The sequence below is a fragment of the Pelagimonas varians genome (assembly GCF_003208435.1).
GTDB lineage: Bacteria > Pseudomonadota > Alphaproteobacteria > Rhodobacterales > Rhodobacteraceae > Pelagimonas > Pelagimonas varians.
This window is the reverse complement of record NZ_QKMF01000010.1, coordinates 1-57,395: the sequence shown is the minus strand read 5'-3', so window position 1 is coordinate 57,395 and position 57,395 is coordinate 1. Positions and strand designations below refer to the sequence as shown.

The window sequence follows — 57,395 nt, the reverse complement described above, 5'->3', positions numbered from 1 at the left end:
CGGCGTGCGCACAGTCGTTCGCCGCCCTTTTTGTATCCAGACCAACGGGAGGACCCCCAGATGTCAGAGGCCAATACGCCACAAGCTGGGCAGGCTTTGGTAGATGACGAACGGATCAAGCAGATATCGCCACTGCGCAAGGCGCTTATCCGCCCCGAATTGGGCGGCATGTGTGGCACAGTAATCGTCTTTTTCTTATTCTTCATTTTTGCTGGCGACAGCGGAATGTTTAACGCACAAGGTGTGATGAACTGGTCGACAGTTTCGGCCCAATTCGCCTTGATCGCCGTCGGCGCCTGTCTGCTGATGATTGCCGGTGAATTCGACCTGTCGATCGGATCAATGATCGGCTTTGCGGGGATGATGATCGCCATTTTCGGCGTCACTTTAGGCTGGCCGATGTGGGCTGCGATTTTGGTGACCTTTGTGCTGTGCACCGCAATCGGCGGCATAAGCGGCTACATTGTTGTACGCACCGGATTGCCAAGTTTTATCGTTACGCTTGCCTTTTTGTTTATTTTGCGCGGCTTTACTATCTTCCTGCCGCAGATGCTGGAACGCAAAACCATCATTGGCGGTATTCGTGACGCGGCTGAAGGAGACTGGCTTGCACCTATGTTCGGTGGCAAGATCCTGACCGGACTATTTCAATGGATGGGCGACGCAGGTATCATCGCGACCTTCGAGCGCGGAAACAAAATGGGCCAACCCGTTGTCGAAGGCATCCCGATGCTGATCGTCTGGGCTTTGTTCATGATTTTTCTGGGCCACTTCATTTTGACCCGCACGCAGTTCGGCAACTGGATTTTCGCTGCCGGCGGCGACGCGGAATCCGCACGCAACTCGGGTGTACCGGTTAACAAAGTCAAAATTCTGATGTTCATGTTCACCGCCTTTTCAGCTGCTGTTTTCGCGGCCTGTCAGGTGATGGAGTTTGGATCGGCTGGCGCGGATCGTGGTTTGCTGAAAGAATTCGAAGCCATTATTGCGGTGGTTATTGGCGGCGCATTGCTGACGGGCGGATATGGCTCTGTCATCGGGGCCGCACTGGGTGCACTGATCTTTGGCGTTGTGCAGCAGGGCCTGTTCTTTGCAGGTGTCGAAAGCTCGCTTTTCCGGGTGTTCCTCGGGGTGATCTTGCTCTTTGCCGTGATCTTGAACACCTATATCCGCCGCATCATCACAGGGGAGCGTTGATATGAATCCTGAAAAAGCCCCCATCATCCAAATGCGGAACATCGAGAAGCATTTTGGAAGCGTGATTGCTTTGGCCGGTGTTTCGGTTGATGTTTTCCCGGGCGAATGCCATTGCCTTTTGGGCGACAACGGTGCCGGTAAATCGACCTTCATCAAGACCATGTCCGGGGTGCATAAACCCACCAAGGGCGAGATCATGTTCGAAGGCACTTCGATGCATTTCGCCGACCCGCGTGATGCGATTTCGGCAGGCATTGCAACCGTTCACCAGCATCTTGCCATGATCCCGCTGATGTCCGTCAGCCGGAACTTCTTTATGGGCAACGAGCCGATCAAAAATCTTGGTCCGCTTAAGCTGTTCGACCATGATTACGCCAACCGCGTGACCATGGAAGAGATGAAGAAAATGGGTATTAACCTGCGCGGTCCGGATCAAGCGGTTGGGACATTGTCGGGCGGTGAACGCCAGACAGTTGCGATTGCCCGTGCGGTGCATTTCGGTGCAAAGGTTCTGATTTTGGATGAACCGACCTCTGCGCTGGGTGTGCGTCAAACGGCCAATGTTCTGGCGACGGTTGATAGAGTTCGTAAGCAAGGCATCGCTGTGGTCTTTATCACCCACAACGTGCGTCATGCCATGGCGGTCGGTGATCGCTTTACCGTGCTTAACCGGGGCAAAACCTTGGGAACGGCGCAACGCGGGCAAATCACCCCCGAAGAGCTGCAAGACCTGATGGCCGGTGGCCAAGAACTGGTGGCCCTAGAGGGATCGCTGGGCGGCACGGTTTAAAACTGCAGCCCAAGACATCAAAAACGGCCCTCGCAGTACGGGGGCCGTTTTTCTGTTTGCTGCAAGGCAATCGAGTTCTTGCGAGGTGTTTAGAAATCGACCTCGATGGCGATGCCTTGTTCCACCGCAAGATCGACAACGGCGGCGGCCACCGCCAGATCCTGAAGGCCTACGCCTGTCCCGTCAAACAAGGTGATTTGATCCTCTGACGTGCGGCCCGCGTCTGTGCCGTTAATCACTGCGCCCAGTTGGGCAACATCCGCTTCGGCAATGAGACCCTGGGCCACGGCATGTTGCGCTTCTCCGATAGTAATGGATTGCGCAACCTCATCTGTGAACACTGCAGCTTTGGCCAGCAGCGCGGCTTCGACCTCTTGCTTGCCTTTGGTGTCGGTGCCCATACAGGCGACATGGGTTCCGGGCGCGACATGATCGGCCATCAAAGACGGGGCAAAGGCCGAGGTGATTGAAATAATCACATCTGCTTGGCGCATTCCCTCCAGTTCCACGGCTTCAAAGGGAACGCCGGCCTCGGTTGCAATTTTTTCGATATTGGGCAGCATATCAGGATGATAGTTCCAGCCGATGACCTTTTCGAAATTGCGCTGCTCTAGCGCGGCGCGCAGTTGGAATGTCGCTTGATGCCCTGCGCCGATCATTCCGATTACCTTGGCATCCGGCCGCGCCAGATGTTTGATCGACACGCTTGAAGCCGCCGCTGTGCGCAAGGCCGTAAGCAAGTTGCCACCGATCATTGCTTTGACTTTGCCAGTGTCAGGATCGAACAAAAAGATCGTGGACTGGTGGTTGATGATCCCGCGCTTTTCAAGATTGTTCGGCCAATAGCCCCCCGCCTTCAGGCCCAGCGTCAGGCCAGATTGGTCAAATCCGCCTTTGAAGCCATAAAGCGCCTCTTCGTGGCCGATTGCTTCGCGCACCACAGGGAAATTATAGGCGTCGCCAGCGGCCATCGCAGCAAAAACGCGTTCCACCGCGTCAAAAGCCGCGTCGCGGGTCATCAGGTCCGCGATGTCGCGTTCGGGTACAATCAGCATGTCTTGGCTCCAAGTTAAATTCGTGCGCCCCGTTGCGGCCCGGAAGGCAGCTGTTTGCAAGGAGACGGCTTTCCTGCCCCCTCCCGAGGCAGCCCTTCCGAGGATCGAAACTGGCGGTTTGGGTCAGTAGGCTTTGCCGCGCGCGGACACCGGCCAAAGGGTTTCAACCTTGCCGCCCCGAACACCAACGTACCAATCATGCACATTGCAGGTCGGATCGCAGTGGCCGGGCACAAGTTTCAGCTTGTCGTTGACCTTGAGAACGCCGCCAGCATCCGCAACCACGCCATGTTCATCGGAACACTTGAGGTATTCGACATCGTCGCGGCCAAAAACCGTGGGCAGGCCGGAATCAACCGACTGTGCCTTTAGTCCGGCATCGACAATGGCTTTGTCGGCTTTGGAATGGCTCATGACTGTGGTCAATATGAACAGGGCATTTTGCCATTCGCCCTCGTCAATCCGCTTGCCGTCTTTGTCCAGAATGCGGCCGTAATCTGCGTCCATGAAAGCGTAGGACCCGCACTGCAATTCGTTGTAAACCCCTGAGGTGCTTTCGAAATAATACGAACCAGTGCCGCCACCGCCAACAATATCGCACTCCAGCCCTTCGGCCTTGAGACCGCTGACAGCGTCCGCCACCTGCGCCACGGCAATGTCCAGTTTGGCCTTGCGGTCACCGTAACTGTCCATGTGCTGCATCGCGCCTTGGTAGGCTTGGATGCCCGCGAATTTCAGGCCGTCGGCCGCGTCGATCATCTTGGCGATCTTGACGACATCTTGGGTTGTGGTCACGCCGCAGCGACCCGCGCCGCAGTCGATTTCAACCAGTGCTTCGATTTGGGTGCCATGTTTCACCGCAGCGGCGGACAGGTTGGCGACGTTGTCCGGATCGTCGACACAGCACAAAACCCGCGCGCCCAGTTTTGGCATACGCGCCAGACGGTCGATCTTGACCAAATCGGTGACTTGGTTGGACACCATGACGTCTTTGATCCCGCCGCGGGCAAAAACCTCGGCCTCCGACACTTTTTGGCAGCACACGCCGCAAGCCCCGCCCAAAGTCTCCTGCAATTTGGCGACATCAACGGATTTGTGCATTTTGCCATGCACGCGGTGTCGCATGCCATGCGCAGCGGCGTAATCGCCCATTTTCTTGATGTTGCGTTCCAGCGCATCCAGATCAAGGATCAGGCAGGGGGTTTGAATGTCGGCCTCATCCATTCCGGGCAGGGCAGGGACGTCAAACCCGACTTCGAGGTCGTCAAAATTAACCGGTGCGTTCATTGGGTAGCTCCCTTTTCAAATAGTCCAAGGCAAAGTATCGAGGTTGACATTGCCGCCAGTGATGATGATGCCGACCCGCTTACCCGCGAACCGGTCTTTGTTTTTCAAGATAGTGGCCAGCGGCACGGAGGAACTGGCCTCCATGACAATCCGCAGATGTTTCCACGTCAGTTTCATCGCATCAATGATCTCTTGTTCAGAGGCGGTCAGGATGTCGGTGACGTGGTTGGACACAAAGTGCCACGTCAGGTCTTTGAGCGGCACCAACAGGCCATCGGCGATGGTTTTGGGCGCATCGTCGGCGATGATGTGTCCGGCCTTGAAACTGCGATAAGCGTCATCCGCCTGTTCTGGTTCCGCGGCAATAATCTGTGTTTCAGGGGCCAGATTTGACAAAGTCAGGCAGGTTCCCGAAATCATTCCGCCGCCGCCAATCGGGGCCATCACAATGTCGAGGCCGTCTGTTTGTTCGATAAATTCGCGCGCGCAGGTGCCCTGTCCGGCGATGACACGCGGATCGTTATAGGGATGCACAAAATCACCGCCAGTTTGGGCCTGCACCGTGGCAAAGGCGGTTTCGCGCGATGTTGTTGACGGCTCACATTCGGTGATGTTGCCGCCATAGCGGCGCACCGTGTCCTTTTTGGCCTGAGGGGCCGTTCTTGGCATGACGACGTTGCACGGAATGCCCCGTTTCATCGCCGCATAGCTGAGACAGGACGCATGATTGCCTGACGAATGCGTTGCCACACCTTTGCGGGCTTGTTCTTCGTTCAGGCCGAACACCGCGTTGGAGGCACCGCGGACCTTGAAGGCCCCCGGCACTTGCAGGTTTTCACACTTGAAGAACAGCTGCGCGCCCGTCAATTCGTTCAGATAGGCCGATGTCAAAACCGGTGTCCGCAAGATATGAGGTTTGATCCTCTCGTGCGCCTCCAGCATGTCATTGAGCGTCGGGATATACATTTGGATCCCCTTTCTTATGCGGCGTTTTGCAGGCGAGCTGCCGGATTAAGCCGATAAAATTCCTGCGCTGCGGCAACGCCAGAGCCAAGTTTTATATCAAGCCCCAGATCAACCATACACATTTCGGCGGTGGCAATCCCGCTCAGGGTCATTACGTCCGTCAAGCTGCCCAAATGGCCGATGCGAAACACCTTTCCGGCAACTTCGCCAAGGCCAACGCCAAAGGCAACACCATAGGTTTCGGCGGCATGGGTCACGATATCGGTCGCGTTGAACCCGTCGGGCGTGCAAATCGCGCTGACGGTGTCGGAATACACGTCGGGGCTGGCGGCGCAAAGATTCAGCCCCCAAGCATCAACAGCAGCGCGTACGCCGGTTGCGATGCGTGTGTGACGAGCGAATACGTTCTCAAGGCCTTCGGCCAGCAACATGGTGCAGGCTTCGTTCAGGCCATTCAGCAAACCCACGGCGGGCGTGTAAGGATAGGCGTTGTTGTCATAGCCTTTGGCCATATCATGCACGTCAAAAAAGGTGCGGGGCAGGGCGGCGGTTTTGGTCGCTTCCATCGCCTTGGCGCTAAATCCGACAATCGCCAGACCGGCCGGCAACATAAATCCCTTTTGGGAACCGGCAACGGCAACATCAACACTCCAGTCATCAAAGCGGAAATCCATCGACCCGATAGAAGACACGCCATCCACAAACAACAAAGCCGGATGTCCCGCTGCATCAAGCGCCTTGCGCACAGCGGCGATGTCGGATTTCACACCGGTTGCCGTTTCATTATGCGTGGCCAAAACCACTTTGATCTGGTGGCTGGTGTCGGCTGTCAGGATTTCTTCGTAGCGGTCAGCGGGCAGGCCGTCCCCCCACGGGGTTTCTACAATCTGAACGTCCAACCCGTGCCGCTGGCACATGTCGATCCAGCGATGCGAAAACATGCCATTTCGGGCGGCCAGAACTTTGTCACCTGCAGACAGGCAATTGGTCAGGGCGGTTTCCCAGCCCCCTGTGCCGGTGGACGGAAAGATGAAAACCTTGGCAGTGTCGCTTTTCAGAACCTGACGCACGCCGCGCCGTGCAGGGTGCAGGATCTGGCCAAACAAAGGCGACCGGTGGTCGATTGTGGGCATGTCGCAGGCTTTGCGCAGGGCCTCGGGGATGTTGGTTGGCCCCGGAATGAAAACTGGGTTCTGAAAGCTCATTTTCCGTATCCTTAATTCTGTTACAGGCACCCTATGCGGTGCATCCGTTGGGGTAAATTTTTTTGAAATCATTTTTCAAAACAGAAATGAACGAAAATATTCATTATTGTCAGGAGTTTGAATTTTTCATATTATGAAAATGATTTTCGAAAATATTTGGGGCACCTCATGGATTCGCAAGATAATGCTGCATCACCGGCCAAACGCGCCCGTGGCAGGCCGCGTGACTGGGATGACAAAACCGCCCAGAACACCATCAAATCACTGGATCGCGCGATGGAGGTGTTCGAATACCTGAGCGAGGGTCGGGGCAAGGCTCTGACGGCGATTTCATCTGAAATGGGGCAGTCTCCGGCAACTGTGTACCGGATTTTGGTCACGCTTGAGGGGCGGGGGTTGGTTGAATTCGACAGGTTTGAGCAAGTCTGGAATATTGGCCCACGGGCCTTTGTTATTGGCGCGCGGTTTTTACGGCGCACCAGTCTGGTGGACCGTGCCCGTCCCATCATGCGCAAACTGATGGAGGCGACTGGCGAGACGGCAAACCTTGGTATTGAAAAAGAGGGGGCGGTGCTTTTCCTCAGTCAGGTTGAAACCCATGCCAGCATTCGGGCGTTTTTCCCACCGGGGACGCTGTCACCGATGCATGCCTCCGGTATCGGAAAAGCGCTGCTGGCGCAGATGGATGAGGCGCGGCTGGGCCGGACTTTGGCGGGTCAAACCCTTGATGCCTTTACACCCTATACCATCACGGATCCGGCGGAATTGCGTGTGGGATTAGAGGCGGTGCGGGCGCAGGGATATGCGCTTGATGGTGAGGAAAAGACACTGGGCATGCGCTGTATTGCAGCGCCGGTGTTTGACGTAAACCAAGAGGCTGTGGCCGGTATTTCGGTGTCAGGGCCGATCAGCCGCGTCGGCCCCGAGGACATAGACCGCCTGAGCGCGTTTGTGATCAAAGCGGCTCGGGATTTGTCTTCGGCCATCGGAGGCGAGATGGCGCAGCGTTGAAACTCTGGCCAACCCTAGGATAACGCGCGCAGCGGCATATGGCGGTTCACGTCTTTGTAGAGCAAATACCGAAACTTGCCGGGTCCGCCAGCATAGCAGGCTTGCGGGCAAAAAGCGCGCAGCCACATGTAGTCACCGGCTTCGACTTCGACCCAATCCTTGTTCAGGCGGTAGGCGGCTTTGCCTTCCAGAACATAAAGCCCGTGTTCCATCACATGGGTTTCCAAGAAAGGGATCACTGCGCCGGGTTCAAATGTCACGACGGTGACATGCATATCATGGCGCAGATCGGTTGGGTCGACAAAACGGGTGGTGGCCCATTTGCCGTCCGTGCCGGGCATCACGGTTGGCGCGATGTCTTGTTCGTTAGTGATAATGACCTCAGGGTGCGGCAGGCCGGGGACCGCCTGATAGGCTTTGCGAATCCAGTGGAAACGCAGCATGTCATCGCTTGTGTTGCGCAGGGCCCATTGGACCCCGGGGGGCAGATAGGCATAGCCGCCCGGTTCCAGCACATGGGTTTTGCCGTCTACTGTCAGGCTGGCGCTGCCTTCGACCATGAACAGCACGCCTTGGGCGGCGGCATCCGTTTCAGGGGTGTCTGATCCGCCACCGGGACCGACCTCCATAATGTATTGCGAAAAGGTTTCGGCAAACCCGCTAAGGGGGCGGGACAAAACCCAAAGCCGTGTGTTGTCCCAAAACGGTAAAAAGCTGGTCACGATGTCGCGCATTGTCCCCTTTGGGATCACTGCATATGCGTCCGTAAAGACAGCGCGATCGGTCAAGAGCTGCTCTTGTCCGGGGTGCCCGCCGTGAGGCGCATAATATTTGGCTGACATTCGGTTTTCCAATCGGCTTTGAACGAGATGCTACTATGTGAAGCTGCTGGTTTCAGCACCACCCGTAATTGAGAAACAGCACCTTTCGAATGAATTTGATAATCACGAGCGGTTTTCAGAAAATCACACAGTATTGTTAAACAATCATCCGTCCCGACCGGGTTCGCTTTGATTGCTGGAGAACAGTGCGATCTTGTTTCCTTGCGGGTCGCGAAGGTAGCCGACATAAAAATGAGGTCCATAGGAGTCACGAAAGCCCGGCTGCCCCTCGCTTGAACCGCCTGCGGCCAGCGCCGCGGCGTGAAGGTCTCGAACCTGCTTCTGACTGCATGCCTCGAAGGCGACCATGGATCCGTTCCCAGCCGAGGCCGGACGTCCGTTGAAGGTTGGTTTGACGTAAAAATCTGGAAAAACTGGCGACTGGCCCGGTTTTACAGGCAGCGCATAGCTTAAGCCCTCAGGCCCCTCTTTTAACCCGTACTCAAGGGCTGGCAGGAAAGCAGAGTAAAACTGTTTCGCGCGAGGGATGTCGTCAGCGCCGACGGTGACGTAGGCAATCATGGCTGGGTCCTCTTCGGAGGTTTTTTTTGAGTGCAATGGAATTATGGTAGGCCAACACTCAATTCAGCACAATTGACGGCAGTGGCTTGCACGCCTGTTGCCCTAATTTAGGAAGTTTCGGCCGCGCGTAGCGCTAGGAAGCTGGCCCGATGCCTTTTCATCTGTCTAAAAACTTGGATGGCACAACAATAACATAATCAAGATTATCGGCTGGCATGTCGTGCGCACAGAAATGGGTTGGTTATGCTGTCGCCTGTCATTCTAACTGGAGGGTCTATAGGATTGCCGTCTGCTTTGACGGGGCGTTGAAAATCCACCGCCGGATGACTGACGGCCCATTGACAGATTTGGTCTTGTCTTCGATCCGGCCAACTGCACCGGCGCTGTCCGCGCACAGCGTGGTCCGTTCATCGGTCTGGTTGAGCGGCCTCAAAATGGAACGCTTTTGTTGACGGAAATCGGGCCGCTTTACACCTTTGTGCGGGGGGCGCGGTTCTGGAAATCCATCTGGATCACAAGGACGCGATCAGGCTTTGCATCGCACCTTTGTAGGCGGCGATGATTTCGTCGCGTTTGATGTGGCGGCCAGATTGCACTGCATGGCGGCCCGCTGACCAGACATCCGTCACGACATTGTCCTTGGCTGCAAACACCAACCCATCCAGCAACTGATCCCGGCCCAAAGCACAAAGCGCTGGTGCGTTGCTGTCTATCGCAACGACGTCAGCCAGCTCGCCCACCGCGATTTCACCCGCACCGCGCCCTAAGGCCTGCGCGCCGCCTTTCGCCGCACCGGCATACAGCGTAGCCCCAACGGACCCTTCGCCTGTGACCATAATATTGCGTTCAAGGTCACGCAGGCGTTGGGAATATTCCAACGTGCGCAGCTCTTCTGTCAGCGAGATCAAGACGTTTGAATCCGACCCGACCCCGAAGGCACCATTTGCCTCTAGATAGCTTGGGCCATTGAACGGACCATCGCCCAGATTGGCTTCTGTTATGGGGCAAAGGCCCGCCACCGCGCCGGATTTGGCCATGTTTCTGGTCTCATCAGCCGTCATGTGGGTGGCGTGAATGAGGCACCAATCGGGTGTCACAGCTGCATTGGCCAGCAACCAGTCGACGGGCCGCGCGCCCAGCCACGCTGAAATATCCGCAACTTCTTTGGGTTGTTCAGCGATGTGAATGTGAACAGGTCCCGTGCCGTGTGCCGCGAGGACCATGCCCAGATCATTTGGTGATGTGGCACGCAAGGAATGCGGTGCAATTCCAACACGGCAATCTGGCGGCAACAGCGCGATTGCGCCGCGAACCCGATCTACAAGGGTGTTGTACCTGTCTACCGAATTGCCAAACCGCGCCTGCCCGGCTTCAAGCGGCACTTTTCCGGCACCGCCGTAGGTATAGAGCACCGGAAGATGGGTCAGGCCGATACCTGTTGTGGCCGAAGCGGCCGCAATGCGGCCCGACAATTCGCCAAGGTCGTCATAGGGTGTGCCGTCCGCTTGATGATGCAGATAATGAAATTCGCCGACGCTGGCATATCCGGCTTCTTGCATTTCCATGAAAACGAATGCTGCGATTGCTTCGATGTGGTCGGGCGACAGATTGGCTGTGAACCGGTACATCAAATCGCGCCATGTCCAAAAGCTGTCTTTGCCCGCCTTCCGGTGTTCGGTCATCCCCGCCATTGCCCGCTGAAAGCTATGGCTGTGCAGATTTCCAAGAGCGGGCAGCAGTGTATCGACACGGTAATCCGCTGGTAAAGGGGCCTGATCGACCTCGATAGTCGTGATCCGGCCCTCGGCCTGCGCGAGCCGTACATTGGATGCCCACCCGGTTGAAAGTTTGGCTTGCGTGGCAAAAATCATTTTGCGGTCCTTGTTTTATGTATAGACATAAAGCACACTAGAGCGTACCAGAAAAGTGGAAAATTCGATCAACGGCGGGTGAAAATGACTGAGGAAAGCAAAGTCTTTGTTGATTTGAACGCAGCAACGATGGGCAAATCTGATGCGCCATATGGTCTGATCAAGGATGCGGCGATCGCAGTCGTTGATGGGTGGATTGATTGGGTCGGGCCCGCGGCAGACATGCCCGATAGGTATAAACCCATGCCTCGGACCAGCCTTGGCAACCGCCTCGTGACCCCCGCTTTGATCGATTGCCATACACATATCGTTCACGGCGGCGACCGGGCCGCAGAATTTGAAATGCGCCTGAACGGAGCCAGCTACGAAGAGGTCGCGCGCGCAGGCGGCGGAATCGTGTCCACCGTCAAAGCCACCCGCGCAGCGACAGAGGATGAGCTGCTGTCAGACGCCCTACGCCGCGTCGACCCTTTAATTGCAGAAGGTGTGAGCTGCATTGAAATCAAATCGGGCTACGGCCTCGATCTGGACACCGAACTTCGCATGCTGCGCGTGGCACGCGCGATCATGGCAAACCGCGCGATTGTGGTTAAAACCACCTTCCTTGGCGCGCATGCAACGCCTGCTGAATACACAGGCCGTGACGATGCTTATATTGACGAGGTCTGTATCCCTGCCCTGCGCGCCGCCCACGCCGAAGGGCTGGTCGATGCTGTTGACGGGTTTTGCGAAGGCATCGCCTTTCAGCCTACCCAAATCGCCCGCGTGTTCGATGTGGCGCATGAATTGGGCCTGCCAGTAAAATTGCACGCCGAACAACTGTCCAACCTTGGCGGTGCACAACTCGCGGCCAGCTACGCTGCCCTATCCGCCGATCACATCGAATATCTGGACGAAGCGGGTGTGGTGGCGATGGCCAAGGCGGGCACCGTGGCCGTCATCCTGCCCGGTGCGTTTTATACCCTGCGCGAAACCCAAGCTCCGCCGATTGATTTGCTGCGCAAGCACGGTGTCCCGATGGCGCTGGCAACGGATATCAACCCCGGCTCCTCGCCTCTCAATTCGCTGTTGCTGGCGTTGAACATGGGCTGCACCCTGTTTCGGATGACACCCGAAGAAGCGCTGCGCGGTGCCACCCAAAACGCTGCCCGCGCCCTTGGGCTGACGGACGCGGGAACCATCGCTGCTGGCATGCGGGCCAATATGGCCGTTTGGGACATCAAACACCCCGCTGAACTGGCCTATCGCATCGGTTTTAACCCTCTTCATTGCCGCATTTTCGGAGGCTCCGCGTGAACACACTAACCCTTACCCCCGGCGCAGTGACCTTGGATGACTTGCACAGCATTTTCTGGAACCAAGACGCCGTGCGGCTTGATCCTGCCTGCCATCCCGACATCGAACTTGCCCATGCCCGCATCGCTAAGGCTGTGGCAGGAAGCGATGCGGTTTACGGCGTCAATACCGGGTTTGGCAAATTGGCGTCGGTCAAGATCGCAGCCAAAGACACCGCAACTTTGCAACGCAACCTTATATTGTCTCATTGCTGCGGGGTTGGCCCTGCAATCCCGCGCCGTCACGCGCGGCTTTTGATGGCGCTCAAACTGCTCAGCCTTGGGCGCGGCGCATCTGGCGTGCGGCTCGACGTTGTGACCCTGCTGGAAGGGATGCTTTCCAAGGGCGTGACACCGGTGATCCCCGCCCAAGGGTCCGTTGGCGCATCTGGCGATCTGGCCCCGCTGGCACATATGGCCGCGGCAATGATGGGCCATGGCGAGGCCGAGTTTGACGGCACGGTGATGCCGGGCGCAGACGCGTTAAAGGCTGCGGGCCTTCGGGCGGTAGAGCTTGGGCCCAAAGAAGGTCTGGCCCTGATCAACGGGACACAGTTTTCTACGGCTTTCGCGCTGGCGGGGTTGTTCGGGGCTTGGCGGGCGGCGCATTCGGCGCTTGTCACATCGGCACTGTCGACAGATGCGATCATGGGGTCCACTGCGCCACTGCAGCCGGAAATTCACAGCCTGCGGGGACATCGCGGCCAGATCGAAGCAGGCGAAACCATGCGGTCGCTGCTGGCTGGCTCTGAAATCCGCAGCAGCCATATGGTGGATGATGCGCGGGTCCAAGATCCCTATTGCATTCGCTGCCAGCCGCAGGTGACCGGTGCGGCCATGGATGTGCTGCGCATGGCCGCGCGCACCTTGGAAATCGAAGCAAATGCCGCAACCGATAACCCGCTGGTTCTGATTGACGCTGATGTCATTGTGTCCGGCGGTAACTTTCATGCTGAACCCGTGGGCTTTGCTGCGGATATGATCGCATTGGCCATTGCCGAAATCGGGGCCATCGCGCAACGCCGTGTCGCGCTGATTGTCGATCCTGTTCTCAGCTTTAACCTGCCGCCGTTTCTGACCCCCAATCCGGGTTTGAACAGCGGTTATATGATTGCCGAAGTCACCACCGCCGCACTGATGAGCGAAAACAAACATCTTGCGAACCCCTGCGTGACCGACAGCACTCCGACGTCCGCCAACCAAGAAGACCACGTAAGCATGGCGGCCCATGGCGCACGCCGGTTGGGCGCGATGACCGAAAACCTCAACCGTATTTTGGGTGTTGAATTGCTTTGTGCGGTGCAAGGCGTCGATTTTCGTGCGCCTCTTTCCACCAGCATCGTACTACAAAGGGTGGTGAGCCGGGTGCGCCGGGACGTCGAAACGCTGGGTGAGGATCGCTATCTTGCACCGGATCTTGAACGCGCCGCAGTGATGATCGCATCAGGGGATATCGTGACCGCAGCGGGAATCGCCATGCCGGAGCTTGGCGCATGACACCGGTCGAAATCCAGCAAGGTGACAGCCCGATTGTTCTGGGCTTGCCGCATACAGGGACATTTGTTCCTGACGACATATTTGCCAATCTGAACGCCCGTGGGCGCGGGCTTGATGATACGGATTGGCATATTCACCAGTTGTACGACGGGGTTCTGGGCGGGGCAACAACGGTGCGCGCGACGTTCCACCGCTATGTGATCGATGCCAACCGCGACCCGTCGGGGGTGTCTTTGTACCCCGGCCAAAACACCACAGGGTTGGTGCCGCTGACTGATTTTGACGGGCATGGCATTTGGACGGCGCCGCCGACAAAACCCGAAACAGAGATCCGCCGCAAAACCTTTCATGCGCCCTATCACGCCGCGCTTGAGGCAGAGCTGGCGCGCGTGCGGGGCATCCATGGGATTGCGATCTTATATGACTGCCATTCTATCCGCTCTGGCATTCCGTTTTTGTTCAATGGCACCTTGCCCGATTTTAACATCGGCACCAATCTGGGCACCACCTGTGCCCCCGAAATCGAAGCGGCCACGCAAAGCATCTGTGCGGCGGCAGCGGGCTATACATCCACCACAAACGGGCGGTTCAAAGGCGGTTGGACGACGCGCCACTATGGCCGTCCGTCGCAAGGGATCCATGCCATCCAGATGGAATTGGCCCAAAGCACCTATCTGCAAACCGAAGCCGCGCCTTGGGTCTACGACACCGAAAAATCCGCGCGTCTGCGCCTGCATCTGACCTCCATCCTGACAAAACTGGCCAATCTGGCCCCGACCCTGAAAGGCACATCATGAGCGATCCGCGCAAGAACACCCGTGACGTTTTTCCTGCAACAGGCTCTGAACTGACTGCCAAAAGCTGGCTGACCGAAGCGCCGTTGCGGATGTTGATGAACAATCTGCATCCCGATGTGGCTGAAAACCCGCATGAGCTGGTTGTCTATGGTGGCATTGGGCGGGCGGCGCGGACGTGGCAAGACTTTGACAGGATTGTCGCGTCGCTGCGGGATCTGGAAGACGACCAGACCTTGTTGGTTCAATCAGGCAAGCCTGTTGGCGTGTTCCAGACCCACAAAGACGCGCCGCGCGTGTTGATCGCCAACTCTAATCTTGTGCCGCATTGGGCCACTTGGGACCATTTCAACGACCTCGATAAAAAGGGACTCGCGATGTATGGCCAGATGACGGCTGGATCGTGGATCTACATCGGGTCCCAAGGTATTGTGCAAGGCACCTATGAAACCTTCGTCGAGGCTGGCCGCCAGCATTATGGCGGCGATCTGACAGGCAAGTGGGTTCTGACCGGTGGTCTTGGCGGCATGGGCGGTGCCCAGCCGTTGGCCGCTGTGATGGCCGGTGCCTGTTGTTTGGCGGTTGAGTGTAACCCCGATAGCATCGATTTCCGCCTGCGCACGCGCTATGTGGACGAGCGCGCCGATACGCTGGACGAGGCGCTTGAGATGATCACCCGCTGGACAGCTGCGGGTGAGGCGAAATCCGTTGGCCTGCTTGGCAATGCTGCGGACATCTTTGCCGAAATCGCGGCCCGCAGTGTACGCCCTGACATGGTCACAGACCAGACGTCGGCCCACGATCCGATCAACGGCTACCTGCCCCAAGGCTGGACGATGGCACAGTGGAAAGAGATGCGGGAAACCGATCCCAAAGCCGTTGAAAAAGCGGCCCGGGCATCGATGAGGGTTCATGTGCAGGCAATGATCGATCTTCAGCAAATGGGCATTCCAACCTTTGATTATGGCAACAACATTCGGCAGGTCGCTTTGGATGAAGGCCTTGAAAATGCCTTTGATTTTCCGGGCTTTGTGCCTGCCTATATCCGCCCGTTGTTTTGCCGTGGCATTGGCCCCTTTCGTTGGGCCGCCCTGTCAGGTGATCCCGAAGACATCTACAAGACCGATGCCAAGGTGAAAGAAATCCTGTCCGAGGACAAACACTTGCACAACTGGCTTGATATGGCCCGCGAACGGATTTCGTTCCAAGGTCTGCCAGCGCGCATTTGTTGGGTCGGTCTGGGTGTGCGCCACAAGCTGGGTCTGGCTTTCAACGAAATGGTCCGAACTGGCGAACTCTCTGCGCCGGTTGTGATTGGCCGCGATCACCTTGATTCCGGATCAGTTGCATCACCCAATCGGGAAACGGAAGCCATGAAAGACGGTTCTGATGCGGTATCCGACTGGCCGCTGCTGAATGCACTTTTGAACACCGCTTCAGGTGCGACATGGGTATCTTTGCATCACGGCGGCGGCGTCGGCATGGGCTTTTCGCAGCATTCCGGCATGGTGATCTGCTGTGACGGCTCCGAGGACGCAGACCGCCGTATTGGACGGGTGTTGTGGAACGATCCGGCCACAGGCGTGATGCGTCATGCCGACGCCGGCTATGACGACGCACTGGACTGCGCCCGTGAAAACGGGCTGAACCTACCCGGTATCCTTTAAGGAATACGGAACGGGGGCGATCAACGTCGCCCCCCGGACTTGTTCAGTAGCGGGTCGTCAGACGATATCCAGGACGATAGGACAGGCGTACAAATGTCACCGCATCGCCTTCCCACCATGTGGAGCGTTCCACTGAAAAAATGGGGTCACCGACAGAGCAGGCGAGGTAATCCGACAGTTTCTGGTCCGCAAGTTCAGCCGATAGGTTAATTTCGGCCTTTGAAAAAGGGATGGCCGCAAGCAACCATTCTGTCGGGCATTCTTGTGAAAAATCGGCACCCTCGGCCGATGGCAAGGCTGACAGGTTGATCCATCGGTTTTCATGCTCATACGGAACACCGTCTGCGTAATGCATGCAAACCAGATGCAAGGCTTTGCCGCCTACAGGCAGTTGCAGTCGGGCCCGAAGCCAATCCGGCGCAACTTCGACCTCGTGGCTGACCAATGAATAGCGATAGTCCGCGCCTCTTTCTTTGACTTCGTCGCGCACAAGGGGAATGTCAAAACGCGCCTGACGCACCTGTGTCATGCGAACGCGTGTTCCTGCCTTGCGGCGCCGTTCTATGATCCCGTCGTCCGCCAATTCACGCATGGCCCGATTTACGGTGGCGCGCGCGCAGCCATATGTCACTGCAAGGTCCACTTCGTTGGGGACCAAATCCCCCGGCCCCCAATCCCCTTTGACAATCTTCGCAAGAATGTCGGATTTGACTTCTTTGTAAGTGGCTTTCATGACGGGTCACTTCTAAAACTTGGCGTTCACATATTGGACGCATAGGGCATTCGCAGCGGCACTCCAAGCGCCTGGCCCAACGCGCAACCTATTTGGGTAAAGCCAGACAAACAGATAGCGAGACTGGACCGGGCGCACTAACAGTGTTCCCTCCGTCATTGTATAAATCTAGATATAAAGAGTTCTATTTAGACAAAATTGTGCGGGTGGGGCCATTTGCCTATGACTTTGAAGGGCCGTCTGAGGATACGCCGTGCCTGTATGTAGGGCTCTGCTGCGGCCAGAAGCAAAGTTCCGGAATGACCGATGCTGTAGGTTTGGGTTCACTGGTTCATTTTATCGTCCACCATTGCCTCTTGTGCAATCATGGCTTCCAACTGGCGGCGGAAACGCAACTGGCCCGCATCAATGCCCAGATCAATGTGAGGGGATGTTTTCTCGGTCATGCCGATTTGCACCTCATCCAATACGGCGCGATCTTCTTCAAAAGCTTTGCGCACGTCCTCGCTCATCATTTTTGACAACTCATCGTCGTCCGGCCGGATGTTGCGCAACTGGAACCAGTAATACCGCGTTTCGTTTTCGGTTGTCGGGGTCATGAAGTTATAGCTGTCCATGACGAAGGTGTTTTTGTGCAACGGCCCGTCTACGCCGCCGGTCCCCGCAGGAGTAAAAACCGCGCGTATCAGTGCGTGGCTTGGGTAGCGGACTTCGTAATGTTGTAACCGATCGCAGTTGCCTTCAAACTCCACCACTTTTTTGTAAAACGGTGCCGGCGCGTGATCCATCATCCAGCGGTGCACAATCACGCCGGTGTCCGTTTTGGTCACCCGCAATGGGGTGTCTTTTGTGGCGTCCGTCGCGAAGGATGACTCATGGACCCACGCCACATGTGTCGGATCAAGCAGGTTGTCGCACATCAACAAGTAATTGCAATTCAACTCCATCGCAGCGCCCCTGTTGATCCCCCATTCAGGGCTGTCAAAGTTCGGAATGTCGATGATATCTTCCACATCCGCGATGGCCGCGTTGCCCATCCAAATCCAGACCAATCCGTATTTTTCATGCACTGGAAAGGGCCTAACGCGCGCCGCGGATGGAATACGCCCGCCACCGGGGGCCCAAACACATTGCCCCGCGCAATCAAAAGTTAGCCCATGATAGCCGCATTCGACAGTGTCACCCTTGATGCGCCCCTTTGACAGCGGCAATTTACGGTGAGGGCATGCGTCCTCCATCGCAATGACTTCGCCCTCGGTATTCCGAAACATGCAAATCTTTTCGCCGAGAACTTTGACCTGCTGTAATTCATTGATGATTTCATCGCTCCATGCGGCGACGTACCATGCGTTTTTCAGAAACATTTGCACCCCTAGCTATCAAGTAGCCTTTGGCTGGTTTCTCTTGAGGTTAGGCTGCGGTTGCGCCGTATAAAAGCGCCACAAATGTTTCTTATTGTTTAGAACCGCTAAACAATTAGCGGGTTGTTTCCGCAATAATCCAGTTCAAAAAGTCACGCGATTTTTCCCGTTTCAGCATCCGCGCCCCCCAACAGATATAATAGGGTTCGGGCATTCGAACCGACTCTTGCGAGATGCGGATCAAACGCCCCAATTCCAGATCTACAGATGCAAACGAGAGCTGGGCCAATGCAATTCCTTGACCGCTTGCCACCGCTTCCAATGCGGAGCTGGAAAGCGAGTGCATTGATGTCGGCTTTCGGTGAAGGTTTTCCAGACCTTGGGCTGCCAACCAGGTGTTCAGCTTGGGGACGCTGGCATATTCCGGCCCCCAATCGATCTCTACCCATGGCAGGTTGGGCAGTGCAGCCGGATCAAGCGCCTCAGGATATCTCTTGAGAAATTCCGGAGAACACACGGGAAAGCAAATGTCGTGAAACAACGGCCGCGCATGCGGAAAACTTTTCGAAACAGACCCGTAAGTTAGCCTGAACATGTGGTTCAAGAACTCAGGATCCGGTTCGCCGTGGGTGGCCTCTAGCCGGATAGACGTCTCGCCATACCGTGCTTCAAAGCTTTTCAACTTTGGCTGCAACCATTTCAAAAGCAAAGTGGGCAGGCCGGACACATTAACATCCAGTTCGGATGCCTGCTTGGCCAAAAGGGTTTGTGCCTGATGGAGTTTCACAAAACCTGAAGACACAAGCGCGTGGTAAGATTTGGCAGTCGGCGACAAGGCGGCACGGCGGCCGTCTTTCATGATCAAAGGGATTTGCAGATGATCTTCGAGCAGTTTGATCTGCTGGCTGATTGCACCGGATGTGACCCCTAATTCTTGCGCGGCGGCGCTCACAGAGCCAAGCCTTCCGAAACTTTCAAAAGCTTGTAATGCGCGCAAAGGTGGCAGGGTAGAACGCATAATTTGACTATATATCCGGTGTTGCCAGTGTTTGTTTAGAAACACTGAAGAGTGCCACGGCAAAGGCGGGCTGTCACGGACATTCAAACTTTGCGAAGCTGTGGTTCAACCGTCAGAACATGCCGGACAAAGTGCTCAACCGTCTCCGCCGGGTGTATGCCGGCGGCGCGACATGGGTGGCCGCCCCGCTATCGAAAGCGCGGCGTCACCGCGCGGCGTTTGGGAAATCACCCGGCCTTTGGCAATCACACACAGGCGGGCGGCGCGCAGTCGCAAGGCTTCGACGGGGTTGCTGGCGTCCAAAATCACCAGCGATGCTTTGGTGCCGACGCGCAGCCCGTAATCCGTCAGCCCCATGGTTTTGGCGTTGTTCACGGTGACCATATCAAAGCAGGTGCGCATGTCTTCGGGGCTGGTCATCTGGGCCACGTGCAGCCCCATAAAGGCCACGTCAAGCATATCAGCCGTTCCTAGCGAATACCAAGGATCAAGCACGCAATCCTGTCCCCATCCGACATTGATGCCCATCGCCAGCATTTCCTTGACCCGCGTTAACCCGCGCCGTTTGGGATAGGTGTCGTGACGCCCCTGCAAGACGATATTGATCAACGGATTGGGGATTGCGTTGATTTGTGCCTCTGCGATCAGCGGCAAGAGCTTGGACACATAGTAGTTGTCCATCGAATGCATCGAGGTCAAATGTGACCCCGCTACCCTGCCCTGCAATCCTAGCCGCTGGGTTTCAAAGGCGAGTGTTTCGATATGGCGCGACATCGGGTCGTCGGTTTCGTCGCAATGCATATCGACCTGCAACCCCCGTTTGGCTGCGATCTCGCACAGCTCTGTGACGGATGCGGCACCATCGGCCATGCTGCGTTCGAAATGCGGAATGCCCCCGACCACATCAACCCCCATGTCCAAGGCGCGTATGGTGTTCGCCCGCGCCGTCGGATCGCGGTAAAACCCGTCTTGCGGAAAGGCGACCAGCTGCAAATCAATGTAGTCTTTGACCTGATTGCGGACCTCAAGCAGCGCTTCGACCCCCAAGAGCCGGTCATCGCAGGTGTCAACATGACTGCGGATCGCCAACAACCCCATGCTTGCGGCCCAATCGCAGTATTTCAAGGCGCGTTCGATCACATCGTCTTGGGTCATAACCTGCTTCAGCTCGCCCCACAGGCCGATCCCTTCCAGCAGCGTTCCCGAAGCGTTGATCCGCGGCAGCCCATAAGACAGCGTTGCGTCCATATGGAAATGCGGATCTACAAAGGGTGGGCTGACCAGATCGCCGGCGGCATCCACTATCTGGCCCGCCTGTGCGGCGTCCAAACGACCGATGGCGCTGATTTTTTCACCGGTGATGCCGATATCAGCCACCTTGCCGTCCGGCAGGGTGCCGCCTTTGACGATCAGATCAAACATCAGCGTTCTCCTTTGTTGAACGGCACCATGAGAGCGGCAGGCACTTCGGCGCGACGCGACATCACAACCAATGCCAGAATAGACAGAAAATAGGGCATCATCAGGAAAATTTGATAGGGAATTTGTGCGCCGAAACTGGTTTGCTGCACCCTGATTTGCAAGGCGTCAAAGGCTGCAAACAGCACCGCGCCCAGCAGGGCTTTGCCCGGTTTCCACGATCCGAACACCACCAGCGCGATGCAGATCCAGCCACGACCGTTGACCATCCCGAAAAAGAAGCTGTCAAAGGCCGACATGGTCAAAAACGCGCCGCCCATGGCCATGAAACCGCTGCCGACAATGACAGCGCCCATGCGGATCGCGGTTACAGAAAGCCCCTGCGCAGCCACCGCATTCGGATTTTCCCCCGCTGCCCGCACCGCAAGGCCCAAGGGTGTGCGGTATAAAACCACCGCCACCACCGCGACCAGCACAAAGGCCAGATAGGTAAACGGTGTTTGCGCAAACAAGGCCTGTCCAAGCACCGGAATGTCCGACAGGATCGGGATTTCAAAGGGTTGAAAGGCTTCGATTTTTGGCGGGCTTGTGACCTCGGGCAGGGCCAATCGGTAGGCGTAATAGGTCGATGATGTGGCAAGCAGGGTCACACCCAAACCTACCACGTGTTGCGACAGACCGAATGGCACGGTTAGGGTGCTGTGCAATGCGCCAAACGCCATACCCACCAGCATCGCAACGCCAACGCCGACCCACAAACCGGTGCCGGAATAAACGGCCATCCAGCCCGCAAAGGCCCCTGCGACCATGATACCTTCGATGCCAAGGTTCAGCACCCCGGCGCGTTCGCAAATCAGCTCGCCCAGCGTCGCGAAGATCAGCGGGCTGGCGATGCGGATTGCCGCGGCCCAAAAGCTGGCTGTGAACAGGATTTCGATGATTTCCATATCAATCCCTCACCACGCGAAAGCGCGTTAACATGATCGCCAAGACCATCAACAAAAGCGCCGTCGCCAGCATGATATCGGCCAGATAGGTCGGCACGTCGGCGGCGCGACTCATGCTGTCTGCACCCACAAAAATGCCTGCAACAAACAGTGCCGCAACGATCACGCCCAGCGGGTGCAGCAGTGCCAACATTGCGACAATAATTCCGGTGTATCCAAAGCCCGGCGACAGATCGAGCGTCAGGCTCCCCTTCAGGCCCGCCACTTCGGAAAATCCTGCCAGTGCGGCCAGCCCGCCTGACAAAAGCGCGGTTTTCACCAGCACCGTATTGACCGGAATACCCGCAAAAGCCGCGGCTTGTTTGTTCAGGCCAACGGCGCGCATTTCATAGCCCAAAGTGCTGCGGGTCTGGATGATCCAGATGCCAATGGCGGACAAGAGTGCCAGCGCAAACCCCCAATGCAACCGCAATCCATCGACGATCCGTGGCAGCCGCGCCTCGGGTATCAGCCGCGCGGATTTGGGCCAGCCCATGCCCATTGGATCCTTGAGAGGCCCTTCGAGAAGCATGGAGATAAACAGCAAAAAGATGAAGTTGAACAGTAAGGTCGTCACGACTTCGTCCACCCCGAAACGGGTTTTCAGCAGGGCTGGCACCAGCAACATGATCGCCCCAGCCAAGATGGCCATCAGCGCCAACACCGGCAAGATCGCGAAGCTGGGCCAAGCCAGCATTCCGGTCCCCAACACCACGGTCATCAAAGCACCTGCATAAAGTTGCGCTTCGGCCCCTATATTCCAAAACTTTGCCCGAAAGGCCACAGCCGCCGCAAGGCCGGTAAAGATCAAGGGCGTCGCACGATTCAGCGTTTCGAGGATAGAAAACTTGGACCCGAAGGCCCCTTTGAGGATCAAACCGAAGACTGAAAACGGATTGGCCCCTGCCACCATCGCCAAAAGCGATGCGATTACCACTGTTGCGGTCAGCGCAATCAGGGGGGGCACAAAGCTGCGCGCAAGGCTCGGGTTCTTGATCGGTTCAAGACGCATGCGCCATCTCCTTGTCAAATCCTTGTCCGGCCATCCAAACACCCAGTTGAGCGGGTGTCATGCTGCCGCGTTCAAACCCGGGTGACAACCGCCCGTCAGCGATGACATGAATAACATCCGACAGGGCCATGACTTCGTCCAAATCCTCTGAAATCAACAGCACCGCTGCGCCGCGATCACGAGCCGCAAGCAATTGACTATGCACATAATTCACTGCGCCAATATCAAGGCCCCGCACTGGTTGGTTGGCCAGAATAATCTGCGGCCCGGCCTCAAGCACACGGCCAAGGATCAGTTTTTGCATATTGCCTCCGGACAGCAGCCGGATTGGGGTATCGGCCCCCGGACAACGCACGTCATATTTACTAATTATACCTTCGGCGAAATCGCGTGATTTACGCCAGTTTAGCCAGCCTGCGGTGCTGAATTCCGCTGTCTTATAGCGTTCTAAAATTGCGTTTTCGGTCAGGTCAAAATCCCCGATTGTACCCGTTTTATGCCGGTCTTCGGGGATACGGGCGATGCCGCTGCGCACGGCGGTTCGCGGGCTCCAGCTTTGGACCGGCGCACCGTTTAGCACCACCTGTCCCGCGGCCGCGGCGCGCAATCCGCCAACGACATCGGCCAGTGCCGCCTGCCCGTTGCCAGAGACGCCCGCCAACCCGATGATCTGTCCCGCCCGAAGCGCCAAAGTCACATCACGTAGACCCGGTGCATTGCCCACATCGGGGGTGGAAACGCCTTGCAGTTCCATCAGCGCCGCGCCGGGGTTTGCGGGCGCAACCTGCGGTGGGACCGCCTCGACACCCATCATCATTGCGGCCAAGGCTTTGGTATCCGTGTCTTGGGTGCGTGCGCCGCCGGTGACTTTGCCATGGCGTAGGACAACCACACGGTCTGCAATCGCCATGACTTCGTGCAGTTTGTGGGAAATGAAAATGATGGATAACCCATCGGCGATGGCCAAGCGCAGCGTCGCAAACAGATCATCGGTTTCTTGTGGTGTCAAAACCGCTGTCGGTTCATCTAAGATCAGCACACGCACATCGCGGTACAGCGCCTTGAGGATTTCGACCCGCTGACGTTCGCCGACTGTCAGGCTGCCAACCCGCGCATCTGGCGAAACTGCCAAATGAAACCGTTCCGACAAAGCTATGATTTTTGCCCGCGCCGCCGACCGCCCCAAACGGGGGCTTAGCAAGGGCCGCGACCCTAACGTGATGTTTTCCTGAACTGTCAGGTTATCCGCCAGCGTGAAATGCTGATGCACCATGCCGACACCGGCATTCAACGCCTCACGCGAATTGCCGGGAGGCAGAGTTTGGCCAAAAACCGCAACACTGCCGCTGTCGGCCGTGTATTGGCCGAACAGAATATTCATAAGCGTCGTCTTGCCTGCGCCGTTTTCACCTAGCAAGGCGACCACTTCGCCCTGATGCACTGAAAAACTGACCGCATCATTTGCGGTCAGCTCTCCAAAGGTTTTGGTGATGGCGTTTAGGCTCAGCGCCTCAACTTTGGTCGTTGCCATGGGGCTTAGGACGATGCCGGTTCGCTGTCATCAATCGCCACGGCAAAGGCACCGGATTTGATCTCGGCCTCACGCGATGTGACCAATTCCATTGCAGCGGCAGGGATTTTTCCTTCGAATGTCCCAAGCGGTGCCAATTCGGTGCCCCCTTTGTTCATAAACGAATACATGCCGTAATCCGCCGCAGTAAAGGCCCCGGCCTGCACTGCCGCAATGGCGGCGTCCAAGGTGGGTTCAAAGTTCCAGATCGCCGAGGCAACAACCGTATCAGGATAGTCGGCCTGCGTATCGATCACGTTTCCAATCGCCAAGATGCCCTTTTCCTTGGCCGCATCAGACACACCAAAGCGTTCGGCATACAGCACATCTGCACCGTTTTCGATCATCGCAAAGGCGGTTTCTTTGGCTTTGGGTGGGTCAAACCAGCTGCCGATAAAGCTAACCTGGAACTTAATATCAGGGTTCATTTCGCGTGCACCGGCCATGAAGGCGTGCATCAAACGGTTCACTTCGGGGATCGGGAAACCACCGACCATGCCGATATTGCCCGACTTGGTCATCGCACCGGCGATAATGCCAGACAGGTAGGACGCGTCTTGAATATAGTTGTCAAAGACCGCGAAATTCGGCAGGCCCGCGTCTTCTTTGAAGCTTGACCCCATCAAGAAGGCAACATCGGAATAATCCGCCGCGACTTCGCGGGCTTCTTGTTCTGCGCCAAAGACTTCGCCGATGATCAGCGTGTTTCCGGCTTCTGCATATTCGCGCATGACGCGGGCGTAGTCGGTGTTGCTGACGTTTTCGGAAAAGGTGTATTCGATATCGCCGCGCGCCTGCGCCGCAAGGGCCGCTTTGTGGATCCGGCTGACCCACTGTTGTTCTACCGGCACGGTATAAATACCCGCCACTTTGAGAACCTCGGCGGCAGCCAACGGCCCTGCGCCAAACAACACCGCAGTTGCGGCTGTGCTGGCAAGAAAATGTCGCCGATTAAACGCTCGTGTATTACTCATTTGAAATAGCCCCCTTGGTTGTGACCCAGAGTAACCTTCAATTTTATCAATTGGTCAAGAAATGAATCTTTGACCTTTGTCCGAACGGCAGTTTGCACAAAGCTTAATCGCCCGCCCCGCGCGCCGCCCAATTCATGGACTGTGCCTGAATTCCACACACTCGGGCGGACAGTTGAGAAGAGGCCCGTTCCGTTTAGCCGTCGCGCAAACGATCAGAGGCGTCTTTTGCAGCGGCGCGCATGTTGCGCGCAAACACCGTGACGTCAATTTCAGTAGCGATAAACGTGGCACCTATGTCGCGGCATTGCAGTTGCATATCCGTGTCCAATGTCAAAATACCAGCCGCCTTGCCTGATGCGACGATCTTTTCTATCGCGCCCAGAACTGCGGCCTTTACTTCGGGTGCACCTGCTTGGCCGATGAACCCCATGTCGGCAGCCAGATCCGCCGGTCCGATGAACACGCCGTCAATGCCATCAATTGCCAGAATGTCGTCCAAGGCATCCATGCCTTTGCGGTTTTCGACTTGAACCAACAGGCAAATTTCATCACGCGCAGTGGTCAGATAATCCCCGATCGCCGAAAAATCAGAGGCCCGTGCCAGCGCTGCGCCAACGCCGCGAATGCCGTGTGGAGGATAAGTGACAGCATCGACCAGCTCTTGGGCTTGCGCGCCGCTTTCAACCATCGGAATCAGTAAGGTTTGCGCACCGGCGTCCAGAAACTGCTTGATAATCCGGGTATCGCCGATAGGGGGGCGCACAGCCGCATGGCTTTTGCGGGCCGCGATAACCTGCAATTGTGCCGTGATGGATCGTAGATCATTGGGGGCGTGCTCTGCGTCCACAAGCACCCAGTCAAAGCCCGCACCGGCACTGATTTCCGCAATGTAAGGATCAGCCAGACCGAGCCAGCAGCCGAGCTGCAATTCACCCTTGGCGATTGCGTGTTTGAATGGATTTCTAGGTGCGGGCATTGGGTATTCCTTTAAGCGAACGAAATATCGACGCCACCAAAGGCGCCAAAATCGGCAGTAATTTCAGATCCGGAGGGACATTCAACCGGACGGATAAAGCTACCCGACAGGATGATTTGACCGGGGTCAATGGTTTGACCGTATTGGGCCATGCGGCGGGCAAGCCAGACAACGCTTTCAACAGGGTCATTCAGCACCCCCGCCCCAAGGCCGGTCTCCTCAACCTCGCCGTTGCGCGATGTGATCGCCCCGACCCAGCGCAGATCAAACGCATCAATCGCATGACGCTGAGGCCCCAGCACAACACCGGCGTTGGCGGCATTGTCGGCGATGGTATCAAACACTTTGCGGGTTTGGCCTGTTTCGGCGTCCGCGCGCACAATCCGCGTATCAAGAATTTCAATCGACGGGGCCACATAGTCGGTCGCCGCGATCACATCCTCGCGCGTTACATCAGCGCCGCCTAGCGGAGCCTTGAGCACAAAAGCAATTTCTGCCTCGATCCGTGGCTGAATAAACCGGCCAGCAGGGACCACTGCGCCGTGACCGAACAACATGTCGTCGAACAAAATGCCACTGTCGGGAATGTCGATGTTCAGAGCATATTGCATCGCCTTCGACGTCAGTCCGATTTTCCAGCCGATAACGCGGCGACCTTCTGCCAGTTTGGCGCGGTAGATCGCGTTCTGCACAGCATAGGCATCTTCCATTCCCATTTCGGGGTGGCGCTTGGTCAGCAGTCCAATCTGTTCACCTGATGTTTCAGCGGCAAGCAGTTCGGCAGCAGCATTGCGATGGTCTTCGGGGGTCATAGCACTTCATCCTCAACCGTGTTGCGCAGGGTGCCGATTCCGTTCACCTCGACCTCGACCACATCACCGGGTTTCAGATATTGCGGTGGATCAAGCCGTGCGCCAGATCCCGTCGGTGTTCCGGTGACAATGATGTCGCCGGGCTGCAAGGTCATGAAAGTAGAGATATATTCGATTTCGCGGCGGATGGGATGCATCATGCGGCTCAATACGTCATCTTGGCGCAGTTCGCCGTTCACGCGGGTGATGATCCGCGCATCATCCAACTGGCTGGCATCAGTGAAGGGCACCAACCAAGGACCAATCGCACCGGAATTGTCCCAGTTCTTGCCTTGGGTGACATTGAACTTGGCATGGCGCACCCAATCACGAATGGTGCCTTCGTTGCACAGGGTCAAAGCTGCGATGTGGTCATATGCATCGGTCTGCGAAATCCGGCGGCCTGCCTTGCCGATGACTATTGCCACCTCGCCTTCGTAGTCCAGCGTCTCGTTTTCCGGCGGGCGGATCAGCGGGCGGTTGTGGCCGGTGAAGCCGCTGGCGAACCGTGGAAACAACGACATGTATTTAGGCTGCGCGCTGCCATCTTTGTATTCGGCATTGCGGTCTGGAAAGTTGACGCCCACGCACAAAATGCGCCGCGCGTTGGGCAAAACCATTTCGAACTCGAAATCCGTATGGGTCACAGATTGGCCCTCTGCCGCCTGCGCCAAAGCCCCTAGCCCGTTGGCTTCGACAACGTCAAGCAGCGTTGGCCACTGCGCAAACGCCTCATTCAATGCGATCATGCCCTGTTCGGTCACGGCCCCATAGTACATCTGGCCGCCGGCGGAATATGTCGCGTATTTCATTGAATTTGCTCCCAAACTTCTAGAATGACCGCATGGGCCATCATCACATCCTTGCGGGTTGTATCGAATTGGCCCACTTGGAACCGGATCACCTTGCGGCCCTGAAATGCGCCCTGTGTCAGGTAAATCCGCCCATCGTCATTGATCGCATCCACCAAGCGTTGTTGCGCGTCATCATCGCCCGGGCAACGGAAGGAAAACAGGCTGAAGATCGGCTCGGTTGTGATTTCAAAACCGTCCAATTCACGGATCGCTTCGCAAAGCTCTTCAGCCCATGCAATGTGGTTGCGAATGCGGGTTTGCAGTTCTTCCAGCCCGTAAGACCGGATCAAAAACCACAGCTTTAAGGCGCGGAACCGCCTGCCCAGCGGGATGGTCCATTCGGAATAGTTGGTGACAGCTTCGCCTGACGTTTTGAGATATTCCGGTTCGATCTTGAGCGTGTTAAGTTGCGGCGTGGCATCGCGCAAGAATTGAATGGAGCAATCGAACTGGGCACCCAGCCATTTGTGCGGGTTGAACACGATACTGTCGAAGCCATCCACATCCGCCCAAAATTGCGCGTGGAGTTCGGGGCAGATCATCGCGGATCCCGCCCAAGCAGCATCCAGATGGGTGTAAAGATCATGCGCCTTGGCGACCTTGAGGATCGGCCCAAGGTTATCACAAGCACCGACACCCGTGCCGCCGGTGATGGCAATGATGCCAGCAGGTATATGCCCCGCTGCGATGTCCGCGTTAATCGCAGCATCCAGAGCTGCTGCATCCATACCATGCAGCGGCCCCTGCCCCGCAATTTTGACCAAGTTGTCTTGCCCGATACCAGCCACCCAAGCCGCGCGGTCAATTGAGGTATGCACCTGATCAGAGCAATAGACCCGCAAATGCCCTTTGCCAGACAAACCTTCGCGGTTGCCGGTATAGCCTGTGGCCCGTTCGCGCATTGTCAAAACCGCCGACAGTGTCGAAGACGACGCGCTGTCTTGAATAACGCCGGTGAAATGATCTGCCAGCCCAAGGGCTTGGCGCATCCAGTCCACCATAAGCCCCTCGACCTCGGTCGCGGCGGGGGACGTTTGCCATAGCATACATTGCGCTGCGACTGTGTTGACCAACTGTTCAGCCAACATCGATGGAGGAGTCGCATTGGCTGGAAAATAGGCAAAGAAACGCGGGTGTTGCCAATGGGTCATCCCTGGCATCACGATGTCATCGAAATCTTGCAAGATCGCTGCCATATCTTCTGGCTTGTCGGGCGGGCTAGCGGGCAATCTGGACGCCACCTCACCCGGTTTGGTCTGTGCGCGCACGGGCCGGTCACCCAACGTCTTGTGATAGTGCGCGCCCCAGTCGGCGATGTGTTTGCTCCAGTCGGCGAATTCATCCCAGTTCATGGTTTTCCTCCTCGATTCCGCCCATACATATGTATTTTATCTCCAGATAGTCATCCAAACCGTGGCGTGATCCTTCGCGGCCCAAGCCTGATTGTTTGATCCCGCCAAACGGTGCCTCGGCGGTTGAGATCAAGCCGGTGTTCACCCCGACCATGCCATAGTCCAACGCTTCGGACACACGCCAAACCCGCGCATGATCCCGACTATAGAAATAAGACGCGAGGCCGAATTCGGTGTCATTGGCAGCCGCAACGACCTCTGCTTCGGTTTGGAATTTGAACAAAGGGGCCACGGGACCGAATGTTTCTTCTGTGGCAACGGCCATATCGGCGGTCACGCCGGTCAAGACGGTGGGTTCATAAAAAGTACCGCCCAACTCATGCGCCTTGCCACCCAAAACAATATGGGCCCCTTTGGCGCAAGCATCCGCCACATGTTCCGACACTTTGGCAACGGCGGCCGCGTCAATCAACGGGCCGAATACAATGCCGCTGTCAAATCCGTTTCCGGTGGGCAGAGCTGCGACCTTGGCAGCCAGCTTTTCAGCAAAGGTATCGTAGACACCAGCCTGCACATAGATGCGATTGGCACACACACAGGTCTGACCATTGTTGCGAAATTTGGCGATCACGGCTCCGTCCACGGCAGCGTCCAAATCCGCATCATCGAACACAATGAACGGCGCGTTGCCGCCCAGCTCCAAGCCCAGTTTCTTGATCGTCGGCGCGCATTGCGCATAAAGCAACGCCCCAACGCCCGTGGATCCTGTAAATGTCAGTTTTTGCACAATCGGGCTTTGGGTCATCGCTTTGCCGATCGCCTGTGCGCTGCCCGTCACAACCGAGAAAAGACCAGCAGGAATGCCCGCCTTTTCAGCCAAAATCGCCAGCGCGATTGCGGAAAAGGGTGTTTGCCCCGCTGGTTTCAAAACCATGGAGCATCCCGCTGCAAACGCAGGGCCTGCCTTGCGGGTGATCATCGCGTTCGGGAAATTCCACGGGGTGATCGCCGCCACAACGCCAATAGGCTGTTTGACCGACAAAATGCGTTTGTCTGGCGCGTGGCCCGGGGTGATGTCGCCATAAGCACGCCGTGCCTCTTCGGCAAACCATTCGATGAAAGAGGCTCCATAGGCGATCTCTCCTGCGGCTTCGGCAAGGGGTTTTCCTTGCTCTGCGGTCAAGATCCGCGCCAGATCATCCTGATTTTCCATCATCAGATCATACCAACGGCGCAGCACCTGACCGCGATCTTTGGCGGTGCGCGCAGCCCATGCCGTTTGCGCGGTTTTCGCCGCCGATATTGCCTCCAGCGTTTCAGGTTCCCCAAGGTTGGGAACATAGCCCAACACATCGCCTGTCGCGGGATTTGTCACCGCCACACCGGTTGCTGCATCCGCGTCGATCCAGCGGCTCCCGACAAGGGCCGCTTCGCGCATCAAGCTCGGGTTTTTCAAATCCAGTGTCATCACGGCGCGATAATCGGGCTGGCTTGGATTTCTGAATCCTTGGTTTCGACCCCTACAAATTTTGTGCCATGCTTAAACCAGCTTTCGGGTGCTTTTGCCCCCCAAAGGGTTTGACGCTGCGGATCTTGCAGATCCCATTTTATTGCCTCAAGATCAGGGTCAACTGTTTGATAGTCTGAACAATATATCTCAATTCTGTGTCCATCAGGGTCAAGAATATACAAGAAGAACGCGTTGGAAATTCCGTGGCGCCCCGGCCCGCGTTCGATGTTGTCGACATAGCCGGTGGTTGCCATCAGATCGAGCAGATCAATGATGTTCAACGGTGTTGGCACCCAAAATGCGACGTGGTGCAACCGTGGCCCCGTCCCGTTGGTAAAGGCCATGTCATGCACGCCCCCTTTGCGGTGCATCCACGCGGCCCATAGTTTCTTGCTCACATCGTCTTCGGTGTATTCGGTCACGCGAAACCCGAAGTCGGAATAGAAGGCCACCGAGGCATCAACATCATGCGAAAAACAGTTAAAGTGGTCAATCCGCAGCGGCTTGACCCCACGATAGAGCGCGTATTTTTGGTGAATTGGCGCAAGCCGGTCCATCTTGTGATAGAACTCAAGCGGGATGCCCATGTTGTCCGAAGTCAGCAAGGTTTTGCCCTGATAAGGGCGATCTACCCAAGATGTCGGGCGCCCCTTGCCCCGAAAATAGCTTTCGGCTGTTTCCACATCTTCTTCGTCAAAGGTTTTGAACCCCATGAATTCGACAGTTCCGGGCTGATCGGACTTTTGCAAGATAATGCAATGATGCCCACGCTCTTCCATGGCCCGCAAATAGACATGGCTGTCTGTTTCATCGGTCACCTGAAGGCCAAGGATGTCAGTGTAAAACGTCTTGGACGCGGCAAGGTCCTTGACGTTCAAACACACATGGCTCAGCCGGATGGTGTTGAAATCGGGGTATAGGTTCGGTGCGGGAATAGGCATCTGGATGGCTCCTATTGAACGGGGAATATGACGTTGGTCTGGCCGGTGCCAGAGGAAGGAAAATAGTCGGTCACGACTTCGCATTTCGCGTCGTAGGCATCCCAGCCCAAGGCACCGTACAACATGGCGGTGTCATGCATGGAACCTTCGCCGCAGCAATAGGTGGCATAATCCCCCAGCATTTTGAGAAAGGTCGCATGATCGCCGTTTTTCCACATCTCAAGGACGTGCAAATCCACTTGGCGGTTGAATTCGGCGCTGATGGTGAACGTGCCATTGTTGGCGGCGTAGTCTTTGTTTGCCCAGATTTTATGGCTGAGCGACCCCGAAGCAACCAGAAGCACCTTTTCGTCGCTGGCCTCGATCGCCTCGCGGATCGCTTCGCCGATGACGCGGCTTTCGTCGTGGTCATGCGAGGTGCACCAAGCGCCCACTGAAACCACCTTCATCTCGTGCTCACGGCTCATAAACCGCATCGGAACCAGTGTGCCATATTCCACCTCAAGACTGTCAAGATGGTGCGCCAGCGTGTGAACACCTTTGGCGCAGGCGATCCTGGCGATGGCATCCCCCAAATCAGGGTTTCCGTCATAGCGATAGGGCAAGTTCTGGATGAATTGCGGGAATTCATTTGAGGTGAACAACCCTTCGAACCGCGTATTTGCGTTGATGTGAAAGCCCGCGTTCAACACCCAATGCGTGTCGCAGATAACAACCGTCGTCGCGCCCAGCTCTTTGGCTCGGCGGGCAATTTCGCGGTGGCCGTCGATGGCGGTCTGACGCTTGCCTTTGACTGGTCCCTCTTGCTCGGACATGAGCATCGTCGGGACGTGGGTCATTTTGGCAGCTAGGACGAGTTCTCCCATGGTCTTCTCCTTGGGTTTGTGTTGGATCTTGTTCGGGCTTAGGCACCAAGGCGCATGATTTTCTGCGGGCCCGTTGCAAAACCAATGTGCTTTTGCTCCATGTAGAACTCAAAGCTCCAATCGCCGCCGTCGCGGCCGATGCCGCTTGCTTTGACCCCGCCAAACGGCGTGGGCAAGTGGCGCACATTGGCGGAATTTACCCAGATCATTCCGGCCTCAAGCCGGTCCGTGAATCGCAGAGCGCGCTGCAAATCATTGGTCCAGACGTAGCCGGTCAAACCGTAGGGGGTGTCGTTCGCAATGCTCAACGCGTCTTCTTCGGTTGAGAACGGGATCGACGTCAGAACGGGGCCAAAAATCTCTTCTTGCGCGATCCGCATCTTGTTGTTGGCGTTGGTGAACAGCGTGGGCCGGATAAAGTAGCCTTCGTCCCCGACGGTAACGCCGCCTGCCGCCACTGTCGCGCCGTCTTCCTTGGCGATGTCAAAGTAGCTGGTCACTTTGTTGAAGTGTTCTTCGGTCACCAAGGGGCCGATTTCCGTCGCTGGATCAAGCGGATGTCCAACCTTGATGTTGTTCACACGGGCGACCAGCTTGGCCTCGAAATCCGCGCGGATCGTGTCTTGGATCAAAAGCCGCGAAGACGAGGTGCAGCGTTCACCATTGATCGAAAAGATCATGAAAATGACGGCGTCCAAGGCTTCGTCCAGATTGGCATCGTCAAAGACAATCACCGGATTTTTGCCGCCCAGTTCAAGGTGGTTGCGTTTCAGCGTGTCGGCCCCCTGCTTGGTGATCAACGAACCTGTCCGGCTTTCGCCGACAAAGGCGATGGCCTTGATCTTTGGATGTTCACACAACGCTTTGCCAGCATCTTCGCCAAACCCGTTCACGGTGTTCAAGACACCGGGCGGAAGGCCTGCTTCTTCAGCGATTTCCACCAATAGACGTGCAGACAGCGGCGATGCCTCGGCCGGTTTGTGGACAACCGTGCACCCGGCTGCCAATGCTGGCGCGATCTTCCAAGTGGACAACATAAACGGTGTGTTCCACGGCGTAATCACCCCGACCGGCCCGATCGGGGTACGCGACGTGACATTCATCAAGGTCGGTGACTTCAGGTGTTGACCATCGCGGGCCTGCACCACCTGATCGGCAAAATAGCGAAAGTTGGCGGCACCGCGCAGCGCGGCCTTGGACATAAACCGCATGGTTTGGCCGGTGTCCCAGCATTCACAAAGCGCGATTTCTTCGGCGCGCGCTTCAATCCCTTCTGCAACTTTGATCAGGATCTTGCGGCGTTCGGTTGCCGGCATATCGCGCCATTTTGCAAACGCGTCAGAGGCCGCATTGGCCGCAGTGTCGATGTCCTTGGCTGTGCCATGCGCGACATCGCAAATTACCGACTTGTCGACAGGCGACGTATTGGCAAACGTACCTGCGCTACCGGCCACATCCTTGCCTGCAATCCGGTTCAAAATGCCTGTTTCGCGAAACCGCTCAAGGAACCCGTCAAGTTTTTGTATGTTTTCGTTCAGCGCAGTCATGCGGGATCCTCCAGATGGTCGCGAATATTTCCGAATTTAGGTGACAGGGCGGCGTCGATATCGCGCATTTCGGCGGACAGTGCGATTGACTGCACCGCCAAAGCCGGTTCCACAAAGCGTTTAAGCCGCGCGAATATACGTGTGATCGCGTCGAGTTTAACATCGGCGGGACGGCCTTCGCGCAGGCGGACCGACAAATCGATAAACCCGTGTTTGGGGTGCCCGTCTGCCATACTGTAATGATCAACCCGCGTGGCCCGAACCCGTATGCCAGCCATGGGAAACGTGTCGATCTGCGCCGCTTCGGCCCGTATGGCCTCACACAATGCGCCCATATCCACCGCCGGTTCGAGGTTGGCTGAATATTCGATATGAAAGTGGGGCATCGGCTTTCCTTGTCATGTTAATAATTGCCAAGTTAAATAATATCACCTTGCATTGTCAACCCCAAGTTGGCAGCACACAGTCCAATAAACGCAGACATCGGGTGACCCATGACGTCAAAGCTTCCATCAACCTCGCGCTCTTTGCCGATCGCCTTGATTCGCGCCCGCGAAGGCGTGATGGCACCAATCCGCGAAATGCTGTCGGAAACCGGAATTACGGAGCAGCAGTGGCGGGTCTTGCGGGTCTTGTCAGAGTATGGGGCCCTGGACACGACGACGCTGGCCGACCGGTCCAGCCTGTTGTTTCCCAGCCTCACTCGGATCGCATCGACCATGCGTGACAAAGGGCTAATCACCCAGACACGTGATCAAGCCGACCGTCGGCGCCAGATCATTGACATCACTGAAGCCGGCCAAAAAATCATCACCGAACGCGCTGCTCAATCCGCTCAGATCGTCGCGGATTTTCGCATCACGCTTGGCGATGAAAACTATGAAACGTTGCTCGACCTATTGGCCAAGCTGGATCCGGGGTCACGCGACTAACCCGCGATCCCGCCATTGGTCGAAAACCTGCAAAGCGGTGTCAGCAAAAATAGGGTCATTGATATGGCCTTCAATTCGGTGCTTTTGCACAGAGTCAGGCAGCGTATTTTCCAGCTCGGCCAGAAACTGCTGCAATCCCTCTTTGTTGTGCAAATCGGCACCAACCCGATCCCATTCCCCCAAACCGTCTTGTGGCAACAGCATCGCAACCGGTCCGGTGGCCTGCGCCAGCTGGTCACTGTGGGCACGGGCCACGCTCCGACGTTCTTCGTCATTTAGAACAATCGAGGTCAGCAAACGGTTGTGCGCGTGTTTCGGATGATCCGCCCATTTGTCCGGCATGGGCTGCCATCCGACGATATCGACAAGGTCATAACATCCGGGGGCCACAATCTGCGGTGTGCCGTGTTTGCCTGCATTGGTCAGGCGGTCCGCGCCGGCGGACAGGTTCGATCCACAGACATGATTGCCCAACTCTTGCGTACATAGATCAAAGACACAGGCAAATGCCCCCTGCCCCGCAAGGCTTTCAAACGCCCGCCCGCCCATACCGGTGGCATGGAACACCGCGACTTCGAAGCCGCGCTCTTCGAGAGCCGGTTTAAGCGGGATCACATATTTCAGCGCCGAGGTGCCAAGTGACATCATCCCGATCAAGGGCTTGTTCGGATCTGGCGGTTGTACGGCACGGGCCGCGCCGAGCACGGCACCAGCCGCTTGGCTCAGCGACGATTTACAGACCGAATTGAGCCCATAAAGCCCGCCAGCCCAAAGGATCATCTGGGTGTCGGCCGCAAGCCGCTCAGCCGGTATCAAGGGTGAAAACGCGACAGTAGACACGATGTATTTCGGCACCCCCAGCGGCAAGGCCGAAGCCACATCAAGCGCCAGATCGGTCCCCATTGTGCCGCCCAGCACAATCATGCCGTCAAATTTGCCTTCTGCGTACAGGCGGGCCGTCAGCAAGGCCGCCCCCGCCGCCATAATTTGCATCGCGCCATTTTCATTGCCGGATGCGATAGCGGCCTCGATTGAACTGCCGCCCTCTGCTGCCACATCATGTTTGGAATAATCGCACGGGTTTGACGGGTCGCCCAACACCGACACATCCATAGTGGCGACCTGTCCGCCCTGACCGCGGATCACATCCGCCAGAAACGCAAGTTCGTCGTCTTTGGTGTCGTAGGTGCCAATCACCAAAATGGTCTTATCTGTCATAACAGGCCCCTAAAGCTTGATCCACGCGGTCTTGAGATTGATGTATTTTTCAATCGCATGCAGCGACTTGTCAGCTCCGTTGCCCGACTGACCGACGCCGCCCAACGGCACCGTGCCATCCGCACCGCCATAGGTGTTAATATGCATCACGCCTGTGCGCACTTTGCGCACCATCCGGTGCGCGCGGCTTAGATTGGATGTCCATGCCGCCCCGGCTAGCCCGTACACGGTGGAATTGGCGATGCGAACAGCCTCTTCTTCGGTCTGGAACGGAGTGACGCCCAGCACGGGGCCAAAGACTTCTTTTTGGGCCAGCGATGCGTCTGGCGTCACGCCTGTGACAATTGTCGGGGCCATATAGTAGCCGCCCGTTTCCTCTAAAACCCGCGATCCGCCGGTTACAACGCGGCCGCCTTCGGAAAGTGCCATGTCAACAAACCCGAGGTTTTGCCGCAGCTGGGTTTCGGAATTCACAGCACCGATGGCGGTGTCCAGCCTTAGCGGATCACCGACGCGCATGGCTTCGGTCGCTTTGGCGACTTCGGCGACGAATTCATCGTGGATCGACGCCTCGACCAGCAGGCGCGATCCGGCCACGCAGACCTGTCCTGAATTGCGGAAAATACCACCTGCCGCTACTTTGGCCGCCTCGGCCAGATCGGGGGCGTCCGCAAAGACGATATTGGGGGATTTCCCGCCCAGTTCCAGATAGACCCGTTTCATATTTGAACGGGCCGAATATTCCATCAAACGCCGGCCTGTACCGCCTGACCCAGTAAAGACCAAAACGTCGACATCCATCGACAGACCCATCGCCTCGCCGACCACTTTGCCTTCTCCGGTCACGGCGTTCAGAACCCCAGGCGGCAGGCCCGCCTCAAGCGCCAGTTGCGCCATGCGCATCAGTGACAATGATGCCGTTTCCGCAGGCTTCAGCACCACCGAATTGCCCATCGCCAGCGCAGGCCCAAGCTTCCAAGCGCCGATCATCAAAGGGAAATTCCAAGGAATAATCGCGCCGACCACCCCAACCGGTTCCTTGTGGATCATTCCCAATATATCGGGCGCTGTTGGCGCAATTTCACCGTAAACCTTGTCGAGCGCTTCGGCGTAATACCGGATGGTGCCCGCCGCTGATCCCGGTTCTGCCTTGATCGCCATGCCGATTTCGGTGCCATTGTCGCGTACGCCCAAAACTGCCAGTTCCAAGGCATTGGCCTCGATCAAATCCGCCCATTTTAGCAAAACCTTTTTACGCGCCGCAGGGGGCTGGCCTGCCCAACGCCCGTCTTCGAATGCAGCGCGGGCCGAGGCAATCGCGCTGTCCATATCCGCAGCGGTGCCATTGGCGGTCGTCGTCAAAAGCTGGCCGTCTATCGGCGACAAGACATCAAGTGTCCCACTGTCGGATGCGGGGACGGGTTTGCCATCAATCAAGTGCAAAAAGGGCGGAACGGGCTGCGCACGCAGCGCATCAATGTGTGTCTGATCCATGGGTCCTACCGTGTTTGGCTGTCGTGCATGTCGTGGTCTTCTTCGGGCTGATGCGCCCGCACTTCTTTGATGAGAGTGCGGATATGCAATGCCAGAACGATCACAATGAGAGTGAAGATGATGAAGGCGATCGGCCGGTCGATCATATCAAACGGTGTCTTGAGACGTGGCAGCGCCGAGCGGAGTTTGACCTCCATGATGCCACCAAGGACCATGCCAAGGATGATCGGTACAATGGGCAGGTTCAAGCGTTTCAGGATCAAACCAAGCACGCCGAAACCCGCGGAAATCATGCAATCGGTCAGCGAATTGCGCAACGAATAAACCCCCACAAACGACAAGATCAGGATCATCACACCCAGAAAACGGGTGGGGACACGGATGATTTTCGTCAGCAAGTTGGTCGAGAACAGCAAGAAAACCATGACAATCACATTGAGCAAGATCAGCGCAAAGTAGAGCCCGTAAACAAGGTCGATATTGTTCTGGAACAGCTGCGGGCCGGGAATAACATTGTGCACATAAAAGACCGACAACATCATTGCCGTCAGAGCCTCACCGGGAATGCCAAGCGCCAAAAGCGGGATCATCGCGGCGGCGGGCACCGCGTTGTTGGCCGCCTCGGATGCGATCAAGCCTTCGGGGGAGCCTTTGCCGAATTTGTCCGGATCCTTGGAGGTCTTTTGGGCGTAGGTATAGCTCATGAATTGGGCGGTGAATTCGCCGGTGCCGGGGATCATGCCAAGGATGACGCCAAACCCCGAGGCCACTGTCGCCACGCGTTTGTGCTTCATCAATTCACGAAGCCCGACCGACATTCTGCCTTTGACGGGCTTTGCATCGGGGCTGCTGTCCGGCGCGGTGAGCAAGAAAAACGCCTGACTAAGCGCGAACAGGCCCAGCACAACAACAATCAGATTTATCCCCGAGGTCAGGAAAGAATACCCGAAGGTGTAGCGCTGCGTGTAAGTGACCGCATCAAGGCCCACAGTTTGCAGGAAAATCCCGAACATGGCCAACAATCCGGCCGCGAAAATCTGGCCGCGATGGGCCAGAATAACGAGAATGATCCCCAGCATAGCGGCAAGAAAGATCTCTCGTGATCCGAACATCGGGGCGATCAAGGCCAAGACAGGCGAAAGCAGGATCAAACAGCCGATGCCAAAAATTCCGCCCCAGAACGACGCTGAATAGGCCAGTGACAAAGCGCGATGCCCCTCGCCCGCTTGGGTCATCGGATAACCATCATAAGACGTCAGCGCATTCACCGCAGTCCCCGGCGTGTTGATCAAAATCGCCGGAATCGCACCGCCGTACATCGACGATCCGTAAATACCCAAAAGCATTGTCAGACCGACAATTGGATCAAGCGAGAATGTGGCAGGCAGCAAAATCGCAATCGCCACCGCCGGCCCGACGCCCGGGATGGCCCCGATAACAACGCCTCCGATTGATCCGACAAAAAGAGCGAGGACCACATCCCAACGGGCCAGCATTTCAAGTCCAAGAAGCATGTTTTCCATTCATCCGGTCCGATCAGAAATAAGTCAGCATGATTTGGCGCAGCCCGTCGGGAAGCGCCTCGTAGATCAGACCTGATGGCAAGTTCACCTTCAGGATCGTTTTGAACAAAACAACGATACAAACAGCGCTGATTGCCGCCGCCCCCAACATTAAAGTGCTGCGATAGCCGACCCGCAGCGCCAATATGACGGCAAAGATCACGGTGGTGGGCAAGTAGCCCCCATAGGGAACCAAAGCCGCATAAGCGATAAACCAGACCGCATATTCAAGCGAGGCCACCCACATCAACACTTCGCGCCAACGGCCTTCGATGCGTTCGGACCATAGCGATCCCAGAACATGAAAGGCGGCAAAAACCGTCATCCCGATCAGGGACAGGGCAGGCCAGAACCGCGGCTGCGCAAACAGCTTTCCACCGCTGCGATAGGCCGTCTGGTCATAGATCTGGGTCAGCAAGAACACTGACAAAATCAACAATGCCCAAGCAAAGACAATGTCACCGGGGCGGCGGTAGCGTTTGAACAAGGATTGTAGCGTTTTGATGCGCGACATGTTGAAAACCCCGATTGTGCATGGGTAATGGTCAGGCAACGGCGATGTTGCCTGACCGCAGATCAATCCGGTTATTCGGACAGCATTGCGTCGATGCCGGCCATCGTTTTGATGTCCTTCTGGATCTGCATGACCACCTCGTCTGCGGGCTGCCAATACACAGCCGCGCCGGTTTCGGCTGCCAGTTTTTGCGCCCGCTCGGACATCACGGTCTTTTGGGCCACGGCGATGATCTTGTCCTGAACATCTTGCGGTGTGTCGGCATGAACAAACAAACCGTTCCAAAGAGAGACATCAAGGTCGGGGGCCAGCTCGGCCACTGTGGGGGTGTCGGGGGTCAGCGAAATCCGCTCTGCGCCGATGGAGGCAAGCACTTTGACCGTGTCGAGACAGGGGAGAATCTGTTGGATTGTGGTGTTGACGACATCAACATCACCCGAGGCCAGCGTATTGCAGTCCAGTGCATCAAAAGCTGCATCCGCCGCAAATGCGAAACCCATGTCTTTGGCGATGCCAAAGGTCACCTGCGTTGGCACCAATGGCGCGCCAAAATGGCCCAGAACCACGTCATTTTCCTGCGCATGCGCCGCCAGACCGGCCATATCGTCATAAGGCGCATCGCCTGAGGCCGCGATGACAAATGGATAAGTCAGAAAGTTGCCAAGCGGCACAAAGGGATCGGGGTTGAGGTCGGGAATTCCGATCATCGGGCCAACCACAGGGATCGCGATGATAAACGACCCGACCGTATAGCCATCCGCCGGTGCATTGGCGACTTCGATCGCGCCGGGGAATGGGCCGCCGCCGCCGCCCGGTTTGTTCACAACTGCGGTCGGCACACCATAAGCCTCGGAGAAATCTTCGGCGATCATCCGCGTCAACACATCCTCAAGATCACCCGGAGGCCACGGCACAACAAACTCAACCGGTTTTTCCGGATACTCGGCCTGAGCGGCACCAGTGACAGCGGTCAACGCCAGCGCCATTGCGGTCACGGATTTTGTAAATATAGACATGTCGGTCTCTCCTGTTGGTTCGCATATTGAACCGTTGTTGTATTTTAAATATGCTTTGTTAAGTTTTAAGTTGCCTAGATAAATATCCTGTGTCAAACTTTTTTTGAGATTAGTTGGAACGGGAAGGTCCCCAGATGTCGTCCACCACAAAAACACTTGAACTCTTGGCCCACTTCTCGACCTCTCGGCCCGAAATCGGTTTGTCACAGCTGTGTCGCCTGGCAAAACGGGACAAGGCCACCACCTATCGCCACCTGCAAGCTCTTGAGGAAACGGGGTTTCTTGAACGCAATCCTGTGTCAAAGAAATATAGGCTGGGGCCTATCGTACTGCAACTTGCCCGCACACGCGAAGCCACGGTCCCACGCAAAGCCGGTGTCGAAGCGCCACTTGTGGCCCTTGCTGGCGCAACAGGAGAGACGTCTCATGTCACGGTTTTATCCGGCAAAACGGTCTATGCGCTGGCCTCATGCGAATCGCCCCGACACGGAACGCGGGCGATCATCGACATCGAGACCTTCCCTCTCCATGCCACGGCTTCCGGCCTTTGCGCGCTAGCCTTCGGGCCGACAGATCTAATGGCCTTTGCGCAAAAAAACCTATGCGGATTTACCGCCATGACGCCGACAACAGCGCAAGAACTGGAAAACATCGTCGGGACCATTCGCGCCACGGGTTTCGGCTGCGCCAACCGGAGCTATGAGGACGAGGTGCTCGGCCTCTCCGCTCCGGTGTTTGATCAAACGGGTCACTATGCCGGTGCAGTCTCCGTCGCCAGCGTCGCCGCCCGTTTCACGCCCGACCTCAAACGCATCATTCAAGAACATCTGGTCATCGCAGCCCGCGACATCACCCGCAACTGGGGCGGCACCCTCCCCCCCCAGATTGAAGAGGCCTGGGCCAAAACACTGTCACACTCGAATACATTGGACACCGCATCATGAAAGATTCCAACTTCCTCAAGGAACACAATGGCCGCTTAATGTGGCACCCGATGACATCGCCAAAAGACAGCGTCGACAATCCGCCAAAGATCATCACAGGATCGGGCGGTGTCAGCATCACGGATATAGACGGCCATACTGTCGTGGACGGCGTTGGCGGTTTGTGGAACGTGAACCTTGGCTATTCGTGCCAACCCGTCAAAGACGCAATGGCGGCGCAATTGGACAAGCTGCCGTATTACTCAACCTTTCGCGGCACCTCTAACGATGTTGCGATTGAACTGTCCTTTGAACTGAGCGAGTTCTTTGAACCCGACGGCATGTCCCGCGCGTTCTTTACTTCGGGGGGCTCTGACAGCGTCGAAACAGCCCTGCGCCTTGCGCGCCAGTATCACAAACTGCGCGGAGAGGCGGGCCGGACCAAGTTCCTGAGCCTCAAAAAAGGCTATCACGGCACACACATTGGCGGTGCCTCGGTCAACGGCAACGCAAATTTCCGCACGGCCTATGAACCGCTTTTGCCCGGATGCTACCACATCCCTGCACCCTATACATATCGCAACCCGTTCAACGAAACCGATCCCGAAAAGCTGGCGCATCTGTGTGTCCAAGCCTTGGAGGACGAGATCGCGTTCCAAGGCGCAGGCACAATCGCCGCCATGATTATGGAACCGATTCTGGGCGCTGGCGGTGTCATTCCGCCCCATAAATCTTTTGCCCCGATGGTGCAGGACATTTGCAACCGGAACGGAATTTTGCTGATCACCGACGAAGTGATCACTGCCTACGGGCGCACCGGCGCATGGTCAGGCGCACGGCTGTGGGGCATCCAGCCTGATATGATGTGTACGGCCAAAGCCATCACCAATGGTTATTTTCCATTCGGCGCGCTGATGCTTGGCCACCGGGTTGTCGACGTGTTCGAAGACAACCCTGCCGCCAAAATCGGCCACGGTTATACCTATTCCGGCCATCCCGTCGGGGCTGCTGCCGCGCTGGCATGTCTCAAAGAAACCAAGCGGTTGAACGTGATTGAAAACGCAGCCGCCCGCGGCACACAGCTTTTCGAAGGCGCGCAAGCCCTCATGGCCAAACACAACATCATCGGCGACGTTCGCGGTGGCCACGGATTAATGACAGCGTTGGAAATGGTGTCAGACCGCGCGGCCAAAACACCCATCGATGCTGGCACGGCGCAGATTGTTCAGGAAACCGCCTATCAAAACGGCGCGATGGTCCGCATTTCCGGTCCCAACCTGATTTTGTCGCCGCCGCTGGTTCTTACAGAAACAGATGCCAACATCATTTTGTCGGCGCTTGATGCCGGTTTCACTGCGGCTGCATAGGGGAAATCATGTCTGACAATTATGTCGCCCTGTTGGGCACAAAGGGGGGGCCATCCATTCGCCCCGGTTCCTCCATGCCGACTTCAAACCTGTTTGTTTTGAACGGCCAGAAAATCGTCGTCGATTGCGCCCTTGGCGTGACCCGCGGCTTGGTCGATCAGGGGATGAACCTGAAAGAGCTGTCCACGATTTTTATCAGCCACCTGCATTCCGACCACTATCTGGAGCTGGGGCCCTTGATCCACACCGCATGGTGTTCGGGATTGACCACAATGATTGATGTCTACGGACCGGCTGGACTTCAGGACTATTGGGACGGCTTTGCGGCTTCGATGAAAGCCGATATTGACCTGCGGATAGAGGACGACGGGCGCGATGACCTGCGTGATTTTGTACGCGTCCATGTGATCGACGAAGGCGTGGTTCTGGAACGCGGCGGGCTGACAGTTTCAGCCATCCGCACTGAACACCCGCCGCTGATTGACAGTTTTGCCTTTTCCTTCAGAACTGCCAAGCACCATGCGGTTTTTTCCGGCGACACGGCCCCGATCCACGCGCTTGAGGATTTTGCGCGCGGTGCGGATCTGTTGATCCACGAGGCCATGTTGGAATCCGCTTTGCCATCCTTGTTGGAACGTGTCGGCAATGGCAGTGACAAGCTGATGCAACATTGGCTGCGGTCCCATAGTTTTGCCCATGACGCGGCGAAAACGGCCACTGCCGCCGGTGTCAAACGTCTGGCCTTGTCCCATCTTATCCCGTCGGATGACCCCAGCTATGGCCCGCAGGATTGGCAAAATGCCGTCGCTGATTACTGGGACGGTCCGCTGATCGTCGGGTCAGACGGCGTTCGGATTGATCTGTGACACGCACAACCAGCCAGCTGATCGCGGATCGCACCCGTTTGATGGGGCCGAATGTGTCGACTTTTTATGATGAGCCAGTGCATTTTGTAAAAGGCGAAGGCGTTTGGCTTTGGGATGCCGACGGGCGCAAATATCTGGATTGCTATAACAATGTACCGCATGTCGGGCATTGTAACCCCCGCGTTGTCGATGCGATCTGCCGTCAAGCCAGCACGCTGAACACGCATACACGCTATCTGCACGACGGCATTTTGGACTACATCGAACGGCTGACAGGCACGATGGATGCCTCGTTGGATACAGCGATTTTGACCTGCACGGGGTCCGAAGCCAACGACATTGCCCTGCGTATGGCAGAAGCCGTAACTGGCAAGCGCGGCATCATCGCCACTGACGCCACCTATCATGGCAACACATCGCTGGTCAGCCAGCTGAGCAAGTCCAACGTTCCAACCGTCGGTTTCGGCCTTGGGCAATATTTTCGCTTTGTAGATGCGCCCGATAGCTATCGCCGCCCCGACCCTGATGGCACCGGTTTCGCAGCCAAGGTTGCGGCGCAAATCGACAGCCTTGAACAAGACGGTACAGGTTTTGCGGCGCTGGTCGTCTGTCCATATTTCCTGAACGAAGGGTTTCCCGACAATCCCGACGGCTGGCTCAAACCTGTTGCCGACGCCGTGCGCAAAGCGGGCGGAATGCTGATTTGCGACGAGGTCCAATCCGGTTTTGGACGGACCGGAACCCATCTTTGGGCGCATGAGAAAATGGGGGTGGTGCCTGACATCATGGTTCTGGGTAAACCCATGGCGAACGGCCATCCCGTTGGCGGCGTGGTTGCCAACCGCGACATCGTCAAAGCGTTCAGATCCGGCTACCGATACTTCAACACCTTTGGCGGCAATCCGGTGTCTTGCGCCGCAGCAATGGCTGTTTTGGAAGAAATCGAGACGCAGAACCTTGTGGCGAATGCAAATACAGTCGGCGACCATGCCCGCAGCCGATTGACCGCGCTGGCCGCCAAGCACGAGGTAATCGGTGATGTGCGGGGCTCGGGCCTGATCTTTGGTGCGGAGCTGGTCACAGACCGCACCACCAAAGCCCCCGCCAGTGACCTGACCGACCGCATCATCAACGAAATGCGCCATAGGGGGATCATCCATTCGAAGCTGGGGCGGCACAAAAACACGCTCAAAATCCGCCCGCCCATGCCGTTTTCGATCGAGAATGCAGATCTGCTGTTTGACACCCTCGACGATGTTCTGACGAAGGCCAACAAGTGAACGACACAGTGGAACATGCGCTCGATCTTTGGGGCCTCAAAGGGGCTAACTGTAGGCTGATCGCAGCCCGTGAAAACGCCGTCTACAAAGTCGAAGACGCAACGCAGACCTTTGCCTTGCGATTGCACCGCCAAGGCTATCGGACCGACCTTGAGCTTTGGTCAGAACTCAAATGGATGGCGGCGACAAGCGCGGGCGGAATCGATGTCCCTGCACCCGTTTCGTCCGTCCACGGCCAAATGCTTCACCTTGTGGACGATGTGCAAGTGGATGTTTTAACGTGGCTTTCCGGAGAACCGCTTGATGCAACACTTGCCCGCCAAACTGGTCCGGACCGCGCCGCCTTGTTCCGCAGACTCGGCTCTCAAATGGCACGGCTACACCGGGTTTCAGATGCATGGACCCCGCCTAAAGGGTTCACACGATGCCAATGGGATCAAAGCGGATTGTTGGGTGAGGCCCCGCTATGGGACCGGTTTTGGGACAATCCGGCCCTGACGGCCCAAGAACGCGCCCTATTCACCCAGATACGCCAACAGGCGCAACGCGACTTCACCCGTATCTCGGCAAAGCTGGATTTCGGCTTGATCCACGCGGACCTTGTGACGGGGAATGTGATGGTTGACGGCCCCCGCATGCGGTTCATCGATTTTGATGATGGCGGCTATGGTTTTCGGGTTTTCGACATCGCAACGGCCTTGCTCAAACACATCGATGCGCCGGACTATCCCATTCTACAAGACGCCTTGATTTCCGGCTACCGCAGCGAGCGCCCGATTGATCTTGCGGCGCTCGATCTGTTCCTTGTTTTACGGGCCGCCACCTATGTTGGCTGGAACATCACCCGTATGGGTGAAGACAACGACGGGGCGCGCAATGCGCGTTTTATAAAGACGGCCAAACGCCTCGCCTTGGCCTATTTGGCCTAGGCATCACTGGCTAAGCGCCGCCTTCATGTTTGCGCGTGGAAAACAGGTCGCGGCCTTGCCATTCGCCTCTTGCCACCGCCCGATAGACCGCCGCGTTTTGAAGCCGGGCAACCCATCCGCGCCGCCAACATCGTGACCGCGCTTTTCCAATCCGCGTTGCATCACCGCTATATCAGAGCGCAGCATTGCATCGATCTTGCCCCAAGGCGCGGAAAAATCACCCATACCATATTGAATCCGGTCCCCGACATTCCCGACAAACAAGGCATAGAGATCGCTGGTGTTGTAATCCTTCAGCACATAAAAATTGGGCGTGACGATAAAGGCAGGGCCACCGCGTCCGGCTGGCATCAACAACGATCCCTTGGCGCGTAATTCACGGTCAGGAAAGGGTTTTCCGGACACCCGCGTCACACCCATTTTGGCCCAGTCGCTGATTTTGCGCGCTTGATCCGGCCCCTCAAGGGTGCAGGAAACAGAAGGCGGCAGCGTCACTTCGAATCCCCAATCGCGGCCCTTTTGCCACCCGTGCTTTTTCAGATAGTTGGCGATGGATGCGATGGTATCCGTTTCCGACCCCCATATATCCGCCCGACCATCGCCGGTTCCATCAGCTGCATATTTCAAAAAGCTACTGGGCATGAATTGCGGTTGCCCCAGCGCACCGGCCCAGCTGCTTTTCATGCTACCTGCCCGAATGTGACCGGCCTGCACGATTTGCAACGCCGCGGTCAATTCGGATGCAAAGTAGTCTTTGCGCGTGCTCATAAACCCTTTGGTGGCCAGAACTTCGAACGGATTGTGTTTGATGGCGACCTTGCCATACCCGCTTTCGCGGCCCCAAATTCCCAGAATGATGCGGCCCGGAACGCCGGTCTTGCGCTCCGCTGCAGCCAAAGCCTTGGCATGCGCTTTGGCCATTTGGCGCCCGCCCCGCGCCGCCGCGTCGACAGATGAGCGGCGAAAATACTTTGACGGCGCGCCAAACTCGGCCTGCGATTGCTTGCGCGGCACTGCGGCCGCACCCGGCGGCACCAACCCCGGAAGTTTCCAGTTCAACGTCACCCCGTTTAAAGACGCATCAAACACGCCGCGCGAAACGCCCTTTTTGCGGGCTGCGGGCCAGGCTTCTTTTTGCAGCCATGTCTGGAATTGCTGTTCAACTGCACCGCGATTTTGCGCAGCGGCGGCGAACGGAACGGTCAGCAGGCACAAGGCCAGTAGCAAAAAACGTGGCAAAACAAAAAGCTCCGGGCTGGTTTGACTGTCCGTATAGTGAACAGCTTTGACGGTTTGGCCAGTGGTTTTGCGCGGATCGGCGGGGTTAAGCCACTTGCGCAGCCAGCCTTAGATGACGATGGGGGCCGTCTGGCGGAATATCCGGTCAACCATGCTCATTGCAGCAAGGGCCGAGGTCCGCGGCGTATCGGGCAAGCTCGCCCCGCAGATGGAAAATTCAAACGTTCCAAATGACCCTTTGGCGCTGATCGTGTGGGTGTTTCCCGCTGCCTTTGGATCGGCAATCAAACAGGCCTGCGTTTGATCAAAGCCTAGTCCCGCCAAGGCCACCGCCGCAGCTACATTTGCGTTTTTCGGGTAGTTTAAGGCGGCACCGCGCGCGCTGCCTTCGAACAATGTCGCGGGTCCGTTCAATGCATCCAGATCAACCACCGCCTCGGCCTTGGTCCCGCGCCAGCTTTGCGGAGGTTTGACGCCGGTATAACGCACCTCGTCCAACCCGCCGATTTTGGCGGCTGACAAAGCATCCAAGGCTCCAATCGCGCCCGATGCCAAATGCAGTTGGGTTTGCCCGTCCTGCGCGGCAGATTGCAGCCCATTGTAGGTGTCTTGATCCGCCAGCGCCCCAAGCGACGCGCTGAGGACCGGCACACCGCGCCGTAGAAAAGCCGCGCCATGGCCAAGCAAACACGGATGGCCCGCACAGTCCACCACCAGATCCGGCAATTTGGTCAGATCATCTGCCCCATAGATTAAAGGGATATCCGCACCCAAAGCGGTTATGGCAACCTCTTCGCGGCCTTTTCTGACAACACAATGGCTGGGTGTCCAAGGGCTGCCTTGCAGGTGGCGGACAACATATGTCGCCATGGCCCCGTAACCGATCACTGCTACTTTTCGCATCATCCACCCCCGATAATCATTCGCCCTTCGGTATCTGCAATAGCAGGGCTGAACACAAGAAAAAGGCCCGATCCTGCGATCGGGCCTTTTGGATACTTACTGCCGACAAGCGGGCTTTATTTCCCGTCTAGCGAGCCGTGACCATGACCAGAGAGGCCACCGGAGACTTCTTCAACGGATTCGTCTGACAGCTCTTCGGGCAAGATCAGGTTCAGCACGATGGCAATCACAGCCGCAGGAAGCAGGCCGGATGTCATCAAGATGCGCAGAGTATCAGGCAGATACTGGACCGCTTTGGGATCCAGTTGCAGACCCAGACCAACCGACAGGGCAATCGCAAAGATCACCATGTTGCGGCGGTTCCACTTCACGTCGGACAACATCGAGATACCCGCCGCAACAACCATGCCAAACATAACGATCACACCGCCACCAAGCACTTCGATCGGAATGGTGCGAATGACCGCGCCGACTTTGGGGATCAGCCCGCAGATGATCAAGAAAATCGCGCCGATGGTCACGACATGGCGGCTCATAACACCGGTCATGGCAATCAGGCCAACGTTTTGGCTGAACGAGGTGTTCGGGAAACCGCCAAAGACACCCGCGACCGCAGAACCGACACCATCCGCATATGTCGCGCCGGTGATTTCTTCTTCGGTGGCTTCACGGCCAGCCCCGCCCTTGGTGATGCCTGACACATCGCCCACGGTTTCAACCGCCGATACAAAGGCCATCAGGCAGAACCCGATAACGGCGGCAAAGCTAATCTCGAAGCCATATTTGAACGGAACCGGGAAGGCGATTGGCGCAGCGCGGCTCCAGCTTGTTGCGATCCCTTCGACCGATACCATGCCCATCATCATCGCGTAGAGATATCCGACGAAGATACCGATCACGACGGCTGAAACAGCCAACATACCTTTGGCGTAGAACTTAAGACCAAGCGTCACAAAGATCACAACCAAAGCCGCTGACCAGTTCAAAAGCGAGCCATATTCGGGTTTGTTGATCGCAGGAACACCGCCCGCTGCGTATTGAATGCCGACTTTGACCAGCGCCAGACCGATCATTGTAACAACCAAGCCCGTGACCAGAGGCGGCAGTGCGAAACGGATCTTGCCGATGAATGTCCCGATAACAATGTGGAACAGGCCACCGATCAAAACGCCGCCGAACAAGGCTGGAAGCGCTTCGACACCTTTGCCCGCAACCAAGGGAATCATGATTGGAATGAACGCAAACGATGTCCCTTGAACGATGGGCAGTCGCGCGCCAACCGGACCCAAACCAATGGTCTGGAACAAGGTGGCAATGCCCGCAAACAACATCGACATCTGGATCAGATAGGTCATGTCAGGAAAACCCTGCGCGCCTGCATCTGACCCAAAGCCAAAGCCCGCCGCACCGGCAATGATGATCGCCGGTGTCACGTTGGACACAAACATTGCCAGAACGTGTTGGATGCCAAGTGGAATAGCGCGGTGCAGCGCCGGTGTATAATTAGGATCGCGGAGCTGCTCCGGCGTTCCGATGGATGTATCAACCATGTTTAACTTTTCCCTATTTTCTCGTGAACCAGTCTTAGCGCTGGTGTTTGATTTCGTTCTCAATCGTAAACGGAGTATCAAAGTGATGCTCCTCAAGGTTCGGGCCGTCGCCGATCCGATCCACAACTGCAAATAATCCGGGCGCATGCAGGGGCGTTAACACCCCGTGCCATGTGCCCTTGTGATAGTTGACGCCCTGTCCCGGCGCGGTCAGGAAGGCCTGCGGCACGCCCGGTTTGCCGCCTTCGTCCGGAGCGACCACCACCACAAAGGGGTCGCTGCCCATCGGTAAAAAGGCCTGACTGCCATCAGGATGCCGTTCGACCAGATCCAACACGATTGGAAACTGGCGCGCTTCGCCCTGAAACAGGCTGATGCCTGCCTTGCCATCGCTAAAATCCAAGCAGGCGCGGTCATGATAGCGTCCGCATAATCCGGCGTTGATCATCTTGTCCGGCGGGCCGGACACATCCAGAACATCGCCAAAGGGCGCGAATGCCTCGGCCGTCAGCGGTGTCAGGGTCAAAACCTTGCTCATGCGCCCAGCTTTTCGATCAACCGCAATTGGGCAATCCGCTCAACCTGTTTGCAGGCCTCTGCGAATTCAGTTGCGCGATCATTGTTGATGCGCCGTTCAAAGGCCTCAAGGATGCTGGCCTTGGTGTTGTCTTTGACAGCGATGATGAATGGGAAACCGTATTTGCCGGTATAGGTGTCGTTCAAATCCGTGAAATGCGCCCGTTCCGCGTCGGTTAGCAAATCAAGCCCTGCGCCCGCCTGTTCGGCGGTGCTTTCTGCCGTCAAACGCCCCGCAGAGGCCAGTTTACCTGCCAGATCCGGATGTGCGGTCAGCACGCCCAAGCGTTGCTGTTCAGAAGCAGATCTGAACACCTGTGCCAAAGCCTGATGCACACCTTGGGCGCAATCATGGGTTGGCCCCATTTCCGCGTCATGCGCGGCCTCGGCAATCCAGGGGCTGTGTTCGAAAATACCGCCGAATTCCGCGACAAAGGTGGCGCGATCCATGTCAGACGGACGGGTTTGGGGTTTTGGCGGATGCTCTTGCGCCCAGTGCTGTGCAATTTCAAGCCGGGTAGCGAACCAGACCCCATCATGGGATTTGAAATGCTCAATTGCCCGCCGCAACGCAGCAGCCCGGCCCGGACGGCCAATCAAGCGGCAATGCAGACCGATCGACAACATCTTGGGCTGGCCCGCTTCGCCTTCTTCGTACAGGTAGTCAAAACTGTCCTTCAGATAGCTTTCAAACTGCTCGCCATTGGTGAAACCCGCTTGGATGGCAAAGCGCATGTCGTTGCAATCCATCGTGTAGGGCGTGATCAACTGGTCGTGGCCGTCGAAATGCATCCAGTAGGGCAGATCATCGGCGTAACTGTCCGCGACATAGTCAAACTGGCCGGTTTCAGCCACCAGACGCACCGTGTTGTTTGAACAGCGCCCTGTATACCACCCGCGCGGCGGCGTACCCACAACTTCGGTATGCAGGCGGATGGCCTCGGCGATTTGGGCGCGCTCTTCGTCTTCGGACATATCCTTGTGTTCGATCCATTTCAGACCGTGGCTGGCGATTTCCCAGTTCGACGCCTTCATCGCGGCAAGTTGCTGCGGCGCCCGTGCCAGCGCTGTCGCGACGCCATAAACGGTTACGGGCAGATCGCCCAGTAACCGGTGCACCCGCCAGAAACCGGCACGCGATCCGTATTCATAGATCGATTCCATATTCCAATGGCGCTGGCCGGGCCATGGCTGTGCGCCAGTGATTTCCGACAAGAAGGCTTCGGATGCAGGATCACCGTGCAAGACGTTGTTTTCGCCACCTTCTTCGTAGTTCAAGACGATCTGGACCGCGATCTTGGCCCCGTTCGGCCAATTGGCTGCAGGGGGGGTGGCACCATATCCAGTCATGTCACGGGGGTAGCGGTTCACTGCGTCATTCCTCTGTTGCTCGTGTCATCTGTAATCCAAAACAATCCTTCTGTTTTTCAAAAAAAACTATAAGGAGCCTTTTGTACGCAATTATTTGCGGCACAGACGCAATTCTGCCTATTAATCTATCAATCAAACTCAAGAGGCTCTTATGACAGGATATTTGACAACGCATGTGCTGGACACAGCGCGTGGCTGCCCCGCCGAAGGCCTGAAGATTGAACTGTTCAAGATCAACGGTGACAGCCGCAGCCTACTGAAAACGCTGACAACCAATGATGATGGCCGCACCGACGAACAGATTTTACCCGCCGCCGAATTTGAAACCGGTGTCTATGAGCTGGTTTTCCATGCCGGTTCCTATCTGGATGCCATCGGAACCCCGCCCGAAAGCCCGCGGTTTCTTGACGTTATTCCGCTGCGGTTCGGGATGTCCGAGGCATCCCACTACCATGTGCCGCTGCTGCTATCCCCGTTCGGATACTCAACCTACCGCGGCAGCTGAGCCTGAATAGAGCTGTTGCGAACCTCTTCGCTGATACGGGTGATCACATATTCCATGAACAATCGTGTCTTGGGGTCTTGGCGTTTGCGATGGGTAAAAAGACACGCCATCTGAATGGGTTCAGGTGGCGTTTTTGTTGCAACGGGGATCAACCGTCCGGCTTTGATATGTTCGGCCACCTCAAAGATCGGCTTCATGGCAATGCCGTTCCCGGCCAACGCCCAATCGGTGAGCACATCACCATCATCGGATTCGTAGCGCCCCGACACCGCAAAGCGTTTCGGCCCGTCCGGCGTATTCAACCGCCATTGAAATTCGGTGGCTCCGGGAAAGCGCAGGCTCAGGCATTCGTGTTGGCCCGACACGATTTCCTCGCCCGTGTCCGGATTGCCATGTGCATCGATATAAGCGGGCGACGCGCATAAAATTCGGTCGACATCGGCAATTTTACGGATGCGCAGATTGCTGTCTTCGGGTTGGCCAAGGAAAAACGCAAGGTCCAGCCCTTCGGTTGTGAGGTCCACTTTGCGGTCTGTCAGACGCAGCCGGATTTTGACCTCTGGATACTCTTTCAAGAACCCCGGCACTTGCGGTGCAATCAAACGGCGCCCCACCCCAAGCGGTGCCGCCACATAAAGCGAACCGCGCGGATTTTCTGTGATGTCCACAACCTGCGCCTCGGCGTTTTCCACGGATTCCAAAATCTCGCAGGCCCCGCCGTAAAACGCCTTGCCCTGCTCTGTCGGGGTCAGGCTGCGGGTGGTCCGTTGAAACAAACGCACACCCAACCTTTCTTCCAGCTGCGAAATCCGAGACGAGGTCACGGCAGGAGAAATGCGTAAATCTCGCCCAGCAGCAGACATACTGCCTAATTCGTAGACACGAACGAACGTGCGGATGTTATCGAGATATGACATTGTTTTGTTTTTTTTGATGCTGCTTGGCTTTTTGTGACAATACCAGAGCAATCCCGACCCGCATAGTGTAATCGGGAACTCGAATCTTTGGAGGCTTGCCATGTATGATTTGGCTATTTTGTGGGACTGGATCGCTTTTGCCGTCCGCTGGTTGCATGTAATCACAGCAATGGCGTGGATTGGTGCGTCCTTTTTCTTTGTCGCGCTGGATTTGGGCCTGAAGAAAGCGCCAAACATGCCCGCCGGCGCCCATGGCGAAGAATGGCAGGTGCATGGCGGTGGCTTTTACCATATCCAGAAATATCTGGTGGCCCCCGAAAACATGCCAGAGCATCTGATCTGGCACAAATGGCAAAGCTACATCACATGGGTGTCCGGTGCGGCACTACTCATGATCGTATATTGGGTCGGCGGCGAGCTGTTCTTGCTGGATCCGACCAAAGCCGAATTGTCGCTGTGGCAGGGGATCTTGATCTCCGGTGGCTCGCTCACCATTGGCTGGATCTGCTATGACTTCATGTGCAAATCCAAGCTGGGCGAAACACCCACAGCACTGATGTTATTGCTGTTTGTGATCCTTGTGGCCATGGCATGGGGCTACAATCAAATCTTTACCGGCAGGGCCGCCTTGCTGCATCTGGGGGCGTTCACCGCCACCATCATGACGGCCAATGTGTTTTTCATCATCATGCCGAACCAGCGCATCGTGGTCAAAGACCTCAAAGAAGGCCGCGTGCCGGATGCAAAATACGGCAAGATTGCCAAGCTGCGGTCGACCCACAACAACTATCTGACGTTGCCGGTGATCTTCTTGATGCTCAGCAACCATTATCCGCTGGCATTTGGCACCGAATACAGCTGGCTGATCGCAAGCCTTGTGTTCCTGACCGGCGTCACCATCCGGCACTATTTCAACACGCTGCACGCCACTGGCAAAGGCCCGAACTGGACATGGGTCGCCACAGTGATCTTGTTCATCGTAATCGCTTGGCTGTCTACCATTCCCGGAATGGACACCTACGAAGAAGCCGAGGCCCGCGCGCTGACTCCCTATGAACAACGGTTTGCATCTGCCGAAGGCTTTGAAGACGCCTATGACAGTGTGATCAGCAATTGTTCGATGTGCCATGCCCGCGAACCGGCATGGGACGGGATGCATTGGCCACCAAAAGGCGTTTTGCTGGAAACCGAAAGCGATGTTGTCCGTCACGCTGAGCAGGTGTTTTTACATGCTGGCCTAAGCCATGCCATGCCCCCGCCCAATGCCATTCAAATGGATGACGAATCCCGCGCAACCATTGTTGCGTGGTATCGTGCCGCCAAATCCAACTAGGCCTTTGCCAAGCGCCCTAAACGGGCCTTGCAAAGATCACTTGTCGCCCCCTTGCCGCGCAGTTGTGAACTGATAGGGCGACACCGAATACAGTTCCCGGAACCGTTTGGCAAAATACGAACTGGACTGAAAGCCGCTTGCCATTGCGATCTCGGCGATCGGTAAATCGGTTTCTGCCAGCAAGGAACGGGCATAGGCCAGACGTTGACGTTGGCAGTATTGCCGTGGCGACATGCCCAGATGTTTGGCAAACATCCGTTCGATCTGACGGCGCGATACTTTCACCCGCTTGGACAGGTCTTCCATATCAATCGGATCTTCGCGGTTTTCTTCAAAGATTTCTAAAATTTTGACCAGCTTGGCGTTGCGAAGCCCCAATGCCGCTGACCGCGAGGATTGCTGGGAATCCCGCCCTTGCCGGTGGACATTGTGAATGCACATCTCAAGCACCGCTTGCGACAGTACAGGACCGTAGCGATCAAATATCAGGTGTAAAAACAGATCGGTTGACGCATGGCCGCCGCTTGACGTCATAATCTTCTTGTCGATGACATAGAGCTGCTCTTTGACGTCAAGATCCGGGTATTGTTCGCGAAATGGCGGGATGTTTTCCCAGTGCATTGTGAATTCTGTTCCGCCCAGAATTCCGGCCTTTGCCAAAGTGTAGGCCCCTGTGCAAATCCCGCCGACGACATGGCCCGACCGCCATTGCAGCCGCACCCAATCCGCCGACTTACGAGAGGTGGATTGTTGCGGCAGCACGCCGGAGCACACAAAAACATGCGCATTGCGTTCCAGTTTGCACAGACCCGAATCCACCGGAAAACTGATGCCATTGGAACAGGTCACCGGATTGCCGTCTTCGGACAAGGTATGCCACCGAAACAGGGGTTTACCGGACAGTTGATTGGCAACCCGCAACGGCTCGATTGCCGAAGCGAAGGCCAGCATGGAAAGGTTCGGAACCAGCAAGAAATAGACATTCAGAGTTTCAAAGCTCTGATCCATCGGAACAAAGGCCACCCCGCTGGGAATAATCTCTTTCTTTGGCATAGAAAAATTCCCGGTGTTCCAAATCCGCTGGGGCACATTCCGTTTTGGGCCGTGCTTTCCCACATAAACAAGTTATATCTGATTCTTACACCGTTCAAGCCACCTGTTTTACCGTCAAAAACAGGTGGCTTGAACGGCCCGATGCTGCACGGCGACACCATTTTACGTCTCTGGTTTAAAAAAAATGGCTCGGGCGGTGATCCAGCTTTCGGATCGGCACGTATCTACACTATGATCACGGTAACAGAACATAAGCCGCCTACTCGATATCCCGTTGGTAGGCCGCCAACAAAAGGCATTCATGTGCCGTCAAAAGATGAAACGCTGTCTGATCTGACGATCTGGTTGCTCGCTGTGCGAGACCAGCGCGATAAAGTTGCTTTCGGAAAGTTGTTCGATTTTCTAGCACCACGGCTCAAAGGCTTTGTGATGCGAAACGGAACGGCAGCGGCGCAGGCAGAGGACGTCGTTCAGGATGTGATGCTGACGGTTTGGCGCAAAGCGTCGATGTTTGATCCGCACAAGGCCCAAGCTTCGGCCTGGATTTATCAGATTGCCCGCAACAGACACATTGATGTCGCCCGAAAAGAAAACCGCCCTGTTCCAGACGAACTTGGCGAAGATCCGGGCCAGGAACCAGACGCAAGCCAGATTCTAGCCGTCGAACAAGAAGCATCAAAGCTGAAACAAGCCCTGCAACAGCTGCAACCGGATCAACGCGCTATGATAGAAAAAGCCTATTTGGGCGATCTATCCCATCAAGAAATAAGTACCCAAACGGGCCTGCCCCTTGGGACAGTGAAATCGCGAATTCGGCTCGGCCTCGGGCGTTTGCGAACAGAATTGAGAGGGTTGCGCTAAATGTCAGCAATCACACACCACATCCCAGATGCCATGATCGCGGCATACGCGTCCGGCAACCTGCCCCACCAATTCGCAATGGTTGTGGCCAGCCACATTTCACTTTGTGCGGAATGCCGTGCGGCCCTTGGCGCACATCAGGCCGCTGGCGGCGCTGTGCTCGAAAGCACAAGCAGCGTGGCCCTATCTGCCAACCTGAAGACAAACCTGATGTCTTTGCTGGATGAACCAACAGTTCCCGAACCCGTCTATGACGCCAAAGGGATTTATCCCGGTCCAATCATGCAAGCGCTGAAAGGCAAGCCTTTGCGCTGGAAAAAGCTTGGCATGGGGGTTCGTCAAAGCCTGTTGTCAGAAAGCGAATCCGGCTCGACCCGTCTGCTCTATATTCCTGCTGGACAAGCCGTGCCTGACCACACGCACAACGGATTGGAGCTGACCTTGGTTTTGCAAGGCAGCTTTAGCGATGAAACGGGGCGTTTCGGTGTCGGTGATGTCGAAATCGGCGATCAGGATCTGGAACACACCCCAGTGGCTGATGCTGGCGACGCGTGCATATGCCTTGCAGCAACGGATGCGCCATTGCAGTTCAAAGCCTTTCTGCCGCGATTGTTACAACCCTTGTTCCGCATATAATCAACGTCTCAAGAATGACGAAAATGGCCTGCATGACAATGCGGGCCCTTTTCGTTTTCGATCTGTCAAGAAAAGTCCCCGAGGCATCCACGGAGGCTTTTTGCTACTTTCCGCGGTAGATCATCCAGTCTGGCAGCACATGGAGCGCTTTGATGACCCAGGAAAACGGCCGCGGAAAATCGGTTCGAAATCGCCGCGACCGCATCGCCTTTAAAACATATCCCGCTGCCGTTTCAGGGGACATAAGCTGCGGCATTTCAAAGTCATTCTTTTGGGTCAGACGGGTCTTGATAAAGCCGGGGT

General features: G+C 56.5%; 53 protein-coding genes and 1 pseudogene. 17 read left to right on the top strand and 37 right to left on the bottom strand.

The features are described from left to right. The first annotated feature begins 60 nt into the window (after positions 1–60). Positions 61–1,197 carry an ABC transporter permease gene (locus tag C8N36_RS13955; RefSeq protein ID WP_097805353.1) on the top strand — a complete coding sequence of 379 codons (1,137 nt, stop codon included), beginning with the start codon at positions 61–63 and terminating at the stop codon, positions 1,195–1,197. 1 nt (position 1,198) lies between these two features. Next, a complete protein-coding gene (locus tag C8N36_RS13950) occupies positions 1,199–1,987 on the top strand; it encodes an ATP-binding cassette domain-containing protein (RefSeq protein ID WP_097805354.1) in 789 nt (262 codons plus the stop codon). An 89-nt stretch (positions 1,988–2,076) separates the two neighbouring features. On the opposite strand, the gene bhcD is transcribed toward C8N36_RS13950, so the two are convergent. The 4 genes from bhcD to bhcA all read right to left on the bottom strand — a co-directional run bounded on the left by bhcD (position 2,077) and on the right by bhcA (position 6,500). Continuing rightward, the gene (gene bhcD, locus C8N36_RS13945; RefSeq protein WP_097805355.1) at positions 2,077–3,042 is read right to left on the bottom strand and encodes an iminosuccinate reductase BhcD; all 966 of its coding nucleotides are present in this window, start codon (positions 3,040–3,042) and stop codon (positions 2,077–2,079) included. Positions 3,043–3,165: 123 nt separating this feature from the next. Continuing rightward, on the bottom strand, positions 3,166–4,329 hold the full coding sequence (bhcC, locus tag C8N36_RS13940) for a 3-hydroxy-D-aspartate aldolase BhcC (protein ID WP_097805356.1): 1,164 nt from the start codon (positions 4,327–4,329) through the stop codon (positions 3,166–3,168). A 15-nt stretch (positions 4,330–4,344) separates the two neighbouring features. Beyond that, complete coding sequence (gene bhcB, locus C8N36_RS13935) at positions 4,345–5,295, bottom strand: beta-hydroxyaspartate dehydratase BhcB (RefSeq protein ID WP_097805357.1); 951 nt, start codon at positions 5,293–5,295, stop codon at positions 4,345–4,347. A gap of 14 nt (positions 5,296–5,309) precedes the next feature. After that, positions 5,310–6,500, bottom strand: a complete 1,191-nt coding sequence (gene bhcA / locus C8N36_RS13930; RefSeq protein WP_097805358.1) for an L-aspartate--glyoxylate aminotransferase BhcA — start codon at positions 6,498–6,500, stop codon at positions 5,310–5,312. 168 nt (positions 6,501–6,668) lie between these two features. On the opposite strand from bhcA, the gene bhcR reads away from it, so the two are divergent. After that, positions 6,669–7,511 (top strand): HTH-type transcriptional regulator BhcR, encoded by an 843-nt coding sequence (gene bhcR / locus C8N36_RS13925; RefSeq protein ID WP_097805359.1) that lies wholly within the window; start codon positions 6,669–6,671, stop codon positions 7,509–7,511. A 14-nt stretch (positions 7,512–7,525) separates the two neighbouring features. On the opposite strand, the gene C8N36_RS13920 is transcribed toward bhcR, so the two are convergent. The 3 genes from C8N36_RS13920 to C8N36_RS13910 form a co-directional block, all read right to left on the bottom strand. Then, positions 7,526–8,353 carry a bifunctional allantoicase/(S)-ureidoglycine aminohydrolase gene (locus C8N36_RS13920; protein WP_097805360.1) on the bottom strand — a complete coding sequence of 276 codons (828 nt, stop codon included), beginning with the start codon at positions 8,351–8,353 and terminating at the stop codon, positions 7,526–7,528. 144 nt (positions 8,354–8,497) lie between these two features. Beyond that, positions 8,498–8,914 carry a VOC family protein gene (locus tag C8N36_RS13915; RefSeq protein WP_097805361.1) on the bottom strand — a complete coding sequence of 139 codons (417 nt, stop codon included), beginning with the start codon at positions 8,912–8,914 and terminating at the stop codon, positions 8,498–8,500. Positions 8,915–9,426: 512 nt separating this feature from the next. Beyond that, positions 9,427–10,785, bottom strand: a complete 1,359-nt coding sequence (locus tag C8N36_RS13910; RefSeq protein WP_097805362.1) for a formimidoylglutamate deiminase — start codon at positions 10,783–10,785, stop codon at positions 9,427–9,429. Between the two features lie 84 nt (positions 10,786–10,869). On the opposite strand from C8N36_RS13910, the gene hutI reads away from it, so the two are divergent. The 4 genes from hutI to hutU are packed head-to-tail and all read left to right on the top strand — an operon-like array spanning position 10,870 to position 16,077. Further along, positions 10,870–12,081 carry an imidazolonepropionase gene (gene hutI / locus C8N36_RS13905; protein ID WP_097805363.1) on the top strand — a complete coding sequence of 404 codons (1,212 nt, stop codon included), beginning with the start codon at positions 10,870–10,872 and terminating at the stop codon, positions 12,079–12,081. After that, on the top strand, positions 12,078–13,616 hold the full coding sequence (hutH, locus tag C8N36_RS13900; RefSeq protein WP_097805364.1) for a histidine ammonia-lyase: 1,539 nt from the start codon (positions 12,078–12,080) through the stop codon (positions 13,614–13,616). The genes hutI and hutH overlap by 4 nt, the downstream gene beginning before the upstream one ends. Continuing rightward, positions 13,613–14,413 (top strand): N-formylglutamate deformylase, encoded by an 801-nt coding sequence (hutG, locus tag C8N36_RS13895; protein ID WP_097805365.1) that lies wholly within the window; start codon positions 13,613–13,615, stop codon positions 14,411–14,413. The genes hutH and hutG overlap by 4 nt, the downstream gene beginning before the upstream one ends. Next, a complete protein-coding gene (hutU, locus tag C8N36_RS13890) occupies positions 14,410–16,077 on the top strand; it encodes a urocanate hydratase (protein ID WP_097805366.1) in 1,668 nt (555 codons plus the stop codon). Before hutG ends, hutU begins: the two co-directional genes overlap by 4 nt. A 43-nt stretch (positions 16,078–16,120) precedes the next feature. Here hutU and C8N36_RS13885 read toward each other — a convergent pair whose 3' ends face one another. The 17 genes from C8N36_RS13885 to C8N36_RS13805 all read right to left on the bottom strand — a co-directional run bounded on the left by C8N36_RS13885 (position 16,121) and on the right by C8N36_RS13805 (position 34,433). Next, positions 16,121–16,810 (bottom strand): histidine utilization transcriptional repressor HutC, encoded by a 690-nt coding sequence (locus tag C8N36_RS13885; protein ID WP_097805367.1) that lies wholly within the window; start codon positions 16,808–16,810, stop codon positions 16,121–16,123. A 323-nt stretch (positions 16,811–17,133) separates the two neighbouring features. Beyond that, a complete protein-coding gene (locus C8N36_RS13880; protein WP_097805368.1) occupies positions 17,134–18,174 on the bottom strand; it encodes an aromatic ring-hydroxylating dioxygenase subunit alpha in 1,041 nt (346 codons plus the stop codon). 112 nt (positions 18,175–18,286) lie between these two features. Further along, a complete protein-coding gene (locus C8N36_RS13875; RefSeq protein WP_097805369.1) occupies positions 18,287–19,189 on the bottom strand; it encodes a LysR substrate-binding domain-containing protein in 903 nt (300 codons plus the stop codon). A gap of 135 nt (positions 19,190–19,324) precedes the next feature. Further along, positions 19,325–20,611: an amidohydrolase family protein gene (locus tag C8N36_RS13870; protein WP_097805370.1), complete on the bottom strand. Its 1,287-nt coding sequence runs from the start codon at positions 20,609–20,611 to the stop codon at positions 19,325–19,327. Beyond that, positions 20,611–21,555, bottom strand: coding sequence for an ABC transporter permease (locus C8N36_RS13865; protein ID WP_097805371.1), 945 nt, complete (start codon positions 21,553–21,555; stop codon positions 20,611–20,613). Before C8N36_RS13865 ends, C8N36_RS13870 begins: the two co-directional genes overlap by 1 nt. A 1-nt stretch (position 21,556) precedes the next feature. After that, positions 21,557–22,606, bottom strand: a complete 1,050-nt coding sequence (locus C8N36_RS13860; RefSeq protein WP_097805372.1) for an ABC transporter permease — start codon at positions 22,604–22,606, stop codon at positions 21,557–21,559. After that, positions 22,596–24,137, bottom strand: coding sequence for an ABC transporter ATP-binding protein (locus C8N36_RS13855; RefSeq protein ID WP_097805373.1), 1,542 nt, complete (start codon positions 24,135–24,137; stop codon positions 22,596–22,598). The genes C8N36_RS13860 and C8N36_RS13855 overlap by 11 nt, the downstream gene beginning before the upstream one ends. Positions 24,138–24,142: 5 nt before the next feature. After that, positions 24,143–25,150 (bottom strand): BMP family protein, encoded by a 1,008-nt coding sequence (locus C8N36_RS13850; RefSeq protein WP_097805374.1) that lies wholly within the window; start codon positions 25,148–25,150, stop codon positions 24,143–24,145. Positions 25,151–25,343: 193 nt separating this feature from the next. Continuing rightward, positions 25,344–26,126 (bottom strand): aldolase/citrate lyase family protein, encoded by a 783-nt coding sequence (locus C8N36_RS13845; protein ID WP_097805375.1) that lies wholly within the window; start codon positions 26,124–26,126, stop codon positions 25,344–25,346. Positions 26,127–26,137: 11 nt separating this feature from the next. Continuing rightward, positions 26,138–26,938 carry a 2-oxo-hept-4-ene-1,7-dioate hydratase gene (gene hpaH / locus C8N36_RS13840; protein WP_097805376.1) on the bottom strand — a complete coding sequence of 267 codons (801 nt, stop codon included), beginning with the start codon at positions 26,936–26,938 and terminating at the stop codon, positions 26,138–26,140. After that, a complete protein-coding gene (locus tag C8N36_RS13835) occupies positions 26,935–27,789 on the bottom strand; it encodes a fumarylacetoacetate hydrolase family protein (protein WP_097805377.1) in 855 nt (284 codons plus the stop codon). Before C8N36_RS13835 ends, hpaH begins: the two co-directional genes overlap by 4 nt. Continuing rightward, positions 27,786–29,183 (bottom strand): pyridoxal phosphate-dependent decarboxylase family protein, encoded by a 1,398-nt coding sequence (locus C8N36_RS13830; RefSeq protein WP_097805378.1) that lies wholly within the window; start codon positions 29,181–29,183, stop codon positions 27,786–27,788. Before C8N36_RS13830 ends, C8N36_RS13835 begins: the two co-directional genes overlap by 4 nt. After that, positions 29,170–30,651 (bottom strand): NAD-dependent succinate-semialdehyde dehydrogenase, encoded by a 1,482-nt coding sequence (locus tag C8N36_RS13825; protein WP_245910822.1) that lies wholly within the window; start codon positions 30,649–30,651, stop codon positions 29,170–29,172. Before C8N36_RS13825 ends, C8N36_RS13830 begins: the two co-directional genes overlap by 14 nt. Beyond that, a complete protein-coding gene (gene hpaD / locus C8N36_RS13820) occupies positions 30,651–31,634 on the bottom strand; it encodes a 3,4-dihydroxyphenylacetate 2,3-dioxygenase (protein WP_097805379.1) in 984 nt (327 codons plus the stop codon). Before hpaD (C8N36_RS13820) ends, C8N36_RS13825 begins: the two co-directional genes overlap by 1 nt. A gap of 11 nt (positions 31,635–31,645) precedes the next feature. Then, a complete protein-coding gene (hpaD, locus tag C8N36_RS13815) occupies positions 31,646–32,500 on the bottom strand; it encodes a 3,4-dihydroxyphenylacetate 2,3-dioxygenase (RefSeq protein ID WP_097805380.1) in 855 nt (284 codons plus the stop codon). A gap of 38 nt (positions 32,501–32,538) precedes the next feature. After that, positions 32,539–34,047, bottom strand: coding sequence for a 5-carboxymethyl-2-hydroxymuconate semialdehyde dehydrogenase (gene hpaE / locus C8N36_RS13810; protein WP_097805381.1), 1,509 nt, complete (start codon positions 34,045–34,047; stop codon positions 32,539–32,541). Then, positions 34,044–34,433: a 5-carboxymethyl-2-hydroxymuconate Delta-isomerase gene (locus tag C8N36_RS13805; RefSeq protein ID WP_097805382.1), complete on the bottom strand. Its 390-nt coding sequence runs from the start codon at positions 34,431–34,433 to the stop codon at positions 34,044–34,046. The genes hpaE and C8N36_RS13805 overlap by 4 nt, the downstream gene beginning before the upstream one ends. A 108-nt stretch (positions 34,434–34,541) precedes the next feature. Here C8N36_RS13805 and hpaR point away from each other — a divergent pair, with 108 nt between their 5' ends. After that, complete coding sequence (gene hpaR / locus C8N36_RS13800) at positions 34,542–34,979, top strand: homoprotocatechuate degradation operon regulator HpaR (RefSeq protein ID WP_097805383.1); 438 nt, start codon at positions 34,542–34,544, stop codon at positions 34,977–34,979. Here the strand turns inward: hpaR and C8N36_RS13795 are convergent. The 5 genes from C8N36_RS13795 to C8N36_RS13775 form a co-directional block, all read right to left on the bottom strand. Next, complete coding sequence (locus tag C8N36_RS13795; protein ID WP_097805384.1) at positions 34,968–36,197, bottom strand: Tm-1-like ATP-binding domain-containing protein; 1,230 nt, start codon at positions 36,195–36,197, stop codon at positions 34,968–34,970. The genes hpaR and C8N36_RS13795 overlap by 12 nt on opposite strands. A 9-nt stretch (positions 36,198–36,206) precedes the next feature. Continuing rightward, the gene (locus C8N36_RS13790; protein WP_097805385.1) at positions 36,207–37,691 is read right to left on the bottom strand and encodes an aldehyde dehydrogenase; all 1,485 of its coding nucleotides are present in this window, start codon (positions 37,689–37,691) and stop codon (positions 36,207–36,209) included. Between the two features lie 5 nt (positions 37,692–37,696). Continuing rightward, positions 37,697–39,214, bottom strand: coding sequence for a tripartite tricarboxylate transporter permease (locus tag C8N36_RS13785; protein WP_097805386.1), 1,518 nt, complete (start codon positions 39,212–39,214; stop codon positions 37,697–37,699). A 13-nt stretch (positions 39,215–39,227) separates the two neighbouring features. Next, the gene (locus C8N36_RS13780; RefSeq protein ID WP_097805387.1) at positions 39,228–39,767 is read right to left on the bottom strand and encodes a tripartite tricarboxylate transporter TctB family protein; all 540 of its coding nucleotides are present in this window, start codon (positions 39,765–39,767) and stop codon (positions 39,228–39,230) included. 71 nt (positions 39,768–39,838) lie between these two features. After that, entirely contained in the window at positions 39,839–40,783 is a 945-nt protein-coding gene (locus C8N36_RS13775; protein WP_097805388.1) for a tripartite tricarboxylate transporter substrate-binding protein, read from the bottom strand. A 134-nt stretch (positions 40,784–40,917) separates the two neighbouring features. Here C8N36_RS13775 and C8N36_RS13770 point away from each other — a divergent pair, with 134 nt between their 5' ends. From C8N36_RS13770 to C8N36_RS13750, 5 genes are read left to right on the top strand one after another with little or no spacing between them, the layout of a single operon-like run. Continuing rightward, positions 40,918–41,727, top strand: coding sequence for an IclR family transcriptional regulator (locus C8N36_RS13770; RefSeq protein ID WP_097805389.1), 810 nt, complete (start codon positions 40,918–40,920; stop codon positions 41,725–41,727). Then, on the top strand, positions 41,724–43,073 hold the full coding sequence (locus C8N36_RS13765; protein WP_097805390.1) for an aspartate aminotransferase family protein: 1,350 nt from the start codon (positions 41,724–41,726) through the stop codon (positions 43,071–43,073). The genes C8N36_RS13770 and C8N36_RS13765 overlap by 4 nt, the downstream gene beginning before the upstream one ends. An 8-nt stretch (positions 43,074–43,081) precedes the next feature. After that, positions 43,082–43,939, top strand: coding sequence for an MBL fold metallo-hydrolase (locus C8N36_RS13760; RefSeq protein WP_097805391.1), 858 nt, complete (start codon positions 43,082–43,084; stop codon positions 43,937–43,939). After that, complete coding sequence (locus C8N36_RS13755; RefSeq protein WP_211318244.1) at positions 43,936–45,219, top strand: aspartate aminotransferase family protein; 1,284 nt, start codon at positions 43,936–43,938, stop codon at positions 45,217–45,219. The genes C8N36_RS13760 and C8N36_RS13755 overlap by 4 nt, the downstream gene beginning before the upstream one ends. Continuing rightward, positions 45,216–46,148, top strand: coding sequence for a phosphotransferase enzyme family protein (locus C8N36_RS13750; RefSeq protein WP_097805392.1), 933 nt, complete (start codon positions 45,216–45,218; stop codon positions 46,146–46,148). Before C8N36_RS13755 ends, C8N36_RS13750 begins: the two co-directional genes overlap by 4 nt. 3 nt (positions 46,149–46,151) lie before the next feature. On the opposite strand, the gene C8N36_RS13745 is transcribed toward C8N36_RS13750, so the two are convergent. From C8N36_RS13745 to puuE, 5 genes are all read right to left on the bottom strand, one after another. Next, positions 46,152–47,387: a lytic murein transglycosylase gene (locus C8N36_RS13745; RefSeq protein WP_097805393.1), complete on the bottom strand. Its 1,236-nt coding sequence runs from the start codon at positions 47,385–47,387 to the stop codon at positions 46,152–46,154. A 108-nt stretch (positions 47,388–47,495) separates the two neighbouring features. Then, a complete protein-coding gene (locus C8N36_RS13740) occupies positions 47,496–48,290 on the bottom strand; it encodes an aspartate dehydrogenase (protein WP_097805413.1) in 795 nt (264 codons plus the stop codon). A gap of 116 nt (positions 48,291–48,406) precedes the next feature. Beyond that, complete coding sequence (locus C8N36_RS13735) at positions 48,407–49,840, bottom strand: nucleobase:cation symporter-2 family protein (RefSeq protein WP_110767909.1); 1,434 nt, start codon at positions 49,838–49,840, stop codon at positions 48,407–48,409. A gap of 34 nt (positions 49,841–49,874) precedes the next feature. Continuing rightward, complete coding sequence (locus C8N36_RS13730) at positions 49,875–50,378, bottom strand: ureidoglycolate lyase (protein ID WP_097805259.1); 504 nt, start codon at positions 50,376–50,378, stop codon at positions 49,875–49,877. Then, positions 50,375–51,787 carry an allantoinase PuuE gene (gene puuE, locus C8N36_RS13725; RefSeq protein WP_097805260.1) on the bottom strand — a complete coding sequence of 471 codons (1,413 nt, stop codon included), beginning with the start codon at positions 51,785–51,787 and terminating at the stop codon, positions 50,375–50,377. Before puuE ends, C8N36_RS13730 begins: the two co-directional genes overlap by 4 nt. 151 nt (positions 51,788–51,938) lie before the next feature. On the opposite strand from puuE, the gene uraH reads away from it, so the two are divergent. Next, positions 51,939–52,292, top strand: a complete 354-nt coding sequence (uraH, locus tag C8N36_RS13720; RefSeq protein WP_097805261.1) for a hydroxyisourate hydrolase — start codon at positions 51,939–51,941, stop codon at positions 52,290–52,292. Here the strand turns inward: uraH and C8N36_RS13715 are convergent. After that, complete coding sequence (locus C8N36_RS13715; RefSeq protein ID WP_097805394.1) at positions 52,277–53,209, bottom strand: LysR family transcriptional regulator; 933 nt, start codon at positions 53,207–53,209, stop codon at positions 52,277–52,279. The genes uraH and C8N36_RS13715 overlap by 16 nt on opposite strands. 100 nt (positions 53,210–53,309) lie before the next feature. Between C8N36_RS13715 and C8N36_RS13710 the strand changes: the two genes are divergently transcribed. Continuing rightward, positions 53,310–54,542, top strand: coding sequence for a urate hydroxylase PuuD (locus tag C8N36_RS13710; protein WP_097805262.1), 1,233 nt, complete (start codon positions 53,310–53,312; stop codon positions 54,540–54,542). Between the two features lie 36 nt (positions 54,543–54,578). Here the strand turns inward: C8N36_RS13710 and C8N36_RS13705 are convergent, their stop codons facing one another. Then, positions 54,579–55,595: a GlxA family transcriptional regulator gene (locus tag C8N36_RS13705; RefSeq protein WP_097805263.1), complete on the bottom strand. Its 1,017-nt coding sequence runs from the start codon at positions 55,593–55,595 to the stop codon at positions 54,579–54,581. Between the two features lie 303 nt (positions 55,596–55,898). Here C8N36_RS13705 and C8N36_RS13700 point away from each other — a divergent pair, with 303 nt between their 5' ends. After that, positions 55,899–56,456, top strand: coding sequence for a sigma-70 family RNA polymerase sigma factor (locus C8N36_RS13700; protein ID WP_245910820.1), 558 nt, complete (start codon positions 55,899–55,901; stop codon positions 56,454–56,456). After that, a complete protein-coding gene (locus tag C8N36_RS13695) occupies positions 56,457–57,092 on the top strand; it encodes a ChrR family anti-sigma-E factor (protein ID WP_097805264.1) in 636 nt (211 codons plus the stop codon). 103 nt (positions 57,093–57,195) lie between these two features. On the opposite strand, the pseudogene C8N36_RS13690 reads toward C8N36_RS13695, so the two are convergent. After that, positions 57,196–57,395: pseudogene (locus C8N36_RS13690) on the bottom strand (SDR family NAD(P)-dependent oxidoreductase); the annotation flags it as partial.

Bases quoted from the DNA above. Each gene is read 5' to 3' on its own strand.
- C8N36_RS13830 (WP_097805378.1), bottom strand. From the start codon at position 29,183: ATGAACTGGGATGAATTCGCCGACTGGAGCAAACACATCGCCGACTGG.
- C8N36_RS13865 (WP_097805371.1), bottom strand. From the start codon at position 21,555: ATGGAAATCATCGAAATCCTGTTCACAGCCAGCTTTTGGGCCGCGGCA.
- C8N36_RS13735 (WP_110767909.1), bottom strand. From the start codon at position 49,840: ATGGTTGATACATCCATCGGAACGCCGGAGCAGCTCCGCGATCCTAAT.
- hpaD (WP_097805380.1), bottom strand. From the start codon at position 32,500: ATGGGAGAACTCGTCCTAGCTGCCAAAATGACCCACGTCCCGACGATG.
- C8N36_RS13790 (WP_097805385.1), bottom strand. From the start codon at position 37,691: ATGGATCAGACACACATTGATGCGCTGCGTGCGCAGCCCGTTCCGCCC.
- C8N36_RS13740 (WP_097805413.1), bottom strand. From the start codon at position 48,290: ATGCGAAAAGTAGCAGTGATCGGTTACGGGGCCATGGCGACATATGTT.
- hpaE (WP_097805381.1), bottom strand. From the start codon at position 34,047: ATGACTGCGCTGAACGAAAACATACAAAAACTTGACGGGTTCCTTGAG.
- C8N36_RS13805 (WP_097805382.1), bottom strand. From the start codon at position 34,433: ATGCCCCACTTTCATATCGAATATTCAGCCAACCTCGAACCGGCGGTG.
- hutG (WP_097805365.1), top strand. From the start codon at position 13,613: ATGACACCGGTCGAAATCCAGCAAGGTGACAGCCCGATTGTTCTGGGC.
- C8N36_RS13870 (WP_097805370.1), bottom strand. From the start codon at position 20,611: ATGTTTGATCTGATCGTCAAAGGCGGCACCCTGCCGGACGGCAAGGTG.
- C8N36_RS13705 (WP_097805263.1), bottom strand. From the start codon at position 55,595: ATGCCAAAGAAAGAGATTATTCCCAGCGGGGTGGCCTTTGTTCCGATG.
- hpaR (WP_097805383.1), top strand. From the start codon at position 34,542: ATGACGTCAAAGCTTCCATCAACCTCGCGCTCTTTGCCGATCGCCTTG.
- C8N36_RS13780 (WP_097805387.1), bottom strand. From the start codon at position 39,767: ATGTCGCGCATCAAAACGCTACAATCCTTGTTCAAACGCTACCGCCGC.
- C8N36_RS13950 (WP_097805354.1), top strand. From the start codon at position 1,199: ATGAATCCTGAAAAAGCCCCCATCATCCAAATGCGGAACATCGAGAAG.
- C8N36_RS13850 (WP_097805374.1), bottom strand. From the start codon at position 25,150: ATGAGTAATACACGAGCGTTTAATCGGCGACATTTTCTTGCCAGCACA.
- uraH (WP_097805261.1), top strand. From the start codon at position 51,939: ATGACAGGATATTTGACAACGCATGTGCTGGACACAGCGCGTGGCTGC.
- C8N36_RS13825 (WP_245910822.1), bottom strand. From the start codon at position 30,651: ATGACACTGGATTTGAAAAACCCGAGCTTGATGCGCGAAGCGGCCCTT.
- C8N36_RS13760 (WP_097805391.1), top strand. From the start codon at position 43,082: ATGTCTGACAATTATGTCGCCCTGTTGGGCACAAAGGGGGGGCCATCC.
- C8N36_RS13955 (WP_097805353.1), top strand. From the start codon at position 61: ATGTCAGAGGCCAATACGCCACAAGCTGGGCAGGCTTTGGTAGATGAC.
- C8N36_RS13715 (WP_097805394.1), bottom strand. From the start codon at position 53,209: ATGTCATATCTCGATAACATCCGCACGTTCGTTCGTGTCTACGAATTA.
- hpaD (WP_097805379.1), bottom strand. From the start codon at position 31,634: ATGCCTATTCCCGCACCGAACCTATACCCCGATTTCAACACCATCCGG.
- bhcB (WP_097805357.1), bottom strand. From the start codon at position 5,295: ATGTATATCCCGACGCTCAATGACATGCTGGAGGCGCACGAGAGGATC.
- C8N36_RS13765 (WP_097805390.1), top strand. From the start codon at position 41,724: ATGAAAGATTCCAACTTCCTCAAGGAACACAATGGCCGCTTAATGTGG.
- bhcA (WP_097805358.1), bottom strand. From the start codon at position 6,500: ATGAGCTTTCAGAACCCAGTTTTCATTCCGGGGCCAACCAACATCCCC.
- C8N36_RS13795 (WP_097805384.1), bottom strand. From the start codon at position 36,197: ATGACAGATAAGACCATTTTGGTGATTGGCACCTACGACACCAAAGAC.
- bhcD (WP_097805355.1), bottom strand. From the start codon at position 3,042: ATGCTGATTGTACCCGAACGCGACATCGCGGACCTGATGACCCGCGAC.
- C8N36_RS13845 (WP_097805375.1), bottom strand. From the start codon at position 26,126: ATGCCCGCACCTAGAAATCCATTCAAACACGCAATCGCCAAGGGTGAA.
- hutU (WP_097805366.1), top strand. From the start codon at position 14,410: ATGAGCGATCCGCGCAAGAACACCCGTGACGTTTTTCCTGCAACAGGC.
- C8N36_RS13915 (WP_097805361.1), bottom strand. From the start codon at position 8,914: ATGATTGCCTACGTCACCGTCGGCGCTGACGACATCCCTCGCGCGAAA.
- C8N36_RS13710 (WP_097805262.1), top strand. From the start codon at position 53,310: ATGTATGATTTGGCTATTTTGTGGGACTGGATCGCTTTTGCCGTCCGC.
- bhcC (WP_097805356.1), bottom strand. From the start codon at position 4,329: ATGAACGCACCGGTTAATTTTGACGACCTCGAAGTCGGGTTTGACGTC.
- C8N36_RS13880 (WP_097805368.1), bottom strand. From the start codon at position 18,174: ATGTTTCTGAAAAACGCATGGTACGTCGCCGCATGGAGCGATGAAATC.
- C8N36_RS13875 (WP_097805369.1), bottom strand. From the start codon at position 19,189: ATGCGTTCTACCCTGCCACCTTTGCGCGCATTACAAGCTTTTGAAAGT.
- C8N36_RS13920 (WP_097805360.1), bottom strand. From the start codon at position 8,353: ATGTCAGCCAAATATTATGCGCCTCACGGCGGGCACCCCGGACAAGAG.
- C8N36_RS13855 (WP_097805373.1), bottom strand. From the start codon at position 24,137: ATGGCAACGACCAAAGTTGAGGCGCTGAGCCTAAACGCCATCACCAAA.
- C8N36_RS13860 (WP_097805372.1), bottom strand. From the start codon at position 22,606: ATGCGTCTTGAACCGATCAAGAACCCGAGCCTTGCGCGCAGCTTTGTG.
- C8N36_RS13885 (WP_097805367.1), bottom strand. From the start codon at position 16,810: ATGAAAGCCACTTACAAAGAAGTCAAATCCGACATTCTTGCGAAGATT.
- C8N36_RS13910 (WP_097805362.1), bottom strand. From the start codon at position 10,785: ATGATTTTTGCCACGCAAGCCAAACTTTCAACCGGGTGGGCATCCAAT.
- C8N36_RS13775 (WP_097805388.1), bottom strand. From the start codon at position 40,783: ATGTCTATATTTACAAAATCCGTGACCGCAATGGCGCTGGCGTTGACC.
- C8N36_RS13785 (WP_097805386.1), bottom strand. From the start codon at position 39,214: ATGGAAAACATGCTTCTTGGACTTGAAATGCTGGCCCGTTGGGATGTG.
- hutI (WP_097805363.1), top strand. From the start codon at position 10,870: ATGACTGAGGAAAGCAAAGTCTTTGTTGATTTGAACGCAGCAACGATG.
- C8N36_RS13695 (WP_097805264.1), top strand. From the start codon at position 56,457: ATGTCAGCAATCACACACCACATCCCAGATGCCATGATCGCGGCATAC.
- C8N36_RS13835 (WP_097805377.1), bottom strand. From the start codon at position 27,789: ATGAAATACGCGACATATTCCGCCGGCGGCCAGATGTACTATGGGGCC.
- C8N36_RS13770 (WP_097805389.1), top strand. From the start codon at position 40,918: ATGTCGTCCACCACAAAAACACTTGAACTCTTGGCCCACTTCTCGACC.
- hpaH (WP_097805376.1), bottom strand. From the start codon at position 26,938: ATGACCCCCGAAGACCATCGCAATGCTGCTGCCGAACTGCTTGCCGCT.
- C8N36_RS13730 (WP_097805259.1), bottom strand. From the start codon at position 50,378: ATGAGCAAGGTTTTGACCCTGACACCGCTGACGGCCGAGGCATTCGCG.
- bhcR (WP_097805359.1), top strand. From the start codon at position 6,669: ATGGATTCGCAAGATAATGCTGCATCACCGGCCAAACGCGCCCGTGGC.